Below are 57,671 nucleotides of genomic sequence, written 5' to 3'. Positions count from 1 at the left end.
GGTTACATCATTAGAGCACCCTAAAAATAGATCTAACCAACTATTTTATATAAGTTAATTTTAAAGCTATTTTATTTACTGTTCAGCAGTTGATCTAAAAAAATAGTGATGACCATCCTTAAAGATAGTTTTGCTATACTAAATAAGCAAAGTCAGTCGTTGTTATGAAATTTTATGCATGATTCAGTCCTTGAGTCACATCATTCAGTATGTGAAAAACCTCAAACACGCCGCGGTATTGAACGTCGTTTAGCTCTTCTGTTAAGCGCGACCGAGCTGTTCTTGGAAAAAGGATATGATGCAGTTTCACTTGATGACATTGTTAATCATGCCGGTGGCTCTAAGGCTTCTATTTATAAATATTTTGGCAATAAAGAGGGGCTTTTTGCCGCTATTTGTGATCATAAACGTGAAATGTTTTTTAAAGATGTATGTATTGCATTCCAACCAGAAAAAAGTACTTTAAGAGAATATCTTATTCAAACACTCAATCGTGTTTATGTTCACATTATTCAACCCGAACATGTTGCTTTTTTAAGACTTATTATCGAACAGACCGAGTGTAATACTGTGCTCATACAATACCTATATGACAAATGGGTACACAATTTACAAAACACGCTTACCCAAGCATTAGAGTCTGCAGATAAATCAGGGGAAATTACATGCAATTCTCCCTATTATTCTTCACTCATGTATTTTGGGATCTTACGCGATATTGAATGGCGTATGATTATGGGTATGCCTGCTCTACCAGATGAGAAAGAAGCTATTGATTATATTGAATATTCCGTAGATATTTTCCTCAAGGGCCACCATAAAGTCTAATTCTTTTGCATTTTAAAATGCTTATAGTATAGTAGACTTCTTTTTTTCCACATCCACCCAGCCAACAACAGATAATTGTTGTATTTCCTAACAATTATTATGGAGTAGCTACATGGCTCTAAGACATTTCCTGACTTTACGTGATCTATCCACTCTAGAACTTAATCGCATTTTAGAACGCGCAAGCGAGCTTAAAAAAATGCAGCATGGCAATAAGGTATTCCAACCTTTTGTTGGTAAAGTATTGGGAATGATTTTTGAGAAATCAAGCACGCGTACACGTATCTCTTTTGAAGCAGGCATTAATCAATTTGGTGGTAGTGCGATTTTTCTATCGCCTCGCGACACACAATTAGGTCGTGGTGAACCAATTGAAGACTCAGCACGTGTAATTTCAAGTATGCTTGATATTGTGATGATTCGTACTTTCGGTCATGACATTGTTGAACGTTTTGCATCGTATTCAAAAGTTCCTGTTATTAATGGTTTGACAGATGACCATCATCCTTGCCAGTTACTTGCAGATTTACAGACTTATAATGAACACCGCGGTAGCATTAAAGGCAAAACCGTTGCTTGGATTGGTGATGGCAATAATATGTGTAACTCATATATTGAAGCTGCACACATGATGGGCTTTAAACTCAAAATTGCATCGCCGAAAGGATATGAGCCTAAACCTGAATTTCTAGCAGAGTTTGGTCATTGTGTTGAAGTTTTTGACAATGCAGAAGACGCTGCTGTAAATGCTGATCTCATTGTGACAGATGTATGGGCAAGCATGGGACAAGAAGAAGAACAGAAGCTTCGTGAAAGAGCCTTTGCTGCTTTTCAGGTCAATGAAAAATTAATGGGACTTGCTCATCCTGACTGTTTGTTCATGCACTGTTTACCTGCCCATCGTGGTGAAGAAATTTCTGAAACCATGCTTGATCATAAAAATGCAGTGGTCTGGGATGAAGCTGAAAACCGTTTACATGCACAAAAAGCTTTGATGGAATTTTTATTAAATGAGCATCTAAAATAAGCTTAATTTCTTTCATTAAAAAAACAGCACTTTTATCGTGCTGTTTTTTTATTTTCTAAATTACTTCTTTTGTTTAGTATAATTTTTTTAATATTCTTGTTTAGGCTGACGAATATATAAGCAAGCCGTATTTTATCTCTCATATATAATCGTGTATAACATTGAACACAATAAGCCAAACTCACTCTTGCTGAGTACGATCATGACCACTCTTGAACAATCATTAGCTCAAATCCCTACTTTTTCTGTTATTCATGAGCACTTATTTAGTTCAGCTCAACCCTCAATCGAACAACTGAAACTGATTAAAGAATATGGTTGTAGTACAGTCATTAATCTCGCTTTAAGTAACGCACCAAATCATATTGAAAATGAAGATCGCATTTGTTTAGACCTCGGTTTAAATTATATCCATATTCCAATTGACTGGGAGACTCCATCTGCTGAGCAATGTTTATTAGTACTCGATCTCATTAATCATTTAGTCCAGAATGAAATTGTCTGGATTCACTGTACTAAAAACGATCGTGCTAGTTGCCTTATGTATGTCTATAGACAGTTTTATATGAATATGGATATGCCCACTTCTCAAGATTTACTCCACGAAATTTGGGAACCTAATGAAACTTGGACAGGGCTTATTCATAGCATTACCTTACAGCTACAAGGCCGTAAGGCAACTCTAGAGCTTCAACAGTCTTTGCAACAGGCCGATCACTTAGTGTGATGAGAGACTAGAACAGTTGCTGTAGCCAAAATACCCTCTTGACGACCGGTAAACCCAAGTTTTTCGGTTGTCGTCGCTTTAATACTGATTTGATTAACATCTACATTTAAAACATTAGCAATGCTTTGACGCATTTCCAAATTATGCTTAGCTAATTTGGGACGCTCACAAGCCACCGTAATATCAGCATTATTTAACTGATAACCGCGATCCAATATGAGTTGGTAAACATGCTTTAATAATACTCGGCTGTCTGCACCTTTGTATTCTGGGTCAGTGTCAGGAAAATGTTGTCCAATATCTCCAAGTGCCAAAGCACCCAACAAAGCATCACACAGAGCATGAAGAACCACATCGCCATCAGAGTGTGCTTTCAAGCCATGTGTATGTGGAATTTGAATGCCAGCCAATGTAACGAAGTCCCCCGCTTCAAAGGCGTGCACATCCATTCCTTGTCCAATGCGAATTTGAGCAACCATATAACTATTACCTTCCATAAAAACGTAAGAAATCTTGTATTCAGCCTTTCTGTTTCGCTATAGTACACCTAGCAAAGTAGACTGAAAGTATAAGCGATCATGCTGTCTAATACTGATATGAATCAATTGAAAAGATTAAGTTTTGCCGTGACACTGAGTTGTTTGTGTTCATCTCTTGTCTTTGCAGAATCAATAGACTGCCCCAATTCTGGAACTGAGCTTAAAATCTGCTCAAAAACATTTAGTGAATCGAAGAAACAACTCGATAATAAATATCTTTCCGCATATTTAGTTACTGATGCCCCCTTACAGCTTTTACAGGATACACAAAAGTTATGGTCTAAGCATGCTCAGCAATGCAAGAGTAATACATGCGTTCAGCAACAGTTTGATTTACGTACTGATGACCTAAATTTTTATGCATCACTTAAGCAAACGCTTACCCAACATTATCTTAAATTTGAAAATGGACGTATAGCTGCACAACCTGTTCACATTCAAGTCCATCAGCTTGCAAAGGATAAAATCAAGATTGAAGGAATCGCATACCGCAATCCAAATAACCGCAAAGAAACTCAAACGATTTCTTTGATGGCCTATAGTTCGCCTGAACAAAAAAGTGAAATTTTAGACAATGAGCACAACTGTAAATATCAGTTTAATTTTCAAAAAGCTTTACTTAGTGTGAAAACCCAACAAAAAGGCTGTGAGCGGTTTAGCGGAATCTACCGACTATATGATTAATACGTAAAATAAAAGCCAGTGTTTAAACACTGGCTTTTATTTTCTAGACCGGATATTTTTGAGCAATATCCTGACCCACTAAAACTGCTGTCGCCGCAGACAAAGTCCAACCTAAGTGCCCATGTCCGGTATTATAGAAAATACGCGGTTGTTTAGACTGCTTCACCACAGGCAGCATATTAGGCATCATAGGCCTTAAACCTGCCCAAGGCACCACATGCTCAGTTGAAATATCGAAATTACGGTTTACCCAATTCACCAATGGTTGAATACGATCAGCCCGTATATCTCGGTTGTAACCGTTAAATTCAGCGGTACCTGCCACGCGCAACCGATCTTTACCTAAACGAGAAGTCACGATTTTAGCACTTTCATCTAGTAAGCTTACCCATGGTGCATTCTTTACACTTTGCTCATCTTTTAATTGCACGGTAATTGAATAACCTTTTACTGGGTAGACATTTACTCGCTCTCCAATCATATCGGCGAGTTGATAACTCCCTACACCACCACAAACCACAAGCACATCACCTTCGATCTGGATGTTATCGGATTCAACAAGATAAGGGTGCTCTGCACTTGGCTGACAACTTACAATCACTTTGTCTGTATGACACTTAATATCTGTGACTTCCAGACCAAATTTATACTGAACACCATATTGCTTAGTTTTTTCAGCCAAAGAGGTTGAATATTTATGGATATCCCCCGTTGCATCACTTGGTGTGTAATAACCACCAAAATATTCACCCGTTAACGATGGCTCTATCGTTTTCATTTCATCAGGTGAAACTGAATAGCGCTCCAATTTACCTTTATTCAAGACATTGTTTACTTGTTTAGCGATGTCGTAATCAGCCTTACTATGATACATATGAAGAATGCCACGTTTCTCCAAATCAAACTGAAGTTGCTCTTTTTCTGCAACTTCAAACAAACGCTTACGAGCGAGTAATGCCAATCGGACCGTCTCGATCGTATTAGCTTCATAGTTTTTAATATGGGATAAGAACTCAACCAGCCAACTATACTTATGCAAACTAAATGAAGGATTCAGTAGTAGCGGCGCGTCTTTTTGTCTCATCCACTTAAAGCCCTTAACTACAGTGGCTTTTTGGTTCCATACTTCGGCGTTACACGCCGATAATTGCCCTCCATTGGCAAATGATGTTTCCATTGCAGGATATAGATGTCGATCAATCACTGTGACTTGATAACCTAGTTGCGATAATTCATAGGCAGAGGTAACCCCTGTGATTCCCGCACCTATCACAATAACATGTGGCATAACAGACTCCTCAGAAATGCAAAACATTTCATCAGTACAGCCCATCTGTCATTGGTACCTGAGAGTTTCGACCCCAACGTTACCTTTTAACGTTTAGATCTTCCCCTTCGGTGAGTTTATAATTTATAAGTTATTATTTTCAATTCTTATAAATCTAAGCTTCTCTCCAGATTTTTTAATTATTACAGTCCTTCTGCCTGAGAGTTTCCGGGCTTGTTGCTCCTTCGGCGGGTTCTTTCGAACCTCTCTCCCGCAATAATTTTGTATTTATATAAGCAATGTATCTGCCACTTTAAAAAAAACGCATTCTTTTCTTGTAAACTTTTGTACCGATAATTATCAAGTTATAAATCATTAATTTAATTATAAAAATAAAAAAGGTGAATCTTTATGAATTCACCTTTTGTGTTTAATTAGAGTTTTCCATTGAGCACTGGGTCTGAAACCGTACCCTTCCATTGCTCACGCAAGGTCGGTAAATAAAATTTCTCACCAATAGTGACCAATTCTGCATCAATCAATGCGTGAACTTCGTGCATAAAAATATAATCAAGTGCAACCAAAGAAAGTTCATGATTTTTTTGGGCGGTTTTCTTGCGTTTCGCTTGAGCTTGTTTCACTAACTCATTCGCAAAATTTTTATCTTTATAAGCCGTGATTGCATTTAAACGAAGTTCAATAACACCCCATCCAGCTAATAGCTTTTTAAACACATCAAAATCTTCTGAAGTTGATTCCCATGTTACATTTTCTAGATCATTATCATCAGGTAAAACTGGCAATAACAGGTCACCTGTACTTGGGAAAATCTTTTTAAGATTTAACAGAAACTTAACAGGCTGATCACCGGGATAATCATTAAATTGCACATGTTGTTGGGTATCTGTCAAATAAATAGAGAGCATTCAAAAATCCTTAGCTAAGCTTCTGTTTTTAAATTTTTTATTTCCAATCTCGCAAAATAGATGCAAAACAAAAAACAATATAAAAACAGGACAAGGTGCGCATTTTAACAATTATGACAGCTTATTCAACGCTAATTCGCCATTAATTAGTGAAACTTACACCCTCTTGATAAAAAGCCCTCCGAAAAGAGCTCTTTGTGGATACAGGTTCAATTCTTGCCATCGCTAAAAACCTACCAATCACTAGGATTCAACAGGACTTCTTATGTCGTAACAGATACACAGCTAATAAGACTTTTTAATAAAGTTGTTCATTGTATGTCTAAACTAAATTGAAGAAATGAACTCTTCTGTAGTTTTTAACTGAGCAAAAGCATTGCTTAAAACTTGGTTATGATGATCAATGATTTGCGGAGCATTTAAAGCTGCTGAATCAGTTGTTGTATGTGCATCTGAGATTAGTGTCACTTTATATCCATACTCTGAAGCAGCCCTAACATTAGTATCAATACAATATTCAGTTTTCATGCCAGTAATTATGATTTCATCAATATCAAGTTTCTCTAATACTTCTTTTAAAACAGTATTTTTAAAGCTACTAGGGTACATTTTTTCAATGACTGTATCTTTATGTGGATTAAAAGGTAAATCTGTAATTAGTTGAGTATTCGCACCGTTTGGATCTAATGGTGTGCCTTTCCCACCGACATGCCGAATAAAGATAATTGGTCTATCGTTCAAGCGGCAATATTCAATAAGGCTAAGAATGTTTGAAAGTACAAGTTTGACATTATGTGGCTTAGGGTCGCCATTAAATAAGCCCTTTTGCATATCAATAACGAGTAAAGCTGATTTTGAGTTACTACTAAGTTTTTTCATAATCTTTCTCTGTAAAACCAATAATGAACAGAGAAAAATTAACCCAGCCATTATTGGCCGGGTTTGGTTATCTTATTAAGTCACTTTAATAAAAAATCACACGCAGCCTTGCTTAAAGGTCGTGGTGGTTGTCGTGATTTTATTCAATAAACAGTTCATTTGTTTTAACTGCCCATAATTAAAGCGTGATTAACCATACCATAGCTTTTTCAAAAGAAACAAAGCTTTTTAAATTTTTTATTTTGTGAAGTACCTTTCACTCTTAATTAGTTCTTACAGAAATACTTCATAATAGAAAGCTAATTTATTTAACTGAAAGTAAGTATTCATATGCTGTTTTCTCATCACTCTGTAGTTTAATGACTGCATCAGTTTCATCATTCAAAGTAAGGTTAAATACCTTCTCACCATCATAAGAAATTTGATGGCCCATACGGAATTCTGAATCAATTGACTCAAGAATAATAAAATTCCCTTCGATATTCGAAGCAATATAGTAAGTATTGTTCCGATGAACATATCTAATTGTGTACATCACTATTTAAATTCCATCTAAAAAATTATGTTTTTTCTTAAATAATAAAAAAGCTCACTTCCTCTTCTCAAGCAGAAATGAAGCTAGCGAAAAAAAGATCCGCCCTTCTTTTGATTTCTAGCACTAATCGTTCAGCGCCAAACTAATATATAAATATTACAGAAATACTTAACAATAAAAAACCCCGCCATTAGTCGATACTGAGTCGGGTTTCTTGTACCGTCATATGTCTGAGAGAACTAACTCTCACATGGGCTTACTGCTATTTAAATTAATCTTTACACTTAACTTTCAAAACGGCTGCCTTGGTATTTACTGGAATTAGCAGTCCTGAATTATAGACAGTATGATGATTTACGATTTTGTTATTGCTATCCAACTCATCAAAACCCTTATCTTTACATATTTCTTCTGCTTTACCGATTAACTTTGATCTCAAAGCTTCTCTTGAACCAAATGCATTACTTTGAGCATGAAGTTGGTAAATACCAGGATTCACCTCAGCTACAGAAGGTGGAAACATTTGTAGACAACCCGACAAGGTACAAACTATTACTGCTAAAACAACTATTGATTTAGTCTTTTTCATTTATTTGAACTTAAAATAAAATAACGTAGCAAAATTAAAGTCTAGATATGACATTAGTATTTCAAGGTATAAAAAAGCCTACTTTTTCAAGCAGGCCTTCCCCTTATGATTTTTTGCGCTGATCATTCAGGACTTTTGTTGTACTTAGCAACTTGCGGATATTACAGAAGTATTTGACAATAAAGAAGCCCATCAGAAGAGATTATTTACTATTTGGTGAAACCATTTTATCAGGCTTAACCACTTCATCAAATTGCTCTGCCGTAACTAAACCAAGCTCAACAGCAACCTGCTTTAAAGTTTTATTTTCTTTATAGGCAGTCTTGGCAACTTTTGCAGAATTTTCATAGCCGATCACTGGATTTAAAGCAGTGACCAACATGAGAGAATTATGTAAGAAGTGATCAATTTTATCCTGATTAGGTTCAATTCCCACCGCACAGTGATCATTAAAACTATTACAAGCATCGCCAAGCAACTGAATAGACTGCAATAAGTTGTAAGCAATCACTGGCATAAATACGTTTAATTCAAAGTTACCTGAAGCACCAGCCACATTAATGGTCGTATCATTTCCAAGCACTTGTGCAACAACCATCGTCATTGCTTCACTTTGTGTCGGATTGACTTTACCCGGCATAATGCTTGAACCAGGTTCATTTTCTGGAATACGGATTTCACCAAAACCACAACGTGGTCCACTTGCCAACCAACGAATATCATTGGCAATTTTATTTAAACTGACTGCAAGCGTTTTTAATGCGCCAGAAGCAAACACAGCAGCATCACGTCCTGCAAGTGCTTCAAATTTGTTGGGAGCCGTCACAAATGGTAAGCCCGTAAGTAAAGCAAGTTGTGCAGCTGATTTCACTGCATAGTCAGGATGTGCATTTAACCCTGTACCTACCGCAGTACCACCTAATGGTAATTCATATAAGCCTGTTAATGCCTGTTGCAACCGAACTAATCCATGCTCAAGCTGTGATACATAGCCACTGAATTCTTGACCCAATGTTAATGGCGTTGCGTCTTGTAAATGGGTACGACCAATTTTAACAATAGACTGAAAATCATCAGATTTTTTTTGCAAAGTCGCTTTAAGCTGCTCTACAGCTGGAATGAGTAATTCATTAATTTGCAGACTTGCAGCAACATGAATTGCTGTTGGAAATGAGTCGTTTGTTGACTGCGCACGATTGACATGGTCATTTGGATGTACTGGCTTTTGGGCACCTAATGCTTGACCTAATTTTTGGTTTGCAATATTGGCAATCACTTCATTGCAGTTCATGTTACTTTGCGTACCAGAACCAGTCTGCCAGACAACTAAAGGAAACTGGGAATCCCATTTACCATCAATTACTTCTTCAGCCGCGCCCACAATATATTGGCTCAAATCTTGTGGTAACTGTTCAAGTTCAGCATTCGTTATCGCAGCAGCCTTTTTTACTAGCCCCATTGCTCGAATCATGGCACGTGGTAATCGTTCTTGCCCGATTTTAAAGTTCTGTAAGCTGCGTTGAGTCTGTGCTCCCCACAATGCTTCATTCGGAACTTCAATCTCACCCATAGTGTCATGTTCAATTCGTGTTTGCATAGAAACCTCAGTTATCTGGTTAAAGAACTTACGGGCTGAAGCAAGTATTTGCTCTGGCTAGTTAATTTTTAATATCGTACTCAAGCATTCCATTGTTGTAAATAAGAATCATTATCTTATCTTCCATTTAATGTATTTTGATAAAAGCGCCATTCATCTTCAATCATTTGTTTTAACGAGCGTTTAGGTGTCCATTGCAATAATGTTTTTGCTTTCGTTATGTCTGCCCCAACTTGACCTAACTCAACATGCTTATAAATTGCAGGTTGAGTCGCAATTTCAGCTTGAGTTACCTGTGAAATTTCATCTAGTAATTGACGAATAGAGTGAACTTGGTCATGGGCAATATTGAATGCCTCACAACAATGTGTTTGATCACGTAGCCAATGTAAGCTTGCAGTTACAGCTTCACACACATCTAAAACGTGTAGAAAACTACGTTCAGTCGTATGGTCTGATGTTTCAGCTTGATCTTGTAATTCAATTAAATCACGTTGCATTGCCGCAACTTGCATCGCAAGCGGTACAATATTTTTAGGCAGCTGTGCGACATACTCTCCGAGTACCCCATGTTCAAATGCACCTACAATATTAGATAAGCGCAAGATCGCAATTTTCCACTCATGATCAATCTTATAAGTATCACGGATAATTTCTTCAATCATCTGTTGAGACTTAATATAAGGATTAGGATAAGTGTAATTAAATTCTTCTGTTTCGCTTAATTGCAAACCAGATTTTCCATAAGCTGCAAGGCTTGACAGCTGAATAAAGTGACGAACACCCGTGCGTTGCATGGCACGCAGTAAACTCATGATGCAACTTACATTATCATTATAATATTCAAGAGGTTTAAGATTAGATTCTTCAATTGATTTAAACCCAGCAGTATGAATAACTGCATCAATTGAATATTGCTCGAAGACCTTATTCAATGCAGGTGTATTACGTACATCAAGTTTAACAAATGGGACGTACATACCAGAAATAAACTCTAGCCGTTCCAGCGTTTGCAAGGTCGAATTAGCCAAATTATCGACAATTACCACTTCTTGCCCTTGGGCCATTAGACTCAAAGCAATGTGTGAACCGATAAAGCCTAAACCACCTGTCACTAAAATCATTGTATACTTACCTTTCTCTTAATGCATCTACGCCCATTTAGACGTATGACCATAGTGAATTCTTAATGAGTACATTACTACTAATTACCTCTGCTCCTACTTCCATTCATGCTTGGCATGCGTTAGGACTTGCTCAGGCACTCAAAAGTAAAAATGAAGACTTTCGTGTATTCTTTTACCAAGACGGTGTGCAGGTTGCTAATGATTTTCAATGGGTTCCTGACGACCAGCGTAATTTAACGCATGAATGGCAAAAGCTTTCGATTCGACTTCCTGTATGTGTGAGTGCTGCCCTCGCTCGTGGTATTACCGATGCAGAAAATGCCAGTCGCCATCACCTTACTCATTACAACCTTGCCAAAGACTTTCAACTCGTCGGGTTAGGTGAACTTGCTGATGCGGTACAGTCAGCATCTCGTCTTATTCAATTTTAAGTTACTTTGTTTGCTTAGATTGTTGCTTTTAAAAGGTATATTGTGTGAAATCTGTACTCGTCATTTTAAGCCAAGCCAACTTAACTAGTCTTCAAATCAATGAAAGCCTTTCCGCTACTATGGTTTTAGCAACCTTTGGCTCACCAGTCAAAGTATTATTGAAAGATGCTGCTCTTAGTCTCTTGCAAAATGACCTGAGCTTTGACCAACTTCGTCATTCTTTCAAAGTGGCCTCAAACATGGTCGAAAGTTTCGAGTTTTATGATTTGAGCCCTATTCTGATTGAAACTAAGAATCAACAACATCCTTTTGTTCAAAAAACTGAGCAAGAAATTGAGTTCGTTCAGTTGAATACCGACTTTATTCAATCTTTTGATCATGTTCTATATTGGTAGATGAAGGTGTAAGTTTAATGAATCCATCAACACTTTATCTCGTGCAATCTACTTATCACAATACATCTAAAGTTATTGATGAATTGCGTGATATTTATCAGGTAGGTGACCAAATTATTTTTATGGGTGAGTCTGTTGCCCAAATTTCAGCTCAAGTTATTCAACAGTTTGAATCTGTTTCATGCTTAAGCATCGAAAAAGATTTACTCGATACAGATACTTTAGCTCAGATGAATGTATTGGACTATGACCAATTTGCAGATTTAGTTTTAACGTTTAATCGCTGTATTTCTCTTAAATAATAGATTTAGGCTAGTTTCATGAATTTAGAATTAGACCAAGATGGTCATTTGGTTGATTATACAATCTGGAATCCTGAAGTTGCGCAAGAGCTTGCCAAGTCACTTGACCTTGAACTAACTGATTGGCATTTTGAAGTTTTAGCTGCAGTTCGTCAGTTTTACCAACAGTTTGGGCATTCTCCAGCAACTCGCCCCCTCATTAAATTTTTAATGAAAACAGTAAGTCCAGACATTAATAATGCCATTTTACAGCAACAATTTAATACTGGTTTAGTTGCCCGCCATTTAAGTCGTTTAGCAGGTGTTCCTAAACCAGCAAATTGTTTATAAAGCTAAGCAAACTTTTTAGCAGCAGCGACGCATAAAAGGGTTGCTGCTGTGACTACTAACATTGACCAGCTTACATGTTCGTGTAATAAGGCTGCTGCAATGGCTAGCCCCATTAAAGGTTGTAAGAGTTGTAGTTGACTAATCGCAGCAATTCCGCCTTGGGCAAGTCCTTTGTACCAAAAGAAGAAACCGATCAGCATACTAAACAAAGAAACATAAATAAGACCGACTAAAGCTGACGTAGACACGTTCTCAAATGAAGCGGGCATATAAAAAACTGTGAGAAACAGCATGAAAGGTAATGACAAAATAAGCGCCCAACAAATGACCTGCCACCCGCCTATTTTTCTTGAAAGCACACCACCTTCTGCATAACCAAAGCCACAGAAAATAATCGCCATCAACATATAAAAGTCCCCTATTCCTAGTGATGTATCCCCAGAAATGAAAAACATATATGCAAAAACAACCCCACTCCCCAAGATTGCAAATATCCAGAAAAATTGATTCGGCTTTTCTCCACCTCTCAGTACAGCAAATATTGCAGTTGCAAGCGGCAAAAGACTAACAAAGACAATTGAATGAGCTGCATTCATATATTGCAAAGCGAGAGCGGTAAATAAGGGAAAACCAATCACTACCCCCAAAGCCACTATAGCAAGTGGCCACCAATCTTGCTTAGCTGGCTTTTTTTCTTTTAACACCAAAATAAGGATAAGCCCTAAAATACCAGCTATCGCAGCTCGTGCTGCTGTTAAAAAACCGGGATCAAACCCCATTACAGCGACTCGTGTTGCTGGTAGTGACCCTGCAAAAATAGCCACGCCAATAAATCCATTCACCCAGCCATTCATAAACCTGTTCATAATTTTCTCCGTCACTATACGAAGAATTTAAGCTGTGCTAAGGTGATAAAACCAGATACAAAGCAGTACAATTTAAAAGAACTGTTATGTACTCACAACCAGTACAGTTGAGATTTTAAGTCCGTGAACCAGAACAAAACAAAAATTGAAATTGTTATTTTGGAAATTGAGCAACAAATAAAAAATCGATCTTTAATGCCTGGAGCACGCTTACCTTCTGTTCGTAAATTAGCAAATGATCTGGGTTTTTCAGTCTCAACTGTTGTAGAAGCATATGAAAGATTAATTGCTTTAGGGAAAATTGAATCAAGAACTGGATCGGGATTTTATATTGTTGGTCCTCTCGCACCTTTATCTTTAAGTGACTTAAGCCCCCAGTTAGAACGATCGGTAGACCCTCTATGGATTTCGCGTCAGTCTTTGGAGGCGAAAGCAGACGTGTTTAAACCTGGTTGTGGTTGGTTACCCGATGACTGGATGCCATTAGACAGTATTCGTAAAGGATTAAGAGCTGCTGCAAGGAGTTCAGACGCTTGTTTAATGAGCTATTCTGCACCTTTAGGATTACCAGCTTTGCGGGATTTATTAGCAAGGCGTGCCCAATCAAAAGGAATAGATGCAAATTTAAATCAAGTACTTTTAACAGACTCTGGAACTCAAGCGATTGATTTAGTTTTCCGGTTCTTACTAAAGCCCGATGACGTCGTTCTGATTGATGATCCTTGTTATTTTAACTTTCATGCACTACTTAAAGTTCATCAAGTTAAAGTAGTTGGAGTACCTTACACACCGACAGGCCCAGATTTAGAAGCATTTAAAGAAGCAATTGATACTTATAACCCACGTCTTTATATCACCAACTCAGGAATTCACAATCCAACTGGAGCAACGCTTTCTCTTTCTACGGCGCACCAACTCTTAAAATTGATTGAGCAATCTAACTTAATAGTAGTTGAAGACGATATTTTTTCAGATTTTGAATATACCCCAGCTCCTAGGCTTGCTGCTTTAGATAATCTTTCACGCGTCATCTTTATTGGAAGTTTTTCTAAAACATTATCTGCATCTATTCGTTGTGGCTATATTATTGCAAAACCGGAATGGGTTGATCAGCTCACCGATTTAAAAATTGCGACCACTTTCTCGCATAACGGTGTTTCTGCAGAGGTTTTGCTTTCCGCTTTGACAGATGGTTCTTATCGCAAACATTTAGAGTTATTAAAAGTTCGTTTAGCAAAAGCCATGCATGACACTATTACCAAACTAGAACCGCTAGGCATACGACCATGGATTAAACCGCAAGCAGGTATTTTTGTGTGGTGTCATTTACCTGAAGGTTTAGAAGCTCCAAAAATTGCGAAATATTGTATTAATCATAATGTTATTCTTGCGCCTGGAAATGCTTTTAGCCAAGCGCCTAATGCGGGTCAATTTATCCGCTTTAATGTGGCACAATCAAATCATGGACATATTTATAAGACTCTTGCTGATGCTATTCAACAAGAGTCTTCATAATTTATACCGAGAAAATTAAGCTTGTTTCTGTTTTTGTTGAATATATGCAAAATAGCCCGGTCCAGCTGAGACTTGCACTTGTTTTGCATGTAAAGGCTCACGGCAGACCGAACATACCATAACCGGTTCAAACTTATGTCCACATGTTTTATGACGATATTCTAGTGGCTTACCTAAACCTTGATCCATCCATTTATCTGCCCAATTCGCCATAGATAAAATAATTGGATAAAGCTCAAAGCCCTTATCAGTCAGTCGATACTCAAAACGCTCTTGGCGATCAAAATATGGTGCTTTGACTAGAATTTCATATTCAACCAAACGCTTTAAACGATCTGAAAGGACATGACGAGTTACGCCTAATGATTTTTGAAAATCGTCAAAACGGCGTATTCCCATAAAAGCATTACGTAATATTAGCATCGTCCATCGATCGCCAATCACTGATAGCATACGAGCAACCGAACAAGGTTGATCACCGATGTCATCCCATTTCATCTTTATGCGTTCCTCGATATTACCTAGCCCAACGGCCCTATTGTTTATACCCTAAACCACTTACTACGATTTATGCAAGATTCATTATAAAAATAACTTCTTATCAACTTTATAAAAAAATTTTCATTATGAAAAAAGAGAAAGTTATTATTAAAAATTGCTAAATAAATATAACCCACTCATTTTCATAATGAGTCATATTTATCATCTTTTATAATTAATTTGAAATAAATACGCCTTTCAATATATTGCCTGCTTCTAGTTTTACGCCCGCTGGAATTCGAACCAGACAATTGGCCTGCATTAAATTACTCAGCATGTGAGATTGCTGTTTTCCAAGACTTTTTATTTTAAGCTGTCCATTTTCAAAATAAGCATACATACGTAAAAAACGCTCACGTGCATCTTCTTTTAAATCATGATCTAAAATCGCACTAAACCACTCAGGCCCTGCTTGATTTCCCTGTACGGTATCTAGTAATGCCTTACCATACACCTGCATAGACACATAGACCGCAGCAGGGTTGCCCGGCAAACCGAGCAAATAACAACGATGATCTGTTTCTGGGTTTGAATATTCAGCAAAGAACAGTGGTTTGCCAGGTTTCTGTTTTACTTTCCAAAAGATTTGTTCAAAACCAACCTCAAAAGCACATGGTCGTACAAAGTCATAATCACCTACAGAGACTCCACCTGTCGTTATAATGACATCATGGCTATCTTTTAACTGATTAAAGTAATGCGTGACTTGCTCTGCCTCATCTGCCACATGAATCAGTTCAACATCCAAGCCATAATCTTCAAACCAAGCTTTTAATAATGGCCCATTTGCATCAAAGATTTTGCCGTCGACAAGATCTTCTGCCGTTTCTGCAACTTCATCACCAGTCACCAAAACAGCGACTTTCGGTGCACGATAAACTTCAACCGTTTGCACACCTGCCATACTTAAGGCAGCTAAGCTTCCAATATTTAGAAACTGTCCAGCTTGTGCAAGCAATTGGCCTTTCTGGACTTCTTCACCTGTAAAACGAATATCGGCTTGGGGACGTATATGCTCAGTTAAGCAAATTTCTTGGGTCGAAAGAACCGATACAATTTCTTGCCTCGCAACATGAGTTGTTCCTTCTGGAATTTTACCACCTGTAAATATACGGATAGCCTGACCTTCATGAAGGGTGTCATTGCTTTCACTTCCCGCACGGATCTCGCCCGTAACCTGAAATTTTAGATTATTTAAATCTTCCGCATGGCTACAAAGTGCGTAACCATCCACAGCACTTTGAGAAAAGCTTGGCAGATTAATTTCTGAATAAATTTCTTTAGCGAGATATCTACTTAAACTGTTTTGAAGAACTTGGTTAATAGAACACAATTTTTTTGGCTGCTTAACAATCAGCTCAAGTGCTTCATCTACACTAATTAATCCACGTTCTGTACCACAACCTGACATTATTCATAGCCTCCCGGATGCGGTAAATCACGGCACACATCAAAAATATGAACGAGAGCTGGTAAAATAGCAGCCATTGATTCGCTTGCTCCACCACGACTTCCCGGTAAAGTCACCACCAATGAGCGATCAATAAAACCAGCTACTCCACGTGACATTGCTGCATATGGTGTGCGTTTTTGTCCAAAAGATCGCGCTGCCTCCATTAAGCCGTCTAGCTTACGCTCAAGAAGTGGCTCTAGCGTATCTACCGTAATATCACGCTTACCAATTCCGGTTCCACCCACCGTCATAATGCAAGCATATGACTTACTCAGCTCAAGCACTAAATCTTTTAGAACATCTGCTTCATCAGGCAAAATTTGGTAATGAATCGGATCGAATCCTGCTTCAGTTAAAGTTTCGACCACAGACTTTCCAGCTGTATCAGGTTTTCTACCAGCTGCAACGGTGTCGGATAACACAATGACTGCTGCCGAAACGGGCTGACGAAGAACTCGCTTAAAGTGTGATTTCCCGCCCTTTTTCTTAAGCAGTTTACATTGATCCATCCAGAGTTCTTCTGGCTCACAATGTGGCTTTAACATGTCGTAAATGGTTAAACCTGCAAGACTTGCAGCCGTGAGGGCTTCCATTTCCACCCCAGTAGGACCAATGGTTTCAACCACAGTAATAATCTTTACAAAATCATGTTCTAATTCATATTCAACATCTGCACGATAAATCGGCAGTGGATGACACAAAGGAATCAGCTCATCGGTGCGTTTGGCTGCCAAAATTCCTGCCACACGTGCGGTTTTTAATGCATCACCCTTTTCAGTATTACCTTGTCTTAATAGCTCAATACAATGTGGAGGGGCATATAAAATCGCTTGTGCTTCAGCAACACGATAACTTTCCGGCTTCATTCCTACGTTTTTCATTATTTATCCTAGTGGTGCAGATTTCAGTGTGAGTGTTCATGGCCGGCATGATGGTGATGCTTGTGTTCTTGTGGTGCATCTTTGCGAATACAACAACCTTCTACATAATGACTCGTACCGTCTGTAAAGAACTCTTCTTTAAAAACTGGCACTTCATGCTTCACCCGCTCAACCGCTTCCTCACATGCTTGAAAAGCTTCACGGCGATGGGCTGCATAAGCAATTGCAATAATGGCTGTTTCACCTACATCCAGATATCCAATCCGATGAACGACCCGCACATAAGATACCTGATACTTTTTCTCAATTTCCAGTTCAATTTCACGTATCATTTTTTCAGAAAGGGGCTTATAGGACGTATATTTCAACGCTTTAACAGCTTTACCCTCATGGTGGTTACGAACCGTACCTATAAAAATATCGATTCCACCACATTCAGGAAATGACTGGATAGGATCAAAAGTATCTAAACTTAAAGCCTGCTCTTGTATACGTGCAAAATCTCGCATGACTCACCCTCCTGCAACTGGTGACAATAAAACCAAAGTACATGGCTCACTTAAAGCAGATTGTCTCGTTATGACATTATCGCCAATCGCACATGCACATTTTTCCATGGCTTGTGTACATTCTGGATGTAATGAAACAATTTCATCTAATACATTTTTAACCAAAATATGATTGGGACAAACCAACGAAAGGTTTTGAGGAAGCAATTTTTCAATTGCGCCAAACGCTTCTATTTTAATTTGGATAGACTGCTGCATTTATCCCCCAAGCATATGCATACTGATTTTACGGGTTTGTTGATGTTGTAAGGCATGAAAACCTTTAGCTTTGTGCCAAATATACGGCATAACCATATCTGTTAACTGTTGAATATACATTGCATAATCAGCTGTAGTAGGTGCACCTAATAATGATTGAAGTTGGGGTTTAATATTGAGACCTTGCGGTGCAAATAAACAGTTGTAGAGTTCACCTTGTGCAGTTAACCGTATACGGTCGCATTGATGGCAAAATGAATGAGTGATTGTGGAAATAATTCCAAGAGAGTAGCTATTATTGATCAGATATTGGCGTGCTGGCTCATGCTGTTGTTCGATAACCTCTACTGAATAATGGGGTTGTAAAGCTTGTAAAATTTCAGCCTCACTCACCACATCTTTGCTAGACCAAAGCGCATCGCCATCAAGTGGCATAAACTCAATAAAGCGTAAAGGAATATGATTAGCGATTGACCATTCAACCATCGGTAAGATCTGATCGTCGTTTTTATTTTTCATCAATACGCAGTTAATTTTGAATGGTAATCCGACATCTTTAGCAGCCTGAATACCCTCGAGAACAGGTTCTAATTTTTTCTTGGTAAGCTCTTTAAACTGAATAGCATCAAGACTGTCTAAACTAATATTTAGGTCATCTAATCCCGCATCTTTTAACAGCCTAGCGTATTTTGCAAGGTAATGCCCATTTGTAGTCATTGAAATACGTTTTAGGCCCAGCGCCTTCAAAGCTTGTAACTCACGAACAAAATGCACAATGCCTTGACGCATTAATGGTTCGCCGCCTGTAATGCGGATACTTTCAACACCATGTTGCACCATAAAATGACAAAATTGAAAGAGTGCCTCAAAACCAAGCAGATCTTGCTTATTCAACCATTCAGGATGTTCAGGCATGCAATATACACACTTAAAATTACAGCGATCAGTTACGGAAATACGTAGCTTTCGCTTTATACGGCCATATTGGTCTTGAAGAACCAAAGGCGTATTTTCAGAGTGATATTGTTTCATCATTTGCACTCATATCGAGAACAGTTCAAATATTGCTGGCACTTTTTCTGAGCAATTAAAATAGAAATTTGCTCTTCAATAGTGCTCTGCTGTTTAAGCAAAATTTGTTCCAATTCTATTTATCATCCATAACTTCTTAGCTTTTTAATAGATCTTTTGCCGCACCACTTCAACTGTAATTTTATAACTGTATAAATTTAGTGCGACTTCAATCTCTTGTATGCCCTACATTATTTCTAGCATTTTTCTAGACGGATGGGTACATATTTATGGTACGGTGTTTTCGATAAAGGATCACAATGTTCACCAGACACCAGAAGATTTAATTGTGGCCCTATTGGCTCTCCACCTTGAAAGCGCATGCCATAACCATGTGGAAGAGACACAATACCTTTTCGCATACCCTCATCAAAATCTACGGTGACCTGAATTTCTCCGTGTTGTGAGATACATTTGAGTTGATCTCCTACAACTACATTCAAGTTTGTTGCATCTTCAGGATGAATTCTCAAAGCCCCTTCTGCATCTACTTTTCGCCATGCAGGGTCACGGTAAATCTGATTAGCGTTATAACTACGGCGCTCCCCCGACAAAAGTATGAAAGGAAACTCTTCAATACTAAATTGATGATTTTTTAAATTTGCCAACTCACTCAACATTTCGGGAATAGCCAGACGTATTTTTTTGTCTTTGTATGCAACAAGCTTCCAAACTTCGTCATATTCATGTTGTGATAACACTACACCTGAACGCTGATTTAAAATTTGCTCAAACAACCGAACACCTAAGGTTAAAGGATTACCTTTGTAACCTGCACGGCGCACAGCTTTAGTATGTAAAACCGAATATTGAATAGACAGTGGTAATAAAAATGCCGTTGAAGCTGCTGAATTTTCTAGATGTTTACCTAAAGTGCGATAGAGAATTGAAGCTGCAAAAGGAATGTATTTTTTATGTCGAGCAAAAGTTAGACCCAAAGCCGACAGATAAGGTAAATAGGCTGTTTTTTTCGAATCGACCGCGGCTATTTTTTCTAACACTGGAAAGCTTTTAGGAATGACCTGCATGGCTTCAAGTAATCGTGTATAAATTTCGGCTTCAGGTAAAGTATTGCCTTGGGCAGTGAATACTGGATGTCTCAGGTGAAAACCATTCTTAGGGAACTCAAGATTAAAACCAGTAAATTCCCATTTTTCAAACTGCGTATGTGCCGGCAAGATATAATCTGCCAATCTGGCTGTTTCCGTCATGGCAACATCGACTACGACCAACAAATCTAATGCTTTAAATGCTTTTTCGTATGCAGGTGTATCAGGATAGGTTAATAAAGGATTACAGCTATCTACAAAAACTACGCGAATTCGTTTTTCGCCTGCTTTTAATATTTCATCGGGCAAAATATTTGGTGGAAAGAACCCAGAAATCGGGAACATTTTATGGTAAACACTGCGTCGATATTTCGGCTTTCTTTCATCGGTATCGCTTAAAATTGGAATAAACATGGTGTGTAAATTATTGGTGCCTTGTTTTCCAAAGTTTCCGGTCAATAAATACAGTAGTTTTTCTAAATATCCGTTTAATGTCGTATTTAAAGTATGCTGAATACCTAAATCGATGCGCACACAGCCTCTTTTAGCCTTCGCAAAATCTCGAACCACTTGATAAATCAAATCGACTGGTACATCCGCTTTTGCAATATATTCTTCAATCGGGACACGGCTAAAAGTTGTTTTTACCTCTTCAAACCCTTGTGTATGCTGTTCAATGAACTTCACATCATAAAGTTGTTCTTTAATAATAATGGCAATCATGGCCGACATTAAAAAAGCATCAGTTCCGGGTTTTAACTGCACATGAATATCTGCTTGTTTGGCCGTTTCGGTAACACGTGGGTCAAACACCACCATGGTACGGTTGGGGTCTTTTTTAATATGCTTTAGCGTGTCTCGTGCATTTGGAATCCCATGTGCCTGAAACGGATTTGTGCCAATAAAAAGAACATAATCTGCGTATTCAACATCTTCGGTGGTATGGCAGGCCTGACTTCCAAATAAACGCCCATTAAGCCAGAAATCACCCGTTTTTTCTTGAGCAAGAGAGTTGTAAGCATAATAACTCTTCATCGCTAGCAAAAGCTGACGCCCGTAAGCTGCACCAAGATGATTACCTTGACCACCTCCCCCAACAGAAGCAAAAGCAGTTCCACCAAAATTATCTCTAATCTGAACTAAACGTTCGGCAATTTCGTGTATAGCATTGTCCCAACTAATTTCTTGAAATGAACCATTTGGTTGACGCTTCAAAGGTGTAGTTAATCGGTCTGCATGCTGCTGATAGTGCTGTAATCTTGCTGCTTTTTGACAAATGTAGCCTTGTGAAAATGGATGCTCTGGATTACCTTTAATTTTGACAAATTGATTATCTTTAATTTCGACACTTAACCCGCAATTTCTTGAACACAAAATACATGCGGTAACATCCGTTTTGTTTTGCTTTAGCGCTTCTACCATTTCGATTGACTCCCTTTATTTTTATGCATATGGATAGAACTAAAATAACAAGTTCCAAAATAGAACTTATATAATAAATAGTCAACGGCACAAAGATTAAAAACGTTTTTCGCACGACCAATGTAAGGTTAAAAGCTATTCAAATACATCGTTAATTTGCTGTAAAAATTTCTTTAAATGCTGTGATTTGTTTGTATTGCTGAAGCTCATCTAGAGAATTGATGCTATGAAAAAATAAATTTTGTTTTTGAAATATGGCGACTTGTGCATGTAAAAGCTTAAAGCACTCTTTCAAACTTAATCGTTGTTTTTCAATTTGCTCTGTTATCGTGATTAGGCTTTCACGCTTTAACAAGCAAAATGGGTACAAGGCATCTCCATTAATTGACACATAAGCTGCTTGAGCTTGTTTGTTTTTCCGAAGTGCACCATGCAATTTCGCAACGACTTGCGTTGGTATATAGGTCACATCACAAGGAATAAACAAAACATAATCTGCTTCAACATTTGACCATGCGCTTTTCATACCCATCAGTGGGCCGAGAAAGCCTGAAGCATCATCTTTAAAACATTTAATATCTGGCACAATACTTTGATAGATAGAGTAGTCGCGATGACTATTGACCCAAAGTTCAGATACCGATGATCTTAATTTTTGATGAATTTTAAGAAGTTGGGGTTCACCATCAAATTGCTGCAACAACTTATTTAAACCGTTCATACGGCGGGCTTGTCCACCCGCTAGAATGACCAAATCAGTTACGGGATATCCCTTATTCACACTTCCACCTCCTGTTGGCAAGCTTTAATCAGGCCACGGATTTCAGGTAAACATGAACCACAGTTCCCACCTGCTTTTAAACAAGCAGTAACCTGTTTTTCATGGGTAATGTTTTGTGTTTTTATCGCTTCGATAATTTTATTCTTACCTACTTTAAAACAACTACACACTAAAGGCCCATCATTATTAGTAGCCGACATCGGCATACCCGCTAGCAAAGCTTTTCGGTGCAAGGCACTTAAACGTTCACGTTTAAACAGACTAGCGACCCAATCACGGTCTGGCAATAAATCTGGCGGTGCAATATATAAGCTTGCAATTACAATGCCATCTTTCAAAATAACGCTATGGCTCAGTTGTGAAGAGATATCTTCAATACTCAACCATTCAAAAGTTTCATCGGCAAATGGCAAGAAATTTTTCAGGTTCTTTTGAGTATCATGAAAAGTTTGGCGGTCTGCAAGTTCATAACGGTTGGTTTTAACCATTTTGACCTTAGTCCACCATGCACAGTGATGTAGCGATTGTTGGATATGCGAATCATATCCTTCACGAACATAGAGCACACCTTGCCAAGTCGTATAAAACGGCTGAATGGTGACAGGTGTATGCTTAAATTCAGGCTCACCCGAAATTGCATCGACTTCTGGGTTAACGACTTTACCAATACGAGCATCGGAGGCAACTTGTTCTGTCCAGTGAATGGGTGCAAAAATTTGCCCGCGACGTACGCCCGATGAGAATGTCACACGCAATACACAACTGCCCCACTTTGAACGAACTTCAACCAAACCTTGATCACGTACACCAAACTTTAGCGCATCGCTCGGATGAATCTCACAGAATGGTTCTGCACGGTGACTGGTTAAGTTTGCTGACAAGCCAGTACGGGTCATGGTATGCCACTGATCACGAATACGGCCAGTGTTCAAAATGAGTGGATAGTCTTCTGAAACTGCATGAACCGGATCAATTGCGACCGTTGGAATCAGTTTTGCCTTCGCATTTTTATAACTAAATTGACCCTTGCCAAACAGTTGCTGAACGGCTTTAGCATCTTGAGCTTTATTCCACACTGGCCATTGTACAGGTTGCAGAGCATCGTACTCAGCAGCATTTAAATTCATCAAACCTTTAAGGTTGAAATAACGAAAATTATTACTTTCTTCGCGTGCATCTATATCTACATTATCTTGTGCAGATAGTGCCGCATGCTCATTAAAGATGTCACTAGGGCCGGCAAAGTCGAAACCATTAAAGCCTAATTTTTTCGCAACTTGGCTCACTGACCACCAATCTGCTTTTGCTTCGCCTGGAGCAGGTAGGAAAGCGCGCTGACGAGAGATACGGCGTTCGGAGTTAGTTACAGTACCGTTTTTTTCTCCCCAACCCAAAGCAGGAAGTAAAATATCAGCATATGCTGTCGTATCGGTATCTGCACAAATATCTGACACCACGACCAGCTCGCATTTTTCTAATGCACGTTTGACTTGGTCTGCATCAGGCAAGCTCACAACTGGATTAGTTGCCATAATCCAAATCGCTTTAATTTCCCCTGATTCAACAGCACGGAACAAATCAACTGCTTTTAAACCCGCTTGATTAGCAATGAATGGGCTATCCCAAAAGGTTTGCACGACTTTTTGATGCAGTGGGTTATCTAAATCCATGTGAGCTGCTAGCATATTTGCCAAGCCACCCACTTCTCGGCCACCCATCGCATTGGGTTGGCCTGTCATTGAAAACGGTGCTGCACCCAGTTTGCCAATTTTTCCAGTGAGTAAATGACAGTTAATAATACTATTGGCTTTATTTACACCCTGAGTGGATTGGTTCACACCCATTGAAAATAGTGTTACTACTTTTTCGGTCTGAGCGAATTTCTCAAAGAACTGCTGCAACTTCTCTAGCGCAATTCCTGTACGCTTTGCTACATACTCCATATCAGTTTCTGGCTGACTGCTCGCCAAAACTTCTTGTAGGCCTTCGGTATAAGCATCGACAAATGCCTGATCGGCATGACCATTTTGATATAAGTATTGAAATAAGCCATTAAACAAGGCGACATCTTGGCCCGGTAAAATCGGCAAATGCAAATCGGCTTGTTCACAGGTACTGGTAAAGCGTGGGTCAATTACCACCACAAACATATCTGGGTTTTGGCTCTTTGCCTGCATAATCCGTTGATACAGTACCGGATGGCACCATGCAGTATTGGAACCTACCAATACCACCATGTCTGCATGTTCAAAATCTTCATAGCTTGCTGGTACAAGATCTTCACCAAAGCTACGTTTATGTCCAGCCACCGCTGATGACATACATAATCTTGAGTTAGTATCGATATTCGCAGTACCCAAATAGCCTTTTACAAATTTATTAACGACATAATAGTCTTCGGTAAGCAATTGTCCTGAAACATAAAAGGCGATGCTGTCACGACCATATTTGTCGATACACGACTGAAATTTATCGGCAATCTTATCGATTGCATCATCCCATGTAGTTACAGTCCGATGAGACTTACGTCCCGTCATTGGCTGTAAAACACGTGTTTCTAACCCCAAAGTATCCGCAAGACGGCTACCTTTAATGCATAAGCGCCCAAAGTTGGAAGGATGCTCGGCATCCCCCTCAACTTGAACCACAGGCCCTTGAGGTTTTTGTTGAACGTGTACACTGACACCGCAACCAACACCACAATATGGACATGTTGTTTTAGTTGTTTTTGCCACATGATCGGAGCTATCGATTTCAACGCTTGGAATACTGTTCATAACTGCTCCTTTCCCTATTTAGCCTGCATTTTTTAATGCAAAATCTCGACCAAATAACAGTTTATTTCTGAATGAAGAAACAGGGGTTTGATCTGCAATTAACTCTGCATACCACATGCCATCTTCAGTATCACCAAACAATACTGCACCAATTACTCTATCGCTTTGAATGATAATGCGTTTGTAAATCTGGCGTTTTTCATCGTTCAGGATAATATCTTCATAATCATCTTTCGGTTCAAAATTGCCCGCAGAGAATACATCGACACCACTGACTTTTAACTGGGTCGGTACAGTCGGTGCCTTAAAGGTCAAACTACCATGCTCAGCCAAGTGCGTCGCACAGATAAAGGCTTGGCCCCATAATGGCTCAACCAAACCAAATGTTTGCCCACGGTGTTCAATACACTCACCCACAGCATAAATACTTGGGTCAAAAGTTTGCATAGTGTCATTCACCAATACGCCGCGGTTACAGCGTAAACCTGCACTTTGTGCCAAGCTAATATTTGGTCGGATACCAACTGCAAAGACCACAAGGTCAGCATCTAAAACAGTACCGTCTTTTAGTCGAATCTGTTTTACATGACCATTTTCATCACCTACCAATGCTTCTGTATTGGCTTCAGTAATAATATTAATGCCCTTTTGTTCAATGCTATGACGCAGTAACTGACTCGCACGACCGTCGAGTTGACGCTCCATAATACGGTCCATTAAATGCAATACGGTCACGTTCATACCGCGTTGCTTTAAACCGTAAGCTGCTTCCAAACCAAGTAAGCCACCACCAATCACCACTGCATTGGTGTTTGAACCGCAGTACTCAATCATGGTGTTAACGTCATAAATATCACGGAAGGTTAAAACACCTTTTAAATCCACTCCTTGGACTGGTGGAATAAATGGCGCCGAACCAGTTGCCAAGATCAAACGGTCATAATCAACTGTTTGTTCCTTTTCGGTGTAAACCACTTTACGTGGGCGATCAATTTTTACAGCTTTGTCGCCTGCAATAAATTTGATACCTTTTTCGCTATACCACTTTGGCGGGTGCAGCATAATGTCTTCAATGGTTTTTTCACCCGATAAAACCGGAGATAACATAATACGGTTGTAGTTACCCCAAGGTTCTTCACCAATCACCGTGACTTCATAACGATCTGGTGCCATGTCGAGTAAATCTTCTAGGCAACGCATACCTGCCAAGCCATTACCAATCAGTACTAGTTTAAGTTTGTCTTGAGACACACCTGTATTGGTAATATAAGTTTTTTGTGGCACGGGGTTGATCAAAACACGACCATCAACAATTTTGCTCGGATAAACTGAGAGTTTTTGGTCTTTATCTTCTAAACAGCGACCAGTAGCCAAACTAAAGTGTTGTTTATAAATCGGTGATGCGATCACACGCTCGCCTTGTAAATCACCAATAATGCCGCGGCTCATGACATTTGCTTGGCTAAACGGATCTTTATTGCTTAACACATAAACGCGTTTTTCATGTCCAACTCTGAAGATTGCAACTGCTTGATCACCTACTAACGCGCCTGCGCCAGTGTTTGGGGTTAAATCATCTAGTGCACACACATCAATCCATTCGCCATCAGGAAGCATATTTTTGTCTTGTACAATATTCATAGAAATTCTCCTGCTTATGCTTCAACCATTGGAATACGGTCTTCTGAACGCTCAACGTCTGTTAATGGTCGGATTTGGCCACGTTCAGTCGTAAATTGAATGTGTGGATCGGCCTGTTCATTTGCACTTGCATTGATATAAGTTTGGAAGCGTTTACGAACTTCAGGATTTTCTACCGCAGTACGCCATTCATCTTGATATGTGCCAATCACATGTTCCATACGGCGCTCAAGCTCAGCAGCCAACCCAAGAGAATCATCAACCACCACAGATTTAAGGTAGTCCAAACCACCTTCCATGTTGTCGCGCCATACGCTGGTACGTTGTAAACGGTCTGCTGTTTGAATGTAGAACATATAGAAACGGTCGATATAACGAATTAGTGTCTCTTTATCGAGGTCAGATGCAAGCAATTCTGCATGACGCGGTTTCATCCCCCCATTACCACACACATAAAGGTTCCAACCTTTTTCAGTCGCGATAATACCAACGTCTTTACCTTGTGCTTCCGCACACTCACGTGTACAGCCAGACACCGCCATTTTTAATTTATGTGGTGAACGCAAACCCTTGTAGCGATTTTCAAGCTCAATCGCTAAACCAACCGAGTTATCTACACCGTAACGACACCATGTACTACCGACACAAGATTTCACGGTACGTAATGACTTACCGTATGCATGACCAGATTCAAAACCAGCAGCATTCAATTCTTCCCAAATGAATGGAAGCTCATGAACTTGTGCACCGAACATATCGACACGTTGACCACCAGTGATTTTGGTATAGAGGTTATATTTCTTGGCAATTTGACCAATGGCAATCAAACCATCCGGAGTGACTTCACCGCCAGCCATACGCGGTACGACCGAGTAAGAACCATCTTTTTGAATGTTACCCAAGTAGTAGTCGTTACTATCTTGTAGACCTGCATGACTTGGTTCAAGTACGAAGTCATTCCAACAAGATGCTAAGATGTTAGCAGCAGCAGGTTTACAGATATCACACCCTAAACCATGACCATGTTGATCAATCAAATCATCAAATGTTTTGATTTCATTGACACGAACCAAGTGATACAACTCTTGACGAGAGTAGGGGAAGTGTTCGCAAATGTGGTTGTTAACGGTTACACCTTGACGTTGTAACTCTGACTTCAATACTTGAGTCACTAATGGTGCACAACCACCACATGCAGTTGCTGCTTTGGTGCATTTCTTCAGTGCACCTAAAGAAGTCGAGCCATCGCTAATTGCTTGGCAAATGTCTGCTTTCGATACGTTGTTACATGAACAGATCGTTGCGCTATCTGGAAGTAAATCTACACCACTACCACCAGATTTTCCTGCTGATTGCTCAAAGCCTGGCATGATTAAACTTTCAGGTACTTCAGGTAAATCCAGACCGTTTAACATCATTTGTAAAAGGTCATTATATTCTTTGGCATCGCCCACCAAAACTGCACCCAGCAATTTAGTTTTGTCTGCATTTACAACAATCTTTTTATAAACTAGTTCATGCTCATCTGCATAGAAGTAGCTTAATGCACCCGGAGTCATGGCATGCGCGTCACCTACAGATGCAACATCAACACCCATCAATTTCAACTTGGTGCTCATGTCCGCACCAGCGAAAGAGTGACATTCTTCATCTAACACATGTTTCGCTGCAATACGTGCCATGTCATAGCCCGGTGCAACCAAACCGTAGATTTTGTTTTGCCAAAGCGCACATTCACCAATTGCGTAAATGTTGCTATCTGAGGTTTGGCAGTAATCATTAATTACAATACCGCCACGTTCACCAATCGCCAGACCACTATTACGTGCTAATTCATCACGTGGGCGAATACCTGCCGAGAATAAAATGATATCTGCTTCAAGTTCACTACCATCAGCAAACTTCATGACATGTGTTGTGCTATCACCGCATTCAATGCATTGAGTCGCTTTTTGCGTGTGAACTTTTACGCCCAAATCTTCAATTTTGCGGCGTAGAACTTTGCCACCCAAGTCATCAATTTGAACTGCCATCAAACGTGGAGCAAACTCAACAACATGTGTTTCCAAATCTAGGTCACGTAATGCTTTCGCTGCTTCAAGACCAAGCAACCCACCACCAATGACCACACCTGTTTTAGCATTCAGGCTCGCTGCACGAATGGCATCTAAGTCTTCAATGGTGCGGTAAACAAAGCAGTTTTCACGGTCATTACCCGAAATTGGAGGAACAAATGCATACGAACCTGTTGCTAACACCAATTTGTCATAGCTAATCACATCGCCATGATTGGTGGTTACTGTTTGTGCATCAGTATCAATTGCAGTTGCTTTGGTATTTAAACGCAGGTCTATGCCATGTGCATCTGCAAAGTCAAAACGAGCTAAAGATAAATCTTTTGCCGATTTCCCCGAAAAATATTCAGTCAAATGTACGCGGTCATACGCGATACGAGGTTCTTCCGCGAGAATCGTGATTTCCAGTTCATCATCTGCTTTTTCTAAAATGGCTTCGATGAATTTGTGGCCCACCATACCATGACCAATCATTACCAATTTCATAGTGTTTCTCCTCAAATCACGTTGCTTTTAAGCTGCGTTATTGCGTTCTCAAATAGACGTTGTTCTTTTGCCTTGTGCTCTACCGAGAAGCGAATCAACATCACGAAGCATGTAGCTGCTTTCAGCCAATTTTTTGCACTCGTTGACGACACCCAATGCACAGCAAAGTCATAAAAAGAAATAAAAAAAGCGAGCCCCCTCATAGAGAAGGCTCGCATCGCTGGAACTGAAAACTCAGATAATTCAGATGTAACTTTTTTATGCAATAAAAATAAAGACATGACCTTCACTCCGACTGAACGTAACTTCTTTGTGTGTACGGTTGCACTCACAAACTCGATCAGAACGGACATCGTTGGCCGTCTTTAAAACTCATGGTCGTCTTCGACCTGTAATTAAGTAAGCACTTTGCATGCCAATATTCTAAAAACTTAAGTAGATAATATTTTTTATATTTAATTTCATACAGATAGAAATTTTCAATGTGTAGGTAAAGAATTAAGTCTTATTTTGCCTGCTCTATCACTGCACACTTATATGGTTTAAATAGAAATACGCCTTGCTACAAAATGAATCGTATTTTTGCACCAAGATTGATCAGACCCATACTTTGGCATGCTAAAGTGCCATTAAAGCTCGATTTTTTCTTTAGTTTTCGATGGCACTAATCTTGCTTAAAAAACTGATAACAAAAAACGCGTCGAATTGGCGCATTTTCTTAGCCTGATTTTCTGAACTTATGCCAAAACTCAAAATAGCCCTTATTGATGATGATCATGCGCGAGCCGACTATATAAGAAAAAGTCTGCTTGAAAATGATTTTGAAGTGGTCGCTTGCCTTACTTTGGACCACTTGAATATCTTTCGCCTCGAACATTTACAAGCTGATGTGATCTTGCTTGATATGGACCATCCTCACCGTGACATTATTGAAAGCTGTGTCAGTAGCTATGACCTTCCTACCGTTCTGTTCACCAAAAATTCAGATAAAGATACAATCAAACAAGCCATAGATGCGGGGGTGACTGCTTATATTGTTGATGGTATTGATCCTTCCCGCTTACATACCATTTTAGAAATCTCTATTGAGCAATATAAAAAACACAAAAAACTCGAAGGAGATTTAAGAGATGCTCAAACTAAACTAGCTGATCGTAAAGATGTTGAAAAAGCCAAAGTTTTACTTATGCAACTCCATGGCCTTCCTGAAGATACAGCATTCCAGTTGCTCAGAAAAAATGCCATGAGCCACCGTATTACGATTGGGGAAATGGCTCGGCGTTTACTTGACGCCCAAAAATTACTTGGCAATCAACTAAAGGATGAATAAATGAGCACATTAGAAAAGACTCAATTACAACTTGGCTATATTCCTTTGCTTGATTGTCTTGCATTGCTTTGGGCGAAACAAAGAGGTTTCTTTGAAGAAGTAGGGCTCGACGTTACTTTAGTTAAAGAAGCATCATGGGCAAGTCTTCGCGACCGCCTTGCTTTTGGTTTATTAGATGCAGCCCACTGTTTATCTGCAATGTTACCTGCGGCCGCAGTAGGATCAGATCAAATTGGTACGCCACTGCAAACCTCACTAGTTTTGAGTGAAAATCGTGCATTTATCAGCTTAAGCCAAAAATTAACGCATCAACTTAAACTTCAAGAAAATGATATAGCTCAAGTAACGGCGCAAAAAGTGGTGCATTACATTGAACAAGGTCATTCCCTTTCTTTAGCCCACGTGTTTAAGCACTCCATTCATCATTATTGTTTAAGAGAATGGTTAGCTTTAGCAAACCCTGAACTCGCTCAATCGATTCAGCTCAAAACCTTACCACCACCTTATATGGTCGAAGCACTAGATAAGCATGTGATTGATGGTTTTTGTGTCGGAGAACCTTGGAATACTCAAGGCGAGCTTCTTGGTTTAAGTAAAATGATTTGCTCAAGTCAGAACATTATTCCACCTGTGGCTGACAAAGTTTTAGCCGTAACGCAGGAATGGGCTGAACAGCATCCACAAACGCTGGTTGCACTCACCGCTGCAATTATGAAAGCTCAGCAAGAACTTAGCGAACTAGAAGACTTTGCTCCAATTTTAAAATTATTGGTCGAGTTTGGAATTGTTCGTTTTCATTGCTCAGAAGAAGTGCATGTCGACAAATACTATATGATTCAGGATATTGTCCGTCATTTGGTAAAAGAAAGCGCTCTTCCCAAAGTAGAAGACTTTTATTGGCTCTTTCAGCAAATGCAAAAGTGGGATGACCTTCAGCTAGACCAAACGCAAATCAATGCACTGGGTCATAAATGCATCAATCTTGCAGCTTATGAACAAGCTAAGCAGCTTAATTTAGTCTAACACACCCAATCAACCAACAAAAAAAGCTGTCTTTTATATAAAAGACAGCTTGAAAGACCCATAAGACAAAATGCGAAACACGCATTACTATACTTTTTGGACTCAATTGATCCATTTAAAATATAGCGCTTATGGACATGATCATATCTATCTAAACGTATCATTTTCAGACATTTTCATATCAATAACTGACACATCATCAATTTCACTCAATCATCCTTATCATTTTAATAACCCCCTTAAATATTGCTCTTTTTTATAAGCATTAAATATGGTCATAAATTCTACAAAATGTAGGCTTCATAAAATATGTTAATCAGCACAAATATTCCGATTTAATTTTTAAAGAAATTTCAGTCACGAGTTTTAATTTGCAAAACCCTATGCTCATTAAATTATTTTTTATAGGTGAAAAGTAATTTATTGCCTATCTACTTATATTTAAAACATTTATTAATTACTCACTTTATAAAATATAAATATTAACATTCAAATAATTACACAAAAAAATTTAGTGAAAATTCCTATAACTCACCCCTCTTTTGCGTTACAAACCGCAACAATCATGTCACAATTGGTAATAATAATTAAATTAATAATCATTATCATTCACATCACATAAAAACCTGAGAAGATCTACCATGATCCATGAAAATATTCTCGACTGCATAGGTAAAACGCCACTATTACAATTATCAAGGCTATTCACGCATCAATCGATCTCAGTGATTGCGAAAATGGAATTGTTAAATCCAGGAGGAAGTATTAAAGACCGTCCAGCATTATTCATGCTACAGGAAGGCCTGAAATCTGGAGTAATTAATAAAGATAGTCATATTGTTGAAAGTTCTTCAGGAAACTTAGCCATTGCACTTGCAATGGCATGCAAAATATACGGATTAAAATTTACGGCTGTTATTGACCCGAAAATTGCTTCAGCAAACTTACAAATGTTGAAGCTTTACAAAGCCAATATCGAAATGGTCTCTGAAAAAGACCAAAACGGCGGTTATTTAAAAACCAGAATTGACACTGTAAAGCGGCTATGCCAACAACTGCCGAATGCAGTCTGGATTAATCAGTATGCAAATCCAAACAACTGGAAAAGCCACTATTTTGGTGAAGCTGAAGAAATCTTAAATCAAATTGATCGCAAGATTGATTACCTCGTGATCGGGGCAAGCACCTCCGGCACAATTATGGGCGTGTCCCGTCGCCTTAAAGAAAAGTTCCCAGAATTAAAAGTGATTGCAGTCGATATTGTCGGCTCTGTCTTGTTTGGTGGCACATCTGGTCCACGTGAAATTCCGGGCATTGGAGCAAGTACTGTTCCACCTCTGCTCTCCCCCGATGAAATTGATGATGTCATTTATGTAGATGACTATGAGTCTGCACTCGGTTGCAGAGAACTTCTTGAACATGAAGGAATCTTTGCAGGCGGCTCAAGCGGCTCATCTATTTCAGCCATAAAAAAACTCATTCCAACCATTCCCGAAGGTTCATGCGTCTTAACGCTGCTGCCTGATCGAGGCGATCGTTATTTAGATCTCGTTTATGCAGATGAATGGTTCGAAATGATCAAGAAACGTCACTTCAATCGAAACTTACGACGTCAAGAAAACCTTACTTTACAAAATGTTGTTTAACCTTCTCCTTAGGAAATATTCATGAGCAATTTGGCTACCCTTCGTTATCTTAGTCAATCAGATTTATTAAATCTTGGCGCAAATCATAGCAATTCATTTATTGAAGCGATTACTGAAGGTTTAACCCTGCATGCAAATAAACAGTTTGTACAACCCTTAAAACCTTACCTCCGCTGGCAAGGTGCAGACCACATTGCTGACCGTATTATTGCAATGCCTTGTTATTTAGGTGGCAATGACCCGATTGCCGGAATCAAATGGATTGGTTCAAGACAACATAACCCTAAAAAATTCAATATTCCGCGTGCCAGCGCACTGATTGTTCTGAATGACTCAGAAACAAATTACCCAGTCGCAGTGATGGAAGGCAGCTTAATTAGCGCAATGCGAACTGCTGCAATTACGGGTGTTTCGATTAAGTATCTAGCCAAAAAAGACTTTTCAGACATTACCGTGATTGGCTGCGGACCAATTGCTCAAATGCAGATTAAGACTGTGCTTGAACAATACGCTCAAGTGAAAAAAATACATTTATTTGATGTGAACCCTGAAGCGGCTGAAAAACTCAAAGCATTGTTCCTTTCAGAATATCCACATCTAGAAATTGAAATTCATGACAGTGCCAAATCTGCAATTCAGCAAGCAGATGTGCTTATTACCTGCACAGTTTCAGATAAGCCTTACATCCCATTTGAATGGCTTAAAAAAGGCTGCTTTGTTTCCAATATTTCAATTATGGATATTGAGCCTGAAGTCTTCTTAAAAGTGGACAAAGTCATTGTAGATGACTGGGACCAATCAAATCGAGAAAAGAAAGTCATCAATGTGCTGGTTGAAGATGGCTTATTCAGTCGTGAAAAACTGCATGCTGAACTTGGCGACATCATTATTGGTCATAAAAACGGCCGCGAACATGAAGATGAAATTATTTTGCTCAACCCAATGGGCATGGCGATTGATGACATTGTTTGCGCTAAATGGTTCTTCAATGCCGCACAAGAACAAAACGTTGGCACGGTTCTACCACTTTTATAAGAATAGGAATAACTAAAATGCTAGATCGGATTTACACAGCACAACTACAAAAAACAATAGATGCCCTCTACATGGAGAATTATGGAGATTTTAGAGATCATATTTCCTATAAAAAGCCTTATCTGGCAATCACTCTAAATGATGAGTTGGAACTCTATTTCAGCTGTTTAAAAGTAGATGGTGTAAATCCTTTCTATGTTACTCAACCCGAAGTTTTACTTCATAACGTCTTGAGTAATACGACTTCTAAAATTTCTATTTCTGAAGTTTTTACCTATTTAACAAAAGCCTCTTGGTGGCCTTCACCACACCATCAAAAAGCGATTGACTATTGGCTCGACAACTTAGTAACGGCTGAAAAAATCCCTCAGATTTTACAGTCAGCACTTTCATTTTCCTCACCTTTAATGACAAGTGAATTGCTTTCCCTTGTTGCTGACCGTCCATTTCATCCGTTCGCTCACTCAAAAGGTGAACTTGCACCACTTACGACTCAAAAAGAAATTGCAGTGTATTGGTGGGCTTTTAAGAAAGATGACGTGATCAATAATATGGATTCGATTCCTTATAAGGAGCTTCTGTTATCAGAATCTGAGGACCATCATATTACTGAAAAAATGGCCGAGCTTTCAGATGAATACTTAGCACTTCCTTTATTAGAGACTCAACATCGCTATTTAAAATTTGAAGAAAATAAGTATGACGGTATTGACCTGAACCATGTCACGACAATTGGCTTACCGACCTCATCTTTAAGAACTCTTATTCACAACTCAAATCCTAATCTGCATTTAAAACTATCAACGAATGCCAAAACATTAGGTGCGATCCGTTCTATGCCCGGACGTTATTTAATGAATGGGCATAGAGCATATGATTTTTTAAATGAAGTTATTAATGAAACCCCTTCATTAAAAAATCGTCTCTTCCTGAGTAATGAAACTCACTGGTGGGTGTTGGGTAAACAAGAGCACATTATAAAAAATTTAGGTGTAATCGGTTGCCAAGTCAGACATCTACCCGACTTTTGCCAAGATAAAAACGTCACCCCAATTACCATGTCGGCTTTAAGCTGTATCTATGTTGACCCTTGGGAAACTGTAGGCGTTGAAGGTGATAAATGGTCATTATTAAAAGACCTAAGTGTTCATTTTATTCAAACATTCTTAACGCTTTGGTCGAAAGGAATCATGCCTGAATGCCACGGACAAAACACCATGGTGTGTTATGAAAATAATAAGTTCAAATGCTTTATTTTGCGTGACCACGATACCTTAAGAATATGTACACCAGCTATTGAAGAAAGTGGCTTCACACCTCCAACCTATACCATTGATACCAGTACGCCAAACAATCTAATCTTTACTAAAAATGAAGACTTATTTAATTACTTCATCACATTAGGGATTCAAATTAACCTCTACCCGATTGCTTTAGCTACCTTGAAATATACAGATCATTCGGAAAGTGATTTCTGGGAAATGATTCAAGACATTATTCATGATTTTGTAGAAACCCAACCAATTTCAGAGCAAATAAAATCGCAAATTCAAACCTATCTTTTTGACAATAAGACTTGGCCGTTCAAACAGCTACTTACGCCTTTACTTGCGCAAGAAAGCGATTCGACGGGCATGCCAAGTAAAATAGGAACCACCCCAAACCCTTATCACAGCTTATCTGTTTCTAGCTATGAGACCATGGATATCTAAATCATGCGCTCATCTCGCCTAGATCATTTCATTATTTTGCTCTGTCAGTTTTTTTCCACTTTCGGGCTCATGGTGCTTATTCCGATCATGCCGCTTTATATGGAAAAACTGACGGCGAACATGAGTGCTCCCACAATCTGGGCAGGTTTGGCACTCGCGGCTCCAGCCATTGGCAGCTTGTTTACAGCTCCAATTGTTGGCCAATTATCCGACACTTTTGGTCATAAGAAAGCGCTCCTACTTTCATTGGCTGGTTTTTGTATTTCAATACTACTCATGGCGAGCGCCCAGCATTTATACCTATTTATTTTTGCGCGGATTCTACTTGGTTTTTGCGGTCTCTCAGTCATTTTGAATGCCTATGTTTCATATCTTTCTAATGAACAACAACGAGGTGCCGCTTTTGGGCAACTACAAAGTAGTGTTGCGCTAGCTTGCCTATGTGGTCCAGTACTCGGCGGTATATTTATGGACCACTGGCGGGTTGAAATATTACTTAATGCAACTGCATTTATCGTAGTTACATTAATTGTGATCGCATCCTTTTTATTAGCCAATCCAGTTAAAACTGAGGCTGTAAAAACCAAAGAAAAATCTAAAATTCCAGACTTTTTTGATAGAACAATTTTTTCTTGGTTGAGTGCCGGCATCTTGGTACAAGCCGGCGGCTTTGGTTTAGTGTCTTGCTTCGTTTTATATATTAGTGAAATAAGCCAAAGCACTCATTCATCGTTATCTGCTGCAAGTTTAACAGGCACAATCCATGCGCTTTCATGGGGAGCTGCTTTTATTGCGGCAACCTATTGGGGAAAAAGAAATGATGACAAAGGAGATTCTTTTAATAATTTTGTCTATGCCTCTTTAATTTGTGGCATCACGATTTTCGCGTTGATATGGGTTTCCAGTCTCTGGCTCATTCTTATATTACGACTCATACAAGGCTTTTGCTTCGCAGCACTTATTCCTTCGATTTTACACACAATTTCTCTAAAAGCTGGCACTCAGAGCCAAGGAAAAGTGATCGGCATTTCTAATAGTGCTTTTGTCTTAGGCCAACTTTTTGGTCCGATCACCATCACGCTTACCTACTCATTTTTCAATATTACAGCCGCATTAATCTGCACCTCTTTATTTTTTATCGGTGCAGGCTTAGTGGTGATTTTGAACAGATTCTTAATGGATACAATTTTAGAAGAGGCACAAGAATGAACTCAATTATTACAACCGATGCATGGTCTTATAAACTTTTCGAACAGTACCTGAATACTTTCTTTCGTGAACTTAAAGTAGATCTTGAAGAGCACATTATCTCAGCCCAAGATTCTCCTTTATTCACACGAGATGCGGAACAACCTAACTCAATCTATTTTTCTTATACGTTTAATGCGTCTAATACGATTGTTTATGGAGCAGTTCAATACTTCTCAACTACTGGCTATCATCGATATCAGCGTAGCTTTGCTCTGCAAAATTTAAGCGACAATACTTTTGACTCGCTAACCGATCCTAAAAAATTAGTGAAGCTCATTACAGATGAGTTAAATAACCTATTCAAAGACAAAAACCAAAATAAGAATCTGTATTCTGATATTGCCAATAGCATCGAAAATACAAAATTCTTTTTAGAAAATAAGCCATCCCAATCAGCAACTAAAGCTTTGAGTGGTTTTCAGGCTACTGAACAAGGCATGTTATATGGGCACCCTTTTCATGTGACTTCTAAAGCCAATTTAGGTTTTTCTAAAGAAGACATGAAAAAGTATAGCCCTGAGTTAGGTGCAAGTTTCCAACTCCACTACTTCGCGGTTCATTCTTCTTTAATCGAAAAGCTAGTCAGCGAGACCGAACCTTCTCACGGTATTGAAGATGAAGTTTTAGAAACTGCGAAAGATCATTTGCAAGAAAACTTAGCAAATTATGAACTTATGCCAACTCACCCTTGGCAAGCCAACTTCTTACTTCAACACCCGTCTTTAAAGAAATATTTAGACAGTCAAGAAATCATACATCTGGGTGCATTAGGCCAAACCGTATGGCCAACCTCATCAGTTCGCACAGTCTGGCTGCCTCAATCAAACCTATTTTTAAAGCTTTCAATTGATGTACGTATTACCAGTTTTATTCGTAACAACCCAATGGATGAAATGGAACGAGCGATTGATGCGAGCAAAATCATTATCAATCACAAGATTAATGAGCAATATCCAAACCTTGTGATTCTGCCGGAGTTAGAAGCGAAAACAGTCAAAATTCCAGAGCTTGAAAGTTCATTTGGCATTATTTATAGAGCGGGACTTACACCTGAAGTATTAGAAAATACCAGAATGCTCGGTGGCTTGGTTGAAGAAAACGAGAATCATGAAATTCCTCTACTAAGCTTTATTCAACAAGCTGCACCCAACCAAAATTTACAAGCGCCTGATGCCAAAGACTTCATAACTTTTTGGTGGAAACAGTACGTTAAAGTTTCACTTATTCCATTAATTGAATTGTTTGCAAACAAAGGCATTAGCGTTGAAGCACATATGCAAAACAGTTTAATGGAATTTAAAAACGGCTATCCACATCGCCTCATTCTTCGAGATATGGAAGGTATTAGTATTGTTCCAGAAATGATAGAGGACAACTCATCTATTTCTGAAGATAGTACCGTTTGGTTCTCTCAAAAAGATGCTTGGACCTTTTTAAAATATTACCTCGTCATCAACCACATTGCTCATCTCATCAGCGCAATTGCACGAGTTACCGTAATTGAAGAATCTGAACTTTGGCAAGCAACACGACTTACCCTTACACAAGAAAAATTTACCGTCAAAGGTCAGCACTACCGCGATTTATTAATTAATTCACTCACATTACCAATTAAGGCAAATATGTTAAATACGCTCTACCACAGTGGTGGCAATCCAATCTGGATTGAAGTTGAAAATCCTATTTATAAATATCGCGGTGCAGAAGCCCTTTGCCCTCTTCAGCCGACACAGCAAGCCAACTATAAGACTCTTGCAGAAAATCGAGTGATGGGCCAATTATTAGAAGCGCTTATTTTTGAAAATACGTTTAAATACGAGTTTTCTAAAGGTCAGATCAAGTTTTATATTTCCGATACAGTTTTCTATACATGCGCAGCTAAACGACATTTCAGCTTTAAACGAATTAAGCTAGATCCTTCAAGCTTAGTCCGTTCTGACATTACTTTAGATGCTGAAACTCGTCCTAACTTAAAAACGCTACTTGCCGATCTAAAAAATATTATTGAAGCTGACCCTGTTAAATGGCAAAACTTTAATGATGAACTCAATTTAACTTACGTTAAACATGCGCAGACTTTGAGCCAAGCCCCTGCCCAACCTTTAAGAACTTTGCCTTATTTAGAACAAGAAGCAAGGATTACCAATGCGCATTTATACCATCCAAGCTTTAAGTCTCGTATCGGCTTCGATTTAAAAGAAAATCAAAAATATGCACCAGAGCTTTCTGAAGGTTTTACGGTTAAATGGGCTGCGACTCATAACAGTTTATGCAAACTGGTTTTAAGTGAAACGATTAACTTAGAGCAGCTTTATAAACAGCATTTTTCAGAAAAAGATCTACAAGCCATTAGTAATCAATTAAAAGATAACAATGTAGATTTTCAGGAATATATCCTCACTCCGATTCACCCGTGGCAGTGGGATAAAATTATTGAATTATATTATCAAGATGCGATTAGCAACCAACTCATCATTCCGTTAGACATTGAAGGCCCGACTTATTTACCACAGCAGTCGATTCGAACTTTATCGAACATTAGTGATATCTCGGCGCTTTCTCTTAAATTGGCAATGAATTTGGTTAATACCTCTACATCTCGCGTATTGGCACCACATACCGTCCAAAATGCGGCAAAAATGAGTGACTGGCTTTATAACATTGTCGAGCAAGACCATATTTTAGAAAAACATCGCAAGCCTGTCATTCTAAGAGAGATTGGCGGTCTTTCGGTTAACCAGCAGATTGCTTTACCTGTTCAATACGGCGCACTTGCCTGCATTTGGCGCGAAAGTATTTACAGTTACTTAAAAGAAGATGAATCGGCAACTCCGGTAACTGGCCTCATGCAAGTCGACATTGACCAAAAGCCTCTAATTGATGAGTGGATTCAAGAATATGGTATCGAGTTCTGGTTAGAAAAGTTACTCACCAATGCCTATTTACCAATCATGCATATTTTGTGGTGCCATGGCCTCGCTTTAGAGTCACATGCACAAAACATGGTTCTGATTCATAAAAATGGCCTACCAGTTAAAGCGGCCTTGAAAGATTTCCATGACGGTATTCGTTTTAGTCGGCATCTTTTACGCGAGCCAGACCTTCTGCCGAATTTACAAGATGCGCCAAAAGAACATGCCAAGATTAATCCAAATTCGTTTTTGGAAACCCACTCTCCAAATGAGTTAAGAGACTTTACTCAAGATGCACTTTGGTTTGTAAATTTGGCAGAGTTAGCGATTTTCTTAAATGAGCATTATGACTTCGATGAAATCAAATTCTGGACCATATTAAGAACCATCATCAATCAACATAAAGAAGCTCACCCAGAGTTTGCCGAGCGATATGAATTGTTTAACTTTACAGATGACACCATCGATATTGAACAGTTGGCGAGCCGCCGCTTCCTTCCTGAAATTCGCTTAAGAGTGCAAACTACGCCGAACCCGCTCAGCCTCATTAAGGAAATTGAATATGAATAAATATTCGATTTCTCTTAAGAAACGAATAGAAAATGGTGAGACGCTCTACGGAATATTTTGTTCCGTAGCTTCTCCTATTAATGTCGAGCAACTGGCACTTGCGGGCTATGATTTTATTATTATCGACTTGGAACATACTTTATTTAGTACGTCTCAAGTCGAGACCATGATTTTAGCGGCTAGAGCCATGAGTCTTGATGTTTTTGTCAGAGTACCTTTAAACGCTAACCACCTAGTTCTACCTCTGCTCGATGCAGGGGTAACGGGTATTGTTTTCCCACGTATAGAAAATGCCCGGCAGGCACAAGAAGCAGTGAACTATTGTCACTATATGCCACTTGGGCAAAGGGGACTGAATTCGACAAGGTCAAATAGATATGGCATTGATGATTTAGCAAGTTTTGTTCAACAAGCTGCAAGCGAGACTGTTGTCATTGCTATGATTGAAAGCTTAGAAGGACTGGAACAGCTTGATGAAATTTTAAAAGTTGAAGGTATTGATATTATTATGGAAGGTGCTGCCGACCTTTCCCAATCAATCGGGCTACCTTGGCAATCTAGTCATCCAAAGGTCAAAGAAAAAGTTCAAGAGATGTATACAAAGACTACAAATAGTCAAAAGCATTTCTGTGCTATTCCCCGACAACCTGAAGATATCGCGGCTTGGAAACAACAATCTGTTCAGCTTTTTGTGCTCGGCGATGACCGAAGCATTATTCGCCGCGCCCATCAAAATCATTTGAACGCCTATAAGGAAATGTGATCACTGTTCAATTTTTTTGGGGGAATAAACACCTATTCCCCTAATTCATTGAATAAATTTCAAATATATTATTTTTTAAGCAATTAATAATATTGTTAACTACAATGATTCTCATTTATAATTCGCTCAATTTAAAATCACTCTCAGGGCGAGAAAATGGGAAATAAGATAAAAAGTAATAAACTTTTTACAAGAAAGTCTGAAGTTAAAAATATCATTCCACTTCTTTCACTTGGTGGGGCCATTTTTCTTTCAAATTCAGCATTTGCAGCCTCAGCCTCTGAGACAACAGATGCTGAAAAAAAGCCTGAAGCACTCCCTACAATTACAATTACCGCTTCACGCGCAGATGAACTTTCTACTTCTGCTAAGCAAGTCACCAAGCTAGATGAAAAACAGATTGAACTTTTAAGAAATGGTTCCTCTGGAAGTATTGCGACTGTATTAGCAAAGGCTGTACCGGGCCTGTCTGACTCAAGCCGTACTATTACAGATTACGGTCAAACTTTACGTGGACGTAATGCCCTGATCTTGGTCGATGGCGTTCCAATGAACCTCACACGTGATACAGCTAGAGGACTTTCAGCAATTGACCCTGAAAGTATTGCGAACATTGAAGTCATTCGAGGCAGTAACGCAATTTATGGCGGTGGCGCTGCGGGTGGTATTATTTCAATTACCACGAAAGCTGCGGGTGGTGAACCTACTGCAAAAACCGTCATTGGGTTACAAACACCTTTAACGAATTTCCGTTCTGATGCTTTGGGTGGAGATATTCACCAATATTTCACAGGCAGCTTTAACGCCTTTGATTATGCACTCGACTTTGGCTATCAACGTATTGGTAGTCCGTACGATGCAAGTGGTGACCGTGTTGCACCTGAACCAAGTCAGGGCGACCTTTATGATTCCGATGGCTACAGCGTAGGTGGTAAGCTGGGTTACCATATTGATGACAATCAATATCTACAATTCGCTGCAAACTATTATAATGCTGAGCAAGACTCAGATTATGCATCTGATCCAAGTGTTAAAAAAGCTCCAGCTGGAACTGTACCAGCGAAAGCCATCAAAGGATTAAAGCTTAAAGACCAAAATAAAAATGAAAACCAAATATACAATTTAACCTATACCAATAAAGACTTATTAGGTAATAAGGTTGATGCTCAAATTTATTACCGCGACTTCTTTACCCGTTTTTCACCATTTGATGCTCGTGGAAATGCGAACCGTGGCAAACAAGTCGACCAGATTTATCAAGAAAATAATGTACTCGGTAGCCGCTTAACTGTTACCACACCACTTGAGTTTTTAGGCGATACATCATTGGTTTGGGGTGGTGACTTCAGCCGTGAAAAAAGCGAAATGCCTTTAGATATTTTTGACCCTCAAATTTATGATCAATCAGGTGGTCTAGAATTTGTAAAAATTGGCAAGCTCATTTATTTACCTGAACTCACCACGCAAAGTGTTGGCGGTTTTATACAGTTAAAACACCGCTTTAATGACCAATGGTCAGCTGAAGCAGGTACACGCTATGAAGACAGCTATGCACAAATTGATAGCTTTGTTCCATTATCACAATTAGGTAAGACCAACCCTTACACTGTTCCAGGCGGAAAAGTGAAAGCTGATGCATGGTTATACAATGCTAATGTGACTTTCTCTCCAAACGACCAACATTCAATTTATGCATCTTTTAACCAAGGTTTTCAGTTACCTGATGTAGGTTTAATCATCCGTAATGCTGGCGAAGGTTTTAACCTTGGCTCATCATTTTTAGAACCTGTAAAAGTTGATAACTACGAACTGGGCTGGAAAGGAAACTTCAATAATTTCTCATCAAGCTTAGCTGTATTCCACTCAACTTCTGACCTTGGTGCTGTGCAGTCTTTTAACAATGGCTTAGTGCTTGCTAGAACAAAAGAAAAAGTAACTGGTGTTGAAGCAACTTTTGACTATCTTGACGATGCAAATATTTGGGGAACTGGTGGTAGCGTTACGTGGATGAAAGGTCGTGAAAAACCTCAAAACGGTTCTGAACAAGACATGACAGGTTTCCGCATTCCACCATTAAAACTCACAGCTTACGTTTCTTATAGCCCAACTGAAACTTGGACGAACCGCCTGCAAGCAACATACTTCGGTTCAGAAGATTACCGCTTAAATGGTGTAAATGGCTTTGGTCGCTATGATGTGAAGTCTTACACAACAGCCGATTTAATCAGTAGTTTTGCGCTTAACAAGAAAGACACTGTGACGATTGGTTTGGAAAACATGTTTAATCGTAAGTACTACCCTCTCTATAGTCAATTATTAAGAACTAGCGATAACACTAGCCATTTAGTGGCAAATGGGGCAACGCTTAAAGTTTCTTATAGCCATAAATGGTAATTAAAAATTAGATAGCATGTGTCACAGAAAAGGGGATCTATACGATCTCCTTTTTTTATTTAAAAATTATTTAAGCCTCATCTTCTTTTCTTTGTCGACTTGAAACCGACTGTCGGGACTACCCTAGCTTTCTACCAGAAATTTTGTTAACTTGATTTTGTTACATATTCAAAATGTGATTTTCTCCCAACACTTTTCAACATCGTGTTTATGAAACTCAATTCATGCATGTGGCTTTACCAATATTTTTAAGGGGAATCATAATGGAAATCTCACATCGAGAAATTTATGCGCTTGTAGACATTAATAATTGTTATGTCAGTTGTGAGCGACTATTTAACCCCAAACTTATTGGTTTGCCTGTTGTGGTACTTTCTAACAATGATGGATGCGTTGTATCACGCAGTGAAGAAGCAAAAAAGATGGGTATAAAGATGGGAATCCCATGGTATCAAATTGAAGAAGAAGCTCTCAAAGCAGGCGTACACGTCTATTCAAGCAACTACACTTTATATGCCGAGATGTCTCGTCGCTTTTTTTCGGTTCTTGGGGAATTTTTCTCATCCGATGATTTAGAGGCTTACTCTATTGATGAATGCTTTATCCACCTTACCCCTTACCTCCAATCTCTAGATATCCATTCTTATTGTGTCAAAGTCGTAGAAACGCTAGAAGAATGGTTAAGCCTACCTTGCTGTATTGGCATCGGATATTCAAAAACTCAGGCCAAGTTAGCCAATCACTATGCAAAAAAAATTAAAAGCTTTAATGGGATTTGTAATTTCACTAGTTTAGATCCCCTACTACTTGAAGACCTCATGCAACAAACTTCTGTTAAAGAAGTCTGGGGAATTGGCTACCAATTGGTCAAACAACTACGAAGCTATGAAATTTATTCATGCCTAGACTTAACTTTTGCCAATGAATACCATCTAGCCAAAGCTTTTTCTGTGGTTATGGCACGTACTATTCGTGAGCTAAAAGGCCAATCCTGCATTCAACTTGATGATCCTGCCATCCTAACAAAACGAATTTTAGCATCACGAAGTTTCGCTCAAGCTTTATCCAGCATTGAGATTATTAAACAAGCGCTTATCTTTCATCTCAATCGTGCTCATCGGCGTTTAATGAAACAAGAACAACTCTGTGCCTGCATTCAAGTCATGCTTTATGAAAAAACAGATAAACCACCTTATAAAAAAGCATCATCTCAAGCCATTGGCTTAACTTATGCAACAGATGATCTATGCATATTAACCAAAGCAGCAATGCAACAAATTGATGTTTTATATAAAGAAAATAAAAGATACATTAAGATTGGAGTTTTATTTTGTGGTTTGCACGCCCGTCAACATCACATTGATGATTTATGGCAACCTCTTGAGTTGATCCAACAAAGACAACAACTCATGAAAACACTAAGTACAGTCCGTAATCGATTCGGTAGTCACTATTTACAAGTAGGCTATCATTCGCGTAGCCCATCTTGGCATATGAAACAATGTCACCGTTCAAAAAACTATCTAACTCGATGGAATGACCTACTCGTAATTGAAGAGAACTCTACAGCCGTTACACAAAATACATGAACTGTTTTTGTCAATTCAGTTTAAAATAAGCTTTATTAAATTACTTGAAATTTTGTCATTTTTTAACATTGCTAAATCATCGCAAAATTTACAATATATAAGCCGAATTTGGCGTACCCTTTCTGCGACAATTAAAACAAATTATAAAAAAATTGTAGAAACATATGCCATAATAAGCAAACTTTGCAGACATCTTGCAAAGACTATTTGCAACTTTAGAGCTGGAGCAATCTGAATGAGTTCGACCATTTTGGTGATTCATGGACCGAATTTGAATTTGCTGGGAAAACGCGAACCAGAAGTATATGGTCATCTTACCTTAGGTGATATTAACCAACAACTTATTACCCAAGCTCAACGCGCATCAATTACATTAGATACTTTCCAGAGCAACTGGGAAGGTGCCATTGTTGACCGTATTCATCAGGCACAAACTGAAGGCGTAAAACTTATTATTATTAACCCTGCCGCCCTCACTCATACTTCTGTTGCTCTACGCGATGCTCTACTTGGCGTTGCTATTCCATTTATTGAAGTACATTTGTCGAATGTTCATGCACGAGAAGCATTCCGACACCATTCTTATTTATCTGATAAAGCAATTGGCGTGATTTGTGGTCTAGGTGCAAAGGGCTATAGTTTTGCACTCGATTACGCCATTGAAAAAATTCAACCATCTAACCCAAACTAGTTTAGGAATAGTCGCCCATGGATATCCGCAAAATTAAGAAACTCATCGATTTAATGATTGAGTCTGACTTGCAAGCGATTGAAGTTAAAGAAGGTGATCAATCAATCGCTTTAACTCGTCGTAGTCCAGTCGTTGCTGCGGCTGGTGTAGCACTTCCGGCAGCTCCTGTTGCAGAAGCACCAGTTGCAAAAACACCACGTGGAGCAGTTGAACCTTCTCCAATGGTTGGCGTGTTCTACGCTGCTCCAAGCCCAGGCGAAGCACCATTTGTTAAAGTAGGTCAAACTGTATCTGCTGGTGAAACTTTGGGTATTATTGAAGCAATGAAAATCATGAACCCAATTGAAGCAACTCAAAGTGGCGTGGTTGAAGAAATTTTAGTGAAAAATGGTGATGTTATCCAATTCGGTCAACCTTTATTCCGTTATCGCGCGTAATTACCTCGGGGACGTCTATGTTGCAAAAAGTTTTAATTGCAAACCGTGGTGAAATCGCTTTACGAATTACCCGGGCTTGCAAAACATTAGGAATCAAGACTGTTGGTATCTATTCAGATGCTGATAAGGACTTGATGCATTTACGTTTTGTTGATGAAGCAGTATGTATTGGTCCGGGCGCAAGTAGTGATAGCTATTTAAATATCCCGGCAATTATTACTGCTGCAGAAATTACTGGTGCTGATGCCATTCACCCTGGTTATGGTTTCCTTTCAGAAAATGCTGAATTTGCTGAAATTGTAGAAAGTTCAGGCTTTACTTTTATTGGACCTCGCCCAGAACATATTCGCCTCATGGGGAATAAAGTTTCTGCGATTGTTGCCATGAAAAAAGCAGGCGTACCTACTGTACCGGGTTGCGACCATGCCGTGACCATCCACAATGCCTTAGCAGAAGCTAAAGAAATCGGTTTCCCGCTTATTGTTAAAGCGGCATCTGGTGGCGGTGGACGTGGTATGCGTATTGTTGAGCGTGTAGATACACTACTTGAATCAGTTCAAGCAGCACAACGCGATGCAGAAATGTGGTTTGGTGACGATACTGTTTACATGGAGCGTTTTTTACAAAAACCTCGCCATGTCGAAGTTCAAATTCTTGGTGATGGTAATGGTCATGCGATTCATTTATATGACCGCGACTGTTCATTACAACGTCGTCACCAAAAAGTGCTAGAAGAAGCGCCTGCACCAAACCTGCCAGAACAAGCTCGAGCTGATATTTTAGAAGCGTGTGTTCATGCATGTCAGCTAATGCAATATCGTGGTGCTGGTACGTTTGAATTTTTATTTGAAGACGGTGAATTCTTCTTTATTGAAATGAACACTCGTGTTCAGGTAGAGCACCCTGTTACTGAAATGGTGACTGGTGTTGACATTATTGAACAACAGCTACGTATTGCAGGCGGCCTAGGACTAGAACTTCAACAAGAAGATATCAAAGTTCAAGGACATGCAATCGAATGTCGTATCAATGCAGAAGATCCAACAACTTTCTTACCTTCACCGGGTAAAATTGAAAGTTTCTATGCGCCAGGCGGTGCTGGTATTCGTTTAGACTCTCATATCTATCCAGAATATAGCATTCCACCTTACTATGACTCTATGATTGCCAAACTGATTTCTCATGGTAAAGACCGTGAAACGTCAATTGCACGTATGCGTCAAGCTTTAGATGAAATGATCCTTACAGGAATTAAAACCAATATTCCTCTGCATAAAGATCTTATTTTGCAAGATAAGAGCTTCTGCTCTCAAGCAATGGACATCCATTACCTTGAAAAACACTTGCTAAAGCAATTGGAAGAAAAGAAGAAAACTGAAACTGCATAATAAAAAAAGCCTCTTATAAATAAGAGGCTTTTTTATATCTATTACTTTATGGTAGTACTCTACGCAAAGTCGCAAAACACTGCTCACCCTTAGCGGTTGAACAGAAGTTAATAGTATGATCATTTTTCCACTGTACAAAATATTGAGAAACATCACCTGTTTGATCTTGTTTCTGTCCAGAACAATCCATTTTATTATTATCAAATTTAATTTGCATGACTAAAGCAGCTAACTGCTCTTTAGGATCATCGGACGGTTGATACTCATATAAGCCATATGACCATTCTTGACCACTTTTGATCACTACATCATTACTGCTACGGAAATTATAATATTCCACACATTTCTTATTATTTGGAATTTCCATTCCCCATAATCCCATAATTTCAGGACGCGTAACAATACGTATAGCATTAGGATTACTTGCTGTCCGAACGGGTTGTTCGGCTGGCTGCTGAGTCGCTGTTTCTGCCACAGCTAAACCAGAACAAGCCCACAATAATCCAATAATATAAATATTTTTCATAGATTTATTAATCATTAAACGCATGAACTTAAGTTAGCATATTTTTTGACAAATTCACCGGTTCATAACCATATAAAAACAATATTTTTCAACTGTAACGTGCTACAACAAGTCATCAAACAATTTTATATTTACTTGCTTTTTTCAATATAAATACCTTGTTTTTTCATTATTTCGAGCCTATGCCGTTGAGGAATCAATTTGTTTAGGAAGCCACATTACAAAACATAAGCCTAAGAGTACAACCAAGCTGGCACACATAAAGATGATTTCACCGGAAAGAATTTTCCAAAAATGTCCAGCCAGAACACTACCAAAAGCCACACCTAAGCCCCACATGGTGCTGTAAAGAGCTTGTCCACGCCCTTGTTGTCCAGCCGAGAAATTTTGAAAAATAACTCGCATCGCAATTAAGTGAAATAGACCAAAACTAAAAGCATGCAAACACTGTGCAAAAAATTGACCAACAAAGTAATGCGAAAATAGTGCAACCAACATCCAACGTATGCTCGTCACAAGTAAACATACAATCACTAAACTACGCCACGAAAAACGTTGAAAAATCTTTGGAGCAATTGAAAACATAAAAATTTCTGCACAAACACCCATAGCCCATAAAAATCCAATTTCAGTCGTACTAAAATTCAAAGATTTCAGAAAATTACTATAAAAACTATAAAAAGGCGCATGCGAAAAAAGTAAAATAAATTCAATTGTAAAAAATGCAGCTACTGTCGGGCGCTTAAGTACGGGAAGTAAAGGCTCTAACCGCTTTTGTGAAGTAGGTGCACCATCCGGTTCTCGAATTGTGAAAGACCAAATAAATGCCAATGAAGCAATAATTAATAATAAAATCGGAAGCATCGAAATAGGTACTATTTCTAGAAGTGCACCAATAACGAAGACACCTACAATGAATCCAACAGATCCCCACTTACGGATTTTGCCGTAAAGTTTAGCTTTTTGATCGCCCAACCAAAATAAAGTAACCCCTTCAAATTGAGCTAAAATAGCATTTTGAAAGAAGCTAAAAATAAGCATGAGTAAAGCAATGGATTGAAAAGTATTTGGAACTATAAAAATAGCCAACCATATACATGATTCCATCCAAGTCGCCAACCGTACTAATAACATTCGCTTACCAGATTTGTCAGCAATCCATCCCCATACCAATGGTGCAAAAAAACGCGTCACAATGGCAATTGAAGATAAGACACCAATTTCCTGATAATTAAACCCTTGATCTTGAAGATATAAATTCCAGTAAGGCATAAATGTGCCCACAATGGAATAATAGAAAAAGTAGAATCCGCCGAGTCTAGTTTGGATTGTAAGTGGTTGCATTAAGTTGCTTTATCTTGCATTTTCAAAAAGTTAATCATAATTAAAGTTGCATCCACTTGTACTGATATGCTGAATGTTGCATTTCACTAGTCTACAAATTTAATTTCCAATCAATTTAAAAAATTTGTAGACTGCATGCTTTTAAAGCAGAAACTACACATCAAATTACTGATCTGCGCAATTCTATCATTTTGGGTAGAACTAAATTGATTTATTGTTAATTCATATAGTAAAAAAAGAGTTCTGTTAGGGAATACCACCTATGAATTAATAAATAAGAACCCAGTATATCTACTTATCATTTTTTGGAGTCTTATTTTGAATATAAGGCCGATGTTAATTCATTTTATAGTTGCCCTATTATTTTTTCTAAAGATCGTCACATCTAATGAGTAAATTTACATCGAGTTATTATTATTTGAAACTAACAAAAAAACCGCTGACCTAAGCTAGCGGTTAAATGTCTTCTTATGCTCAACAATCAATTCACTACAACATAAAAAAATAGTTAAATAACAGTGCACATGTATTCATCAGCAAATTTAATAGTACTGTGGTCTATTTGATCTAAAGGACCATCAATAGGAGTAAAACTTATGCCATTTACTCTTTTTTTATCTGTAATACTCAAATCTAGTTTATATAATTGTTCTTTAGGTGAGGCTGGGGATAGATACTGACTTCTAACATAAGTTGTATATTTATAACCTTTATCCACTACTTTCAATGCACTATCATAGTAACCACTTTCTAGAGATATTGTGTAATCTTCAAAGTCAGTATAATTACTATTATTGATCACCAAATAATGAAGTTCGCCTCCTATTATGTGGATTAAACAGATTTGTTTTTTGTTTCGACTCACTAAATCATGACTATAGAATTCATTAAAGACTCTATTTGTACAATTTGTATAGATATCATTTGTTTCCCCTAATCTACAGGCCTTTAAATTAGGAGAAGCTATAGAACTATTAATAAGAATTGGAAATTTTCTTACTACATCATGATTCTTACTATAAACTTTATTTATATAAACACTATAGCCACCATCTTCAACTATATCTGCTGCAATCCTAAATGCCTTAATATTATTAATCATAGTATCCCTAGGTTCAATAACATCATTAAAAGAATTCATCGAAGAATCAATATTATAAGCACCCTTCAATAATTTACTAACCAAGAAAGTATTATTATCATATAAATTTTTCTTAAGTGTAATATAGTTAATATCCTTACCAGCTAAACCATATAACTCACTTGGAAGATATGAGAAGCCTTTTCTAATCGCAATTGCCAAGTCAGTGAATGGTGTTATATTAACATGATCATTTTCATTAAAAATTACGCTATAGTGCGTTATATTAATATCATTATCTTTGGTTACTTTTAGTCGACAAGGTAACTGACTTGCTTTTACTTGTCCTTCCCACTCTCCATTAATATTTGTCTTAACGATATCTTTGAATCCCGAATCATCCTTACAACGTGCAGTCACAATTGCATCTGATAAAAAATCTCTAGTTACTGCAGTTCCTTTAATGGTTACATATGGATCAATAGGATCTACTTTAGGAGGCGTCTGGTTACTGCTAGAATCATTACCTCCGCAAGCAGTTAGACTCAATATTGTAGTCAACCCAATTATCTTTAATAATGTATTAGACATTTCATATTCTCTATCATGTTTTTATACCTTTTCTAAATATAAAATATTTCAATAGAGATCTATTCAAATAAAATAAACATTATTAAAACTGCTTATTCCAAAAATAATAAAATTAACAAAAAATTAAAACAATCAGCACATTACACAAGTTAAACTAATAATCCACTTTAAATTCATATAAATTAAAACATCAAACTGTTTAGAACATATAGCATGAGTTATATTCTAAATTAAATAGAATTTTATAAAAGGCTTCTTAGATAACAATTAGAATCTACATACCATTTTTTTTAGTCTCATTATCGAGAATTCGCTGAATCACCGTCCTAGAAACTTCAAACTCCTGAGCTAGTCTATACACACTCCAACCCTTTTTATATTTTTCAATAACTAGTTGCTTTTGCTCATTTGTAAGCTTCTCGGGCCGTCCAGCTTTATAAGACTCAGAACCGTGTTTAAATTTTGCTTTAGAATCTAGATGTAATTTCTCAAAATTTAGACATAACTTTAAAAAATGGATAAAAAAAACTCTTATTTCTCCAATCAATTCATGTTTAGAGTAATCTATACAAATCAAACGGATACCTTTTTTTTCTAAATTTTCTACAATGTTTAAAATTTCACAATAATTACTACCTAAACAATCGATGCCCTTAACAATTAGTAAATCATCCGCTTCCATCGAATATTCGATCAAATTTGTGAGTTTGTCTCGAATGGAAATAGGTTTATCAACTCCGACCTCTTCAATCATCAGTCTATTTTTTTGTACAACATATCCATGTTCTCTTAGCAAGGAACTGTATGATGCTTCTATAGAATTATCATAGGTGTCAACTCTAAAATAAGCATATGTACGCATACTCATTCTCCTACTAGCCATAATAAAACGAGCTAGTCCAATATAGAAGTATATTTAATTAATAGTTTTTTTATATGAAAATTTCATTGACTAAAAACTCCTTCTACTTAAAATTTTTTTGATTCTTACAAGACTTTAAGAATTTTGACAATACTTATCATATTTAATATCAACGTAAAAATCGTTAGTAGCAATAAAAATTTCATTTTCTCATCCTATTTAATTATCATCTTCTTTACTAGTTTCCTTGATTCTGATCGTTCTTTTTTAAGACATATATCATCTTTTTTGAATAAGCAAAAATTAAGATTAAAGAAGTATAAAAAGATTTAGATAGTTATTTTGTTTAATCAAAAATAGGAAAATCTTATAAGAAAATGTTATATTTCATTGTGATATTTTACCTATAAAACTTTTTTTGTGACGTTTTTCACATTTTACACATACAATTTAGGTGTTCTGCAACCTCTCCTTCATTAATATTTTAAGGCCACATATGGAAAACATATTTTCTGATTACTTAGTAAACAGTCCTAGAGGGAAGCTTTATATTCCTGATGGGCTTGGTCCATTCCCTTCTGTAATTATACTAAAACAGTACGAAGAGAAGATAAACGAGCCTTCTCTTGACTATTATGCAAGAAAGATGAATGAGATTGGCTTTTTGGCTTTTACTTTTATTTCTATCCCAGAAAAACAAATAGAAATTCTATATTCCCATCTAAATTCAGCGATTGACTATTTAACTAATAGGTCTGATGTCGATACAAAAAAGATTTTTTTATTAATGGCTGATCGAGAAAAAACTATAGAAATCAATATGCATTTATTTAGTGATCGCATTCATGCTATAGCTTCATTAAGTTGGTTAACTTAGAAAATATAATTTTAGAACCATAATCTACTACTTATTAAATTACTTAAAACTAGAACTTATTACTTACTATCCCTTTACTATTATTTCACCTCTTCAAGAAAATGAAGAAGGTCTGTCTACGATTTTGCTAACCTAAACACCTGTCGATTAGTAATTGAACAATTAAAAAATTGGTAGTAATTCAACTGTCCCGATCTTGAAGTAAATTCATTATAATACTTTTCTTAATAATATGTGGTTTTTATTTATTTTTTCTACAGAATTAGAGAAAAAGCAGATTTCCTGGCGAACTGAACAACAGAGATTTGAGAAAGAATATATTTTTAATTCCCATTTTGAATATTTAACTTTTGATTTAGAACTTGGAAATTACGTTTTGAAATATTTCTTAAATAAGGAGTCAAAACAAGATGCTGCAGATGCATTCCACCTTGTTAATACTAGTTGGACGATGTGGAAAAAAGCTATTCAAATTAAACAGGAAGATCTAAGCAAAATTGAAGATATACCTGAAGGCTGTGTCGTCGTTTCAAAGGAGCAAGCAAAAGATTCTGAGCGTCTAGAGTTTTTATTAAATAACCCAACTTTAGAAGCTTCACTTATGAATCGTGAATCATGTGTAGGAATAATGAATAGATTCTTCTTAGTCTATGAAATATTCAATAAATTTATGAATAAAAAAAATACTAAACTAAGCACTAAAACATTACGAGATGCGATCGATAAAGCTATGTATGAGCAAAAGGACTGAAAGGATATAGATTAGTTAATAAGTACAAATAAGGCGCTAACTAGCGCCCTTTTAGTGGAATATGTTTACAGCAACAAAAAAAATTATAAAGAAACTCTTTTAGCAATCCAGCCATAGAAAAACTGCTCTTGGCTTGGATTACGCTCACAGATTTCAATATAGTGCTGACCTTGCATGATGTTAAGTACACGTACTAAGACTTTCTCACCTTCTTTACCTCGTTTTGGTAGATAAGATTTGAGAGCATTTAATATAGCTGGTCCATAAATTCCATCTATCGTAAGATAAGAGGAGTACTTAAAAATAAAAGTCCCCTCCAATAATGGATATTTAGTGAGGCTCTTTGTCCCCCAGTACCCAAATATGCTCGGCAAATTGAAATCAAATATTAAAAAAACCTCTGAAGAGGATCTTTAATTAATCAAAGTCATATCACAAGTTATCTGAGAACTCCCAACCCTACAATTCTAACACTTTGTTTCCAATACAAATAACTAATTTATTAATAACTAGCTTTGCCCCTAAAAGCTTTTTTATTGATAAGAAAGATTAAATAAAGCTAAGAGAACTGTAATTTAATTTGTACAATGTGTTAACTTGTGTAAAAATACATTTAATATTCATAAGGTATTTAATCATCAGATGTTTTTTCTTATTTTCTTAATTTGTCTTTTTCTGTTTTTACTTATCCTAAAACAACATTACCGTTAACCGTCTTTTTTTCAACTATCTTTTCTTTAAAAGCTTTTCTACTTCCTTTAAATTAGAACAATTAAAAAATCAAATTTATAGACAGCTTCTTTAGATAGAGTTAAATGTGCAAATCAAACTTGGCTTAAAGCACCACATCAAAAAATCACGGCTACTCACATTACCAACCCAACAGCAAAACACACCAAACAATAAATTAAATCAATAAGTTACATTAACAACAACACTATCTGAGTAGTTGCCGGGAGTCGTTGAAATAGTAGTACCTTGTGGAATTTTTCCATACACATTGGTGCTTTGAGCACTCCCCGATCCTGTCTTTGAAACACCTCCAGAACCTCCAACCGCGGTTACACCACCTGTAGTATCCCATACCGTACTATAAGTCGAGTTCTGATATAACTGATAGGGAATATATTGACTACTACCATTTGTCATACGTCTAAAGCCACCAGCAATACGGTTATTTCCATCACCTAAATAAATACTGTATGGCGTTCCATTGTTACAAGTCGTATTCACTGCACCTTGCGCAGTGTAATCACGACTAGTCGAGCCAATATCATTAATATTGCCAAAATCGACATTTGATGTTGAATCTAATTGGCATAAACTCGGTACAACATAATTAGCTGTTATAGTGGCATTACCTGAATCCCAACCGCCTCCGCTATTACCTTCACAGACAGTGCTAGAGCTTGCCTGCATGTCCCAAAAAAGCTGAACCGTACCAGTATATGTGCCTTTAGGATATGCAATGAGCGAACCAGTGCGGGCTGGTACTTTTACATTTACAGAGTAACTAATAATATTATTTGAAGCGACCGTTCTCACTGGTCCATACCAAACATTTGAGGTCTGATTTGTGGTAGAAGAACCTGCGCCACCCACAGTTGCAGTGACCGTATAAGGTAATGAAATGCTGTTATTGGCGTTCGTAGTTCCCGTAAATACGGTTTTCATACACATATAAGCTGAAATTTCAGGAGTAGTACGCCCCCCAAGACAGCTAATCGTGCCAGAAAAGTTGATGTTTGCATCACTATTAATTGTGGCAGCCGTATAGGTATACGTACTATTAGTCGTTCCCGTTACCGTACAAGCAGCATGTGCAGAGCTAAAAAATGCATATAATATAAAAGACAGAACAATTGCTAAAATATACTTTATGGCCAATGAAAACTTTTTACTCTTCATCCAAAAACTATGACTCGCAGTAGTTATCGACATACATAAGGCCCCAATTTTTTAGCACTGTATTGCTTATTTTCATATGCAAAATTAACTTGGCATGAACCATGATCCAGAAGATCGACTTCAAGTTTGTTTTGTTTTAATAGATTTGGAATAAATACTTCACCGTCGTAGCCAACTACCCCATCTTGCTGTCCATTAATTCGAACGCTATAACCTGGTAATAACGCTGAGTTATTCGAATCAACAAGTTTTACTAACCCTGAAATAACCTGATGAGCACCAAAGTCTACTAAGGTTCCTTGGCGATAACCCACAAATGCTGTTTGGTTAGTTGAAGTAACATCCCATTCTAAAGGTAAATATGATGGATCTAGGTAGATATGATGAAGCTGATAGGGTCTTAAATTTGAAATTAAGAATCGACCAGTTCTATCAGTCGCTCCTAAATTGACTCCACCATTTAGAATTTGACTTTGTGGCCCAGCATTGATCACAACTGCATAGCCGTCACCAATTTCATTGGCTGCAAAGACTCGTCCTGCTGCCGCAACCAACGATCCTGTCGCTGAAACTGCAACTTGGTCATTATCCCCAATTCGGTTGTATCGACCTGTCAGATAAGCAGCACGGGCACGGTAAGAGGCATAGACCGATGCATTGTTTTGATTGGCATCCTGATCGTGCTCAACATAGCCTCCCCATCCAAATGCACCGATTTGTGGGTCACTAAATCCATTTATTTCTTGTCTATATGTTGTTTTACCACTTTCATTAGAAATACTTGTAATCGCATTAACTCTGGTAGATGGTGTATAACGCAACGCAAAGTAAATGCCATAATCTTTGTGATTTTCATAATCTTTATACGCTGAGGTATAAAATCCCCAGTTCTTGTTCAAACTTCCACTCAAATTGGCAGACACTAACTTATAAGAATTATCGCTAAATTTGATCTGGTTATAACCCAGATAAGCTCCATACCCCTCATAAAAATTATAGTTAATTCCTGCCCTAAAAATCTCATCTGCCAGTGCACTGTAGCTCAAATAATTTTTGGGTTCAGCATTGATCTGGTTATCTTTTAAATATCGAACTTGGGACACACGGGCAAGGTCAAAATAGTTATCAAATACTTTGCGGTAACTGGTATTAAACGAAATATTCTTGCTGATACGCCCTTCTAAACCAACCAAGACAGAATAACCGTTTTCATCTTTATACTGGCTCGCTGCAATGTCGGCATTAATTACCCCAAAACCAAACAGGTTCTTGGCAAAACCTGTGCCCAGATTTGATAGCCCATCTGTAGAAGACTCTGCACCACCGCTTAAAGTCAGTGAGTTGCTGTAGCCATATCGAATCGCGCCCGAAGCAAAGGTGGCATCATCATAATCGTTTGAATACAACCCATAGTTATAACGAGGAACCCCAACATCTACTGAAAATTCATTGATGCCTTTTGCCAAAATTTTAGATGAAAAAT

The 57,671-nt window shown here is 38.0% G+C and carries 52 protein-coding genes, 1 pseudogene and 1 riboswitch; of the genes and pseudogenes, 24 read left to right on the top strand and 29 right to left on the bottom strand.

The features are described 5' to 3' along the window. The first annotated feature begins 174 nt into the window (after nucleotides 1-174). The 3 genes from AC07M3_RS16220 (at nucleotide 175) to AC07M3_RS16210 (ending at nucleotide 2,582) form a co-directional block, all read left to right on the top strand. Complete coding sequence (locus AC07M3_RS16220) at nucleotides 175-828, top strand: TetR/AcrR family transcriptional regulator (RefSeq protein WP_494567785.1); 654 nt, start codon at nucleotides 175-177, stop codon at nucleotides 826-828. Between the two features lie 112 nt (nucleotides 829-940). Continuing rightward, nucleotides 941-1,855, top strand: a complete 915-nt coding sequence (gene argF, locus AC07M3_RS16215; RefSeq protein WP_017392215.1) for an ornithine carbamoyltransferase — start codon at nucleotides 941-943, stop codon at nucleotides 1,853-1,855. 202 nt (nucleotides 1,856-2,057) lie between these two features. Then, nucleotides 2,058-2,582: a protein tyrosine phosphatase family protein gene (locus AC07M3_RS16210; protein ID WP_092707042.1), complete on the top strand. Its 525-nt coding sequence runs from the start codon at nucleotides 2,058-2,060 to the stop codon at nucleotides 2,580-2,582. Here the strand turns inward: AC07M3_RS16210 and ispF are convergent. Then, nucleotides 2,570-3,061: a 2-C-methyl-D-erythritol 2,4-cyclodiphosphate synthase gene (ispF, locus tag AC07M3_RS16205; protein ID WP_004643119.1), complete on the bottom strand. Its 492-nt coding sequence runs from the start codon at nucleotides 3,059-3,061 to the stop codon at nucleotides 2,570-2,572. The genes AC07M3_RS16210 and ispF overlap by 13 nt on opposite strands. Before the next feature lie 99 nt (nucleotides 3,062-3,160). Here ispF and AC07M3_RS16200 point away from each other — a divergent pair, with 99 nt between their 5' ends. Next, nucleotides 3,161-3,805 carry an A1S_1983 family putative colistin resistance protein gene (locus AC07M3_RS16200; RefSeq protein WP_494567786.1) on the top strand — a complete coding sequence of 215 codons (645 nt, stop codon included), beginning with the start codon at nucleotides 3,161-3,163 and terminating at the stop codon, nucleotides 3,803-3,805. Between the two features lie 43 nt (nucleotides 3,806-3,848). Here AC07M3_RS16200 and AC07M3_RS16195 read toward each other — a convergent pair whose 3' ends face one another. From AC07M3_RS16195 to AC07M3_RS16165, 7 genes are all read right to left on the bottom strand, one after another. After that, the gene (locus AC07M3_RS16195) at nucleotides 3,849-5,093 is read right to left on the bottom strand and encodes a D-amino acid dehydrogenase (protein WP_494567787.1); all 1,245 of its coding nucleotides are present in this window, start codon (nucleotides 5,091-5,093) and stop codon (nucleotides 3,849-3,851) included. Between the two features lie 175 nt (nucleotides 5,094-5,268). Then, nucleotides 5,269-5,356, bottom strand: a riboswitch (glycine riboswitch). Nucleotides 5,357-5,506: 150 nt separating this feature from the next. Next, nucleotides 5,507-5,998 carry a hypothetical protein gene (locus tag AC07M3_RS16190; protein ID WP_092707038.1) on the bottom strand — a complete coding sequence of 164 codons (492 nt, stop codon included), beginning with the start codon at nucleotides 5,996-5,998 and terminating at the stop codon, nucleotides 5,507-5,509. A gap of 327 nt (nucleotides 5,999-6,325) precedes the next feature. Next, the gene (locus tag AC07M3_RS16185; protein ID WP_494567788.1) at nucleotides 6,326-6,877 is read right to left on the bottom strand and encodes a cysteine hydrolase family protein; all 552 of its coding nucleotides are present in this window, start codon (nucleotides 6,875-6,877) and stop codon (nucleotides 6,326-6,328) included. 304 nt (nucleotides 6,878-7,181) lie between these two features. After that, nucleotides 7,182-7,412: a hypothetical protein gene (locus AC07M3_RS16180; RefSeq protein ID WP_004643124.1), complete on the bottom strand. Its 231-nt coding sequence runs from the start codon at nucleotides 7,410-7,412 to the stop codon at nucleotides 7,182-7,184. Nucleotides 7,413-7,683: 271 nt separating this feature from the next. Further along, nucleotides 7,684-8,001, bottom strand: coding sequence for a hypothetical protein (locus AC07M3_RS16175; protein ID WP_494567789.1), 318 nt, complete (start codon nucleotides 7,999-8,001; stop codon nucleotides 7,684-7,686). Nucleotides 8,002-8,203: 202 nt separating this feature from the next. Then, a complete protein-coding gene (gene fumC / locus AC07M3_RS16170; protein WP_494567790.1) occupies nucleotides 8,204-9,598 on the bottom strand; it encodes a class II fumarate hydratase in 1,395 nt (464 codons plus the stop codon). A gap of 116 nt (nucleotides 9,599-9,714) precedes the next feature. Next, nucleotides 9,715-10,722: an NAD-dependent epimerase/dehydratase family protein gene (locus AC07M3_RS16165; RefSeq protein WP_045431017.1), complete on the bottom strand. Its 1,008-nt coding sequence runs from the start codon at nucleotides 10,720-10,722 to the stop codon at nucleotides 9,715-9,717. A gap of 65 nt (nucleotides 10,723-10,787) precedes the next feature. On the opposite strand from AC07M3_RS16165, the gene tusD reads away from it, so the two are divergent. The 4 genes from tusD to AC07M3_RS16145 are packed head-to-tail and all read left to right on the top strand — an operon-like array spanning nucleotide 10,788 to nucleotide 12,183. Next, complete coding sequence (gene tusD, locus AC07M3_RS16160) at nucleotides 10,788-11,156, top strand: sulfurtransferase complex subunit TusD (RefSeq protein ID WP_003652216.1); 369 nt, start codon at nucleotides 10,788-10,790, stop codon at nucleotides 11,154-11,156. A gap of 44 nt (nucleotides 11,157-11,200) precedes the next feature. Beyond that, nucleotides 11,201-11,551, top strand: a complete 351-nt coding sequence (locus AC07M3_RS16155; RefSeq protein WP_092707030.1) for a hypothetical protein — start codon at nucleotides 11,201-11,203, stop codon at nucleotides 11,549-11,551. Between the two features lie 17 nt (nucleotides 11,552-11,568). Next, on the top strand, nucleotides 11,569-11,853 hold the full coding sequence (locus AC07M3_RS16150; RefSeq protein WP_494567791.1) for a DsrH like protein: 285 nt from the start codon (nucleotides 11,569-11,571) through the stop codon (nucleotides 11,851-11,853). 18 nt (nucleotides 11,854-11,871) lie between these two features. Beyond that, nucleotides 11,872-12,183: a TusE/DsrC/DsvC family sulfur relay protein gene (locus AC07M3_RS16145; RefSeq protein WP_209830978.1), complete on the top strand. Its 312-nt coding sequence runs from the start codon at nucleotides 11,872-11,874 to the stop codon at nucleotides 12,181-12,183. Nucleotides 12,184-12,185: 2 nt separating this feature from the next. Here the strand turns inward: AC07M3_RS16145 and AC07M3_RS16140 are convergent, their stop codons facing one another. Then, nucleotides 12,186-13,049, bottom strand: coding sequence for a DMT family transporter (locus AC07M3_RS16140; protein ID WP_494567792.1), 864 nt, complete (start codon nucleotides 13,047-13,049; stop codon nucleotides 12,186-12,188). 123 nt (nucleotides 13,050-13,172) lie between these two features. On the opposite strand from AC07M3_RS16140, the gene AC07M3_RS16135 reads away from it, so the two are divergent. Further along, complete coding sequence (locus AC07M3_RS16135) at nucleotides 13,173-14,564, top strand: aminotransferase-like domain-containing protein (RefSeq protein WP_494567793.1); 1,392 nt, start codon at nucleotides 13,173-13,175, stop codon at nucleotides 14,562-14,564. A gap of 15 nt (nucleotides 14,565-14,579) precedes the next feature. Here AC07M3_RS16135 and AC07M3_RS16130 read toward each other — a convergent pair whose 3' ends face one another. From AC07M3_RS16130 to AC07M3_RS16075, 12 genes are all read right to left on the bottom strand, one after another. After that, complete coding sequence (locus AC07M3_RS16130) at nucleotides 14,580-15,062, bottom strand: winged helix-turn-helix transcriptional regulator (RefSeq protein ID WP_133746788.1); 483 nt, start codon at nucleotides 15,060-15,062, stop codon at nucleotides 14,580-14,582. A 217-nt stretch (nucleotides 15,063-15,279) separates the two neighbouring features. Next, nucleotides 15,280-16,515 carry a molybdopterin molybdotransferase MoeA gene (locus tag AC07M3_RS16125; protein ID WP_494567794.1) on the bottom strand — a complete coding sequence of 412 codons (1,236 nt, stop codon included), beginning with the start codon at nucleotides 16,513-16,515 and terminating at the stop codon, nucleotides 15,280-15,282. Continuing rightward, nucleotides 16,515-17,438 (bottom strand): bifunctional molybdenum cofactor biosynthesis protein MoaC/MoaB, encoded by a 924-nt coding sequence (gene moaCB / locus AC07M3_RS16120; RefSeq protein ID WP_003652229.1) that lies wholly within the window; start codon nucleotides 17,436-17,438, stop codon nucleotides 16,515-16,517. The genes AC07M3_RS16125 and moaCB overlap by 1 nt, the downstream gene beginning before the upstream one ends. 23 nt (nucleotides 17,439-17,461) lie before the next feature. Beyond that, the gene (locus AC07M3_RS16115) at nucleotides 17,462-17,947 is read right to left on the bottom strand and encodes a molybdenum cofactor biosynthesis protein MoaE (RefSeq protein ID WP_133746791.1); all 486 of its coding nucleotides are present in this window, start codon (nucleotides 17,945-17,947) and stop codon (nucleotides 17,462-17,464) included. A gap of 3 nt (nucleotides 17,948-17,950) precedes the next feature. Continuing rightward, nucleotides 17,951-18,205, bottom strand: coding sequence for a hypothetical protein (locus AC07M3_RS16110; RefSeq protein ID WP_017392204.1), 255 nt, complete (start codon nucleotides 18,203-18,205; stop codon nucleotides 17,951-17,953). Next, complete coding sequence (gene moaA / locus AC07M3_RS16105) at nucleotides 18,206-19,246, bottom strand: GTP 3',8-cyclase MoaA (protein WP_494567795.1); 1,041 nt, start codon at nucleotides 19,244-19,246, stop codon at nucleotides 18,206-18,208. A gap of 227 nt (nucleotides 19,247-19,473) precedes the next feature. Continuing rightward, nucleotides 19,474-21,747 (bottom strand): molybdopterin-dependent oxidoreductase, encoded by a 2,274-nt coding sequence (locus AC07M3_RS16100; RefSeq protein ID WP_494567796.1) that lies wholly within the window; start codon nucleotides 21,745-21,747, stop codon nucleotides 19,474-19,476. A 151-nt stretch (nucleotides 21,748-21,898) separates the two neighbouring features. Then, nucleotides 21,899-22,528 carry a molybdenum cofactor guanylyltransferase gene (gene mobA, locus AC07M3_RS16095; RefSeq protein WP_494567797.1) on the bottom strand — a complete coding sequence of 210 codons (630 nt, stop codon included), beginning with the start codon at nucleotides 22,526-22,528 and terminating at the stop codon, nucleotides 21,899-21,901. Continuing rightward, on the bottom strand, nucleotides 22,525-25,305 hold the full coding sequence (locus tag AC07M3_RS16090) for a molybdopterin-dependent oxidoreductase (RefSeq protein ID WP_494567798.1): 2,781 nt from the start codon (nucleotides 25,303-25,305) through the stop codon (nucleotides 22,525-22,527). Before AC07M3_RS16090 ends, mobA begins: the two co-directional genes overlap by 4 nt. Before the next feature lie 18 nt (nucleotides 25,306-25,323). Next, the gene (gene nirD / locus AC07M3_RS16085; RefSeq protein ID WP_494567799.1) at nucleotides 25,324-26,946 is read right to left on the bottom strand and encodes a nitrite reductase small subunit NirD; all 1,623 of its coding nucleotides are present in this window, start codon (nucleotides 26,944-26,946) and stop codon (nucleotides 25,324-25,326) included. Nucleotides 26,947-26,960: 14 nt separating this feature from the next. Beyond that, nucleotides 26,961-29,507 carry a nitrite reductase large subunit NirB gene (nirB, locus tag AC07M3_RS16080; protein ID WP_494567800.1) on the bottom strand — a complete coding sequence of 849 codons (2,547 nt, stop codon included), beginning with the start codon at nucleotides 29,505-29,507 and terminating at the stop codon, nucleotides 26,961-26,963. An 11-nt stretch (nucleotides 29,508-29,518) separates the two neighbouring features. Then, nucleotides 29,519-29,860, bottom strand: coding sequence for a hypothetical protein (locus AC07M3_RS16075; protein WP_092707001.1), 342 nt, complete (start codon nucleotides 29,858-29,860; stop codon nucleotides 29,519-29,521). A gap of 386 nt (nucleotides 29,861-30,246) precedes the next feature. Here AC07M3_RS16075 and AC07M3_RS16070 point away from each other — a divergent pair, with 386 nt between their 5' ends. Both AC07M3_RS16070 and AC07M3_RS16065 read left to right on the top strand, forming a co-directional pair. Further along, a complete protein-coding gene (locus tag AC07M3_RS16070; protein ID WP_092706999.1) occupies nucleotides 30,247-30,837 on the top strand; it encodes an ANTAR domain-containing response regulator in 591 nt (196 codons plus the stop codon). Continuing rightward, a complete protein-coding gene (locus tag AC07M3_RS16065; RefSeq protein ID WP_494567801.1) occupies nucleotides 30,838-31,860 on the top strand; it encodes an ABC transporter substrate-binding protein in 1,023 nt (340 codons plus the stop codon). It abuts the gene before it with no gap. Here the strand turns inward: AC07M3_RS16065 and AC07M3_RS16060 are convergent. Next, a complete protein-coding gene (locus tag AC07M3_RS16060) occupies nucleotides 31,847-31,975 on the bottom strand; it encodes a hypothetical protein (protein WP_494567802.1) in 129 nt (42 codons plus the stop codon). The genes AC07M3_RS16065 and AC07M3_RS16060 overlap by 14 nt on opposite strands. A 526-nt stretch (nucleotides 31,976-32,501) precedes the next feature. Between AC07M3_RS16060 and sbnA the strand changes: the two genes are divergently transcribed. The 11 genes from sbnA to accC all read left to right on the top strand — a co-directional run bounded on the left by sbnA (nucleotide 32,502) and on the right by accC (nucleotide 48,248). Beyond that, nucleotides 32,502-33,506, top strand: coding sequence for a 2,3-diaminopropionate biosynthesis protein SbnA (gene sbnA / locus AC07M3_RS16055; protein ID WP_092706993.1), 1,005 nt, complete (start codon nucleotides 32,502-32,504; stop codon nucleotides 33,504-33,506). Between the two features lie 21 nt (nucleotides 33,507-33,527). Further along, nucleotides 33,528-34,541 carry a 2,3-diaminopropionate biosynthesis protein SbnB gene (gene sbnB / locus AC07M3_RS16050; protein ID WP_003652251.1) on the top strand — a complete coding sequence of 338 codons (1,014 nt, stop codon included), beginning with the start codon at nucleotides 33,528-33,530 and terminating at the stop codon, nucleotides 34,539-34,541. Between the two features lie 71 nt (nucleotides 34,542-34,612). Continuing rightward, the gene (locus AC07M3_RS16045; protein ID WP_494567815.1) at nucleotides 34,613-36,253 is read left to right on the top strand and encodes an IucA/IucC family protein; all 1,641 of its coding nucleotides are present in this window, start codon (nucleotides 34,613-34,615) and stop codon (nucleotides 36,251-36,253) included. A gap of 3 nt (nucleotides 36,254-36,256) precedes the next feature. Then, nucleotides 36,257-37,462: an MFS transporter gene (locus AC07M3_RS16040; RefSeq protein ID WP_494567803.1), complete on the top strand. Its 1,206-nt coding sequence runs from the start codon at nucleotides 36,257-36,259 to the stop codon at nucleotides 37,460-37,462. Continuing rightward, on the top strand, nucleotides 37,459-40,986 hold the full coding sequence (locus tag AC07M3_RS16035) for an IucA/IucC family protein (RefSeq protein ID WP_494567804.1): 3,528 nt from the start codon (nucleotides 37,459-37,461) through the stop codon (nucleotides 40,984-40,986). The genes AC07M3_RS16040 and AC07M3_RS16035 overlap by 4 nt, the downstream gene beginning before the upstream one ends. Continuing rightward, nucleotides 40,979-41,749 (top strand): HpcH/HpaI aldolase family protein, encoded by a 771-nt coding sequence (locus AC07M3_RS16030; protein ID WP_494567805.1) that lies wholly within the window; start codon nucleotides 40,979-40,981, stop codon nucleotides 41,747-41,749. Before AC07M3_RS16035 ends, AC07M3_RS16030 begins: the two co-directional genes overlap by 8 nt. Nucleotides 41,750-41,905: 156 nt before the next feature. After that, entirely contained in the window at nucleotides 41,906-44,143 is a 2,238-nt protein-coding gene (locus AC07M3_RS16025; RefSeq protein WP_494567806.1) for a TonB-dependent receptor, read from the top strand. Nucleotides 44,144-44,406: 263 nt separating this feature from the next. Next, nucleotides 44,407-45,732: a Y-family DNA polymerase gene (locus AC07M3_RS16020; RefSeq protein ID WP_199989713.1), complete on the top strand. Its 1,326-nt coding sequence runs from the start codon at nucleotides 44,407-44,409 to the stop codon at nucleotides 45,730-45,732. Between the two features lie 235 nt (nucleotides 45,733-45,967). Then, nucleotides 45,968-46,423 carry a type II 3-dehydroquinate dehydratase gene (gene aroQ, locus AC07M3_RS16015; RefSeq protein WP_003652261.1) on the top strand — a complete coding sequence of 152 codons (456 nt, stop codon included), beginning with the start codon at nucleotides 45,968-45,970 and terminating at the stop codon, nucleotides 46,421-46,423. A 17-nt stretch (nucleotides 46,424-46,440) separates the two neighbouring features. Then, on the top strand, nucleotides 46,441-46,860 hold the full coding sequence (locus AC07M3_RS16010; protein WP_003652263.1) for an acetyl-CoA carboxylase biotin carboxyl carrier protein: 420 nt from the start codon (nucleotides 46,441-46,443) through the stop codon (nucleotides 46,858-46,860). Nucleotides 46,861-46,877: 17 nt separating this feature from the next. Next, nucleotides 46,878-48,248: an acetyl-CoA carboxylase biotin carboxylase subunit gene (accC, locus tag AC07M3_RS16005; RefSeq protein WP_494567807.1), complete on the top strand. Its 1,371-nt coding sequence runs from the start codon at nucleotides 46,878-46,880 to the stop codon at nucleotides 48,246-48,248. Between the two features lie 46 nt (nucleotides 48,249-48,294). On the opposite strand, the gene AC07M3_RS16000 is transcribed toward accC, so the two are convergent. From AC07M3_RS16000 to AC07M3_RS15985, 4 genes are all read right to left on the bottom strand, one after another. Next, nucleotides 48,295-48,798 carry a hypothetical protein gene (locus AC07M3_RS16000; RefSeq protein WP_003652266.1) on the bottom strand — a complete coding sequence of 168 codons (504 nt, stop codon included), beginning with the start codon at nucleotides 48,796-48,798 and terminating at the stop codon, nucleotides 48,295-48,297. Nucleotides 48,799-48,954: 156 nt separating this feature from the next. Then, nucleotides 48,955-50,118: an MFS transporter gene (locus AC07M3_RS15995; RefSeq protein ID WP_494567808.1), complete on the bottom strand. Its 1,164-nt coding sequence runs from the start codon at nucleotides 50,116-50,118 to the stop codon at nucleotides 48,955-48,957. Between the two features lie 508 nt (nucleotides 50,119-50,626). Beyond that, complete coding sequence (locus tag AC07M3_RS15990; protein WP_494567809.1) at nucleotides 50,627-51,790, bottom strand: hypothetical protein; 1,164 nt, start codon at nucleotides 51,788-51,790, stop codon at nucleotides 50,627-50,629. 274 nt (nucleotides 51,791-52,064) lie between these two features. Beyond that, complete coding sequence (locus AC07M3_RS15985) at nucleotides 52,065-52,652, bottom strand: recombinase family protein (RefSeq protein ID WP_494567810.1); 588 nt, start codon at nucleotides 52,650-52,652, stop codon at nucleotides 52,065-52,067. Nucleotides 52,653-53,148: 496 nt separating this feature from the next. Between AC07M3_RS15985 and AC07M3_RS15980 the strand changes: the two genes are divergently transcribed. Together AC07M3_RS15980 and AC07M3_RS15975 are read left to right on the top strand one after the other, a co-directional pair. After that, nucleotides 53,149-53,529: a hypothetical protein gene (locus AC07M3_RS15980; RefSeq protein WP_494567811.1), complete on the top strand. Its 381-nt coding sequence runs from the start codon at nucleotides 53,149-53,151 to the stop codon at nucleotides 53,527-53,529. A gap of 232 nt (nucleotides 53,530-53,761) precedes the next feature. After that, nucleotides 53,762-54,280 (top strand): hypothetical protein, encoded by a 519-nt coding sequence (locus AC07M3_RS15975; protein ID WP_494567812.1) that lies wholly within the window; start codon nucleotides 53,762-53,764, stop codon nucleotides 54,278-54,280. Between the two features lie 83 nt (nucleotides 54,281-54,363). Here the strand turns inward: AC07M3_RS15975 and AC07M3_RS15970 are convergent. The 3 genes and pseudogenes from AC07M3_RS15970 to AC07M3_RS15960 form a co-directional block, all read right to left on the bottom strand. Next, a pseudogene (locus AC07M3_RS15970) lies at nucleotides 54,364-54,564 on the bottom strand (putative peptidoglycan-binding domain-containing protein); the annotation flags it as partial. Nucleotides 54,565-55,192: 628 nt separating this feature from the next. Beyond that, complete coding sequence (locus AC07M3_RS15965) at nucleotides 55,193-56,221, bottom strand: Csu type fimbrial protein (protein WP_494567813.1); 1,029 nt, start codon at nucleotides 56,219-56,221, stop codon at nucleotides 55,193-55,195. After that, the coding region (locus AC07M3_RS15960) for a fimbria/pilus outer membrane usher protein (RefSeq protein WP_494567814.1) at nucleotides 56,212-57,671 on the bottom strand (1,460 nt) is incomplete at its 5' end. The genes AC07M3_RS15965 and AC07M3_RS15960, both read right to left, overlap by 10 nt.

This window comes from Acinetobacter sp. GW821-FHT09D10 (genome assembly GCF_059416285.1).
This window is presented reverse-complemented; position numbering and strand designations above follow the sequence as displayed.

What these genes read in the sequence shown, in the direction of transcription:
- AC07M3_RS16220 (WP_494567785.1), top strand. Translation starts at nt 175, where the DNA reads ATGCATGATTCAGTCCTTGAGTCACATCATTCAGTATGTGAAAAACCT.
- argF (WP_017392215.1), top strand. Translation starts at nt 941, where the DNA reads ATGGCTCTAAGACATTTCCTGACTTTACGTGATCTATCCACTCTAGAA.
- AC07M3_RS16210 (WP_092707042.1), top strand. Translation starts at nt 2,058, where the DNA reads ATGACCACTCTTGAACAATCATTAGCTCAAATCCCTACTTTTTCTGTT.
- ispF (WP_004643119.1), bottom strand. Translation starts at nt 3,061, where the DNA reads ATGGTTGCTCAAATTCGCATTGGACAAGGAATGGATGTGCACGCCTTT.
- AC07M3_RS16200 (WP_494567786.1), top strand. Translation starts at nt 3,161, where the DNA reads ATGCTGTCTAATACTGATATGAATCAATTGAAAAGATTAAGTTTTGCC.
- AC07M3_RS16195 (WP_494567787.1), bottom strand. Translation starts at nt 5,093, where the DNA reads ATGCCACATGTTATTGTGATAGGTGCGGGAATCACAGGGGTTACCTCT.
- AC07M3_RS16190 (WP_092707038.1), bottom strand. Translation starts at nt 5,998, where the DNA reads ATGCTCTCTATTTATTTGACAGATACCCAACAACATGTGCAATTTAAT.
- AC07M3_RS16185 (WP_494567788.1), bottom strand. Translation starts at nt 6,877, where the DNA reads ATGAAAAAACTTAGTAGTAACTCAAAATCAGCTTTACTCGTTATTGAT.
- AC07M3_RS16180 (WP_004643124.1), bottom strand. Translation starts at nt 7,412, where the DNA reads ATGTACACAATTAGATATGTTCATCGGAACAATACTTACTATATTGCT.
- AC07M3_RS16175 (WP_494567789.1), bottom strand. Translation starts at nt 8,001, where the DNA reads ATGAAAAAGACTAAATCAATAGTTGTTTTAGCAGTAATAGTTTGTACC.
- fumC (WP_494567790.1), bottom strand. Translation starts at nt 9,598, where the DNA reads ATGCAAACACGAATTGAACATGACACTATGGGTGAGATTGAAGTTCCG.
- AC07M3_RS16165 (WP_045431017.1), bottom strand. Translation starts at nt 10,722, where the DNA reads ATGATTTTAGTGACAGGTGGTTTAGGCTTTATCGGTTCACACATTGCT.
- tusD (WP_003652216.1), top strand. Translation starts at nt 10,788, where the DNA reads ATGAGTACATTACTACTAATTACCTCTGCTCCTACTTCCATTCATGCT.
- AC07M3_RS16150 (WP_494567791.1), top strand. Translation starts at nt 11,569, where the DNA reads ATGAATCCATCAACACTTTATCTCGTGCAATCTACTTATCACAATACA.
- AC07M3_RS16145 (WP_209830978.1), top strand. Translation starts at nt 11,872, where the DNA reads ATGAATTTAGAATTAGACCAAGATGGTCATTTGGTTGATTATACAATC.
- AC07M3_RS16140 (WP_494567792.1), bottom strand. Translation starts at nt 13,049, where the DNA reads ATGAACAGGTTTATGAATGGCTGGGTGAATGGATTTATTGGCGTGGCT.
- AC07M3_RS16130 (WP_133746788.1), bottom strand. Translation starts at nt 15,062, where the DNA reads ATGAAATGGGATGACATCGGTGATCAACCTTGTTCGGTTGCTCGTATG.
- AC07M3_RS16125 (WP_494567794.1), bottom strand. Translation starts at nt 16,515, where the DNA reads ATGTCAGGTTGTGGTACAGAACGTGGATTAATTAGTGTAGATGAAGCA.
- moaCB (WP_003652229.1), bottom strand. Translation starts at nt 17,438, where the DNA reads ATGAAAAACGTAGGAATGAAGCCGGAAAGTTATCGTGTTGCTGAAGCA.
- AC07M3_RS16115 (WP_133746791.1), bottom strand. Translation starts at nt 17,947, where the DNA reads ATGCGAGATTTTGCACGTATACAAGAGCAGGCTTTAAGTTTAGATACT.
- AC07M3_RS16110 (WP_017392204.1), bottom strand. Translation starts at nt 18,205, where the DNA reads ATGCAGCAGTCTATCCAAATTAAAATAGAAGCGTTTGGCGCAATTGAA.
- AC07M3_RS16100 (WP_494567796.1), bottom strand. Translation starts at nt 21,747, where the DNA reads ATGGTAGAAGCGCTAAAGCAAAACAAAACGGATGTTACCGCATGTATT.
- AC07M3_RS16090 (WP_494567798.1), bottom strand. Translation starts at nt 25,305, where the DNA reads ATGAACAGTATTCCAAGCGTTGAAATCGATAGCTCCGATCATGTGGCA.
- nirD (WP_494567799.1), bottom strand. Translation starts at nt 26,946, where the DNA reads ATGAATATTGTACAAGACAAAAATATGCTTCCTGATGGCGAATGGATT.
- nirB (WP_494567800.1), bottom strand. Translation starts at nt 29,507, where the DNA reads ATGAAATTGGTAATGATTGGTCATGGTATGGTGGGCCACAAATTCATC.
- AC07M3_RS16075 (WP_092707001.1), bottom strand. Translation starts at nt 29,860, where the DNA reads ATGTCCGTTCTGATCGAGTTTGTGAGTGCAACCGTACACACAAAGAAG.
- AC07M3_RS16070 (WP_092706999.1), top strand. Translation starts at nt 30,247, where the DNA reads ATGCCAAAACTCAAAATAGCCCTTATTGATGATGATCATGCGCGAGCC.
- AC07M3_RS16065 (WP_494567801.1), top strand. Translation starts at nt 30,838, where the DNA reads ATGAGCACATTAGAAAAGACTCAATTACAACTTGGCTATATTCCTTTG.
- AC07M3_RS16060 (WP_494567802.1), bottom strand. Translation starts at nt 31,975, where the DNA reads ATGGATCAATTGAGTCCAAAAAGTATAGTAATGCGTGTTTCGCATTTT.
- sbnA (WP_092706993.1), top strand. Translation starts at nt 32,502, where the DNA reads ATGATCCATGAAAATATTCTCGACTGCATAGGTAAAACGCCACTATTA.
- sbnB (WP_003652251.1), top strand. Translation starts at nt 33,528, where the DNA reads ATGAGCAATTTGGCTACCCTTCGTTATCTTAGTCAATCAGATTTATTA.
- AC07M3_RS16045 (WP_494567815.1), top strand. Translation starts at nt 34,613, where the DNA reads ATGGAGAATTATGGAGATTTTAGAGATCATATTTCCTATAAAAAGCCT.
- AC07M3_RS16040 (WP_494567803.1), top strand. Translation starts at nt 36,257, where the DNA reads ATGCGCTCATCTCGCCTAGATCATTTCATTATTTTGCTCTGTCAGTTT.
- AC07M3_RS16035 (WP_494567804.1), top strand. Translation starts at nt 37,459, where the DNA reads ATGAACTCAATTATTACAACCGATGCATGGTCTTATAAACTTTTCGAA.
- AC07M3_RS16030 (WP_494567805.1), top strand. Translation starts at nt 40,979, where the DNA reads ATGAATAAATATTCGATTTCTCTTAAGAAACGAATAGAAAATGGTGAG.
- AC07M3_RS16025 (WP_494567806.1), top strand. Translation starts at nt 41,906, where the DNA reads ATGGGAAATAAGATAAAAAGTAATAAACTTTTTACAAGAAAGTCTGAA.
- AC07M3_RS16020 (WP_199989713.1), top strand. Translation starts at nt 44,407, where the DNA reads ATGGAAATCTCACATCGAGAAATTTATGCGCTTGTAGACATTAATAAT.
- aroQ (WP_003652261.1), top strand. Translation starts at nt 45,968, where the DNA reads ATGAGTTCGACCATTTTGGTGATTCATGGACCGAATTTGAATTTGCTG.
- AC07M3_RS16010 (WP_003652263.1), top strand. Translation starts at nt 46,441, where the DNA reads ATGGATATCCGCAAAATTAAGAAACTCATCGATTTAATGATTGAGTCT.
- accC (WP_494567807.1), top strand. Translation starts at nt 46,878, where the DNA reads ATGTTGCAAAAAGTTTTAATTGCAAACCGTGGTGAAATCGCTTTACGA.
- AC07M3_RS16000 (WP_003652266.1), bottom strand. Translation starts at nt 48,798, where the DNA reads ATGCGTTTAATGATTAATAAATCTATGAAAAATATTTATATTATTGGA.
- AC07M3_RS15995 (WP_494567808.1), bottom strand. Translation starts at nt 50,118, where the DNA reads ATGCAACCACTTACAATCCAAACTAGACTCGGCGGATTCTACTTTTTC.
- AC07M3_RS15990 (WP_494567809.1), bottom strand. Translation starts at nt 51,790, where the DNA reads ATGTCTAATACATTATTAAAGATAATTGGGTTGACTACAATATTGAGT.
- AC07M3_RS15985 (WP_494567810.1), bottom strand. Translation starts at nt 52,652, where the DNA reads ATGCGTACATATGCTTATTTTAGAGTTGACACCTATGATAATTCTATA.
- AC07M3_RS15980 (WP_494567811.1), top strand. Translation starts at nt 53,149, where the DNA reads ATGGAAAACATATTTTCTGATTACTTAGTAAACAGTCCTAGAGGGAAG.
- AC07M3_RS15975 (WP_494567812.1), top strand. Translation starts at nt 53,762, where the DNA reads ATGTGGTTTTTATTTATTTTTTCTACAGAATTAGAGAAAAAGCAGATT.
- AC07M3_RS15965 (WP_494567813.1), bottom strand. Translation starts at nt 56,221, where the DNA reads ATGTCGATAACTACTGCGAGTCATAGTTTTTGGATGAAGAGTAAAAAG.